The organism is Paramixta manurensis, from assembly GCF_013285385.1.
Classification (GTDB): Bacteria; Pseudomonadota; Gammaproteobacteria; order Enterobacterales; family Enterobacteriaceae; genus Paramixta; species Paramixta manurensis.
Map to the genome: position 1 here is coordinate 2,809,843 of NZ_CP054212.1, position 56,607 is coordinate 2,866,449.

Annotated in this window: 56 protein-coding genes, 1 tRNA gene and 1 pseudogene (2 of these 58 cut by a window edge); 12 read left to right on the plus strand and 46 right to left on the minus strand. The window is 54.7% G+C overall.

What is annotated here, in order from left to right; translation table 11 throughout:
• The 3 genes from PMPD1_RS13655 to PMPD1_RS13665 form a co-directional block, all read right to left on the minus strand.
• Window positions 1–619, minus strand: the beginning of a protein-coding gene (locus PMPD1_RS13655; RefSeq protein WP_435529693.1) for an efflux RND transporter periplasmic adaptor subunit. The gene continues 689 nt to the left of window position 1, outside the view; the window shows 619 of its 1,308 coding nt (coding positions 1–619); it begins with the start codon at window positions 617–619; its stop codon lies off the left edge, out of view.
• Window positions 616–1,866: a TolC family protein gene (locus PMPD1_RS13660; RefSeq protein WP_173634561.1), complete on the minus strand. Its 1,251-nt coding sequence runs from the start codon at window positions 1,864–1,866 to the stop codon at window positions 616–618. Before PMPD1_RS13660 ends, PMPD1_RS13655 begins: the two co-directional genes overlap by 4 nt.
• 74 nt (window positions 1,867–1,940) lie before the next feature.
• On the minus strand, window positions 1,941–2,351 hold the full coding sequence (locus PMPD1_RS13665) for a hypothetical protein (protein ID WP_173634562.1): 411 nt from the start codon (window positions 2,349–2,351) through the stop codon (window positions 1,941–1,943).
• 341 nt (window positions 2,352–2,692) lie between these two features.
• On the opposite strand from PMPD1_RS13665, the gene tssD reads away from it, so the two are divergent.
• The 3 genes from tssD to PMPD1_RS13680 are packed head-to-tail and all read left to right on the plus strand — an operon-like array spanning window position 2,693 to window position 4,118.
• Entirely contained in the window at window positions 2,693–3,181 is a 489-nt protein-coding gene (tssD, locus tag PMPD1_RS13670) for a type VI secretion system tube protein TssD (RefSeq protein ID WP_173634563.1), read from the plus strand.
• The gene (locus PMPD1_RS13675; RefSeq protein ID WP_173634564.1) at window positions 3,181–3,543 is read left to right on the plus strand and encodes a tlde1 domain-containing protein; all 363 of its coding nucleotides are present in this window, start codon (window positions 3,181–3,183) and stop codon (window positions 3,541–3,543) included. Before tssD ends, PMPD1_RS13675 begins: the two co-directional genes overlap by 1 nt.
• A complete protein-coding gene (locus tag PMPD1_RS13680; RefSeq protein ID WP_173634565.1) occupies window positions 3,540–4,118 on the plus strand; it encodes a hypothetical protein in 579 nt (192 codons plus the stop codon). Before PMPD1_RS13675 ends, PMPD1_RS13680 begins: the two co-directional genes overlap by 4 nt.
• Window positions 4,119–4,280: 162 nt before the next feature.
• Here PMPD1_RS13680 and PMPD1_RS13685 read toward each other — a convergent pair whose 3' ends face one another.
• From PMPD1_RS13685 to PMPD1_RS13710, 6 genes are all read right to left on the minus strand, one after another.
• The gene (locus PMPD1_RS13685) at window positions 4,281–4,868 is read right to left on the minus strand and encodes a YceI family protein (RefSeq protein ID WP_173634566.1); all 588 of its coding nucleotides are present in this window, start codon (window positions 4,866–4,868) and stop codon (window positions 4,281–4,283) included.
• A gap of 97 nt (window positions 4,869–4,965) precedes the next feature.
• Window positions 4,966–5,874, minus strand: coding sequence for an NAD(P)-dependent oxidoreductase (locus PMPD1_RS13690; RefSeq protein ID WP_173634567.1), 909 nt, complete (start codon window positions 5,872–5,874; stop codon window positions 4,966–4,968).
• A 26-nt stretch (window positions 5,875–5,900) separates the two neighbouring features.
• Window positions 5,901–6,674, minus strand: coding sequence for an SDR family NAD(P)-dependent oxidoreductase (locus PMPD1_RS13695; protein WP_173634568.1), 774 nt, complete (start codon window positions 6,672–6,674; stop codon window positions 5,901–5,903).
• A gap of 66 nt (window positions 6,675–6,740) precedes the next feature.
• Window positions 6,741–7,934 carry a four-carbon acid sugar kinase family protein gene (locus tag PMPD1_RS13700; RefSeq protein ID WP_173634569.1) on the minus strand — a complete coding sequence of 398 codons (1,194 nt, stop codon included), beginning with the start codon at window positions 7,932–7,934 and terminating at the stop codon, window positions 6,741–6,743.
• Window positions 7,935–7,951: 17 nt separating this feature from the next.
• Window positions 7,952–8,956, minus strand: coding sequence for a 4-hydroxythreonine-4-phosphate dehydrogenase PdxA (gene pdxA, locus PMPD1_RS13705; RefSeq protein WP_173634570.1), 1,005 nt, complete (start codon window positions 8,954–8,956; stop codon window positions 7,952–7,954).
• Window positions 8,953–10,404 carry an FAD-binding oxidoreductase gene (locus PMPD1_RS13710; RefSeq protein ID WP_173634571.1) on the minus strand — a complete coding sequence of 484 codons (1,452 nt, stop codon included), beginning with the start codon at window positions 10,402–10,404 and terminating at the stop codon, window positions 8,953–8,955. Before PMPD1_RS13710 ends, pdxA begins: the two co-directional genes overlap by 4 nt.
• A gap of 129 nt (window positions 10,405–10,533) precedes the next feature.
• On the opposite strand from PMPD1_RS13710, the gene PMPD1_RS13715 reads away from it, so the two are divergent.
• From PMPD1_RS13715 to PMPD1_RS13725, 3 genes are all read left to right on the plus strand, one after another.
• Window positions 10,534–11,865 (plus strand): MFS transporter, encoded by a 1,332-nt coding sequence (locus PMPD1_RS13715; RefSeq protein ID WP_173634572.1) that lies wholly within the window; start codon window positions 10,534–10,536, stop codon window positions 11,863–11,865.
• A 10-nt stretch (window positions 11,866–11,875) separates the two neighbouring features.
• Window positions 11,876–12,814, plus strand: a complete 939-nt coding sequence (locus tag PMPD1_RS13720) for a YhfZ family protein (protein ID WP_173634573.1) — start codon at window positions 11,876–11,878, stop codon at window positions 12,812–12,814.
• Between the two features lie 89 nt (window positions 12,815–12,903).
• Window positions 12,904–14,358, plus strand: coding sequence for an AMP nucleosidase (locus PMPD1_RS13725; RefSeq protein WP_173634574.1), 1,455 nt, complete (start codon window positions 12,904–12,906; stop codon window positions 14,356–14,358).
• A 60-nt stretch (window positions 14,359–14,418) separates the two neighbouring features.
• Here PMPD1_RS13725 and PMPD1_RS13730 read toward each other — a convergent pair whose 3' ends face one another.
• The 3 genes from PMPD1_RS13730 to PMPD1_RS13740 form a co-directional block, all read right to left on the minus strand.
• A complete protein-coding gene (locus PMPD1_RS13730) occupies window positions 14,419–14,703 on the minus strand; it encodes a helix-turn-helix domain-containing protein (protein ID WP_173634575.1) in 285 nt (94 codons plus the stop codon).
• A complete protein-coding gene (locus tag PMPD1_RS13735) occupies window positions 14,700–15,032 on the minus strand; it encodes a type II toxin-antitoxin system RelE/ParE family toxin (protein ID WP_173634576.1) in 333 nt (110 codons plus the stop codon). The genes PMPD1_RS13730 and PMPD1_RS13735 overlap by 4 nt, the downstream gene beginning before the upstream one ends.
• A gap of 101 nt (window positions 15,033–15,133) precedes the next feature.
• Window positions 15,134–16,429 carry an NCS2 family permease gene (locus PMPD1_RS13740; protein WP_173634577.1) on the minus strand — a complete coding sequence of 432 codons (1,296 nt, stop codon included), beginning with the start codon at window positions 16,427–16,429 and terminating at the stop codon, window positions 15,134–15,136.
• A gap of 426 nt (window positions 16,430–16,855) precedes the next feature.
• On the opposite strand from PMPD1_RS13740, the gene PMPD1_RS13745 reads away from it, so the two are divergent.
• Complete coding sequence (locus tag PMPD1_RS13745) at window positions 16,856–17,617, plus strand: response regulator (protein ID WP_173634578.1); 762 nt, start codon at window positions 16,856–16,858, stop codon at window positions 17,615–17,617.
• Here the strand turns inward: PMPD1_RS13745 and PMPD1_RS13750 are convergent.
• From PMPD1_RS13750 to PMPD1_RS13765, 4 genes are all read right to left on the minus strand, one after another.
• Window positions 17,597–18,295, minus strand: coding sequence for a D-lyxose/D-mannose isomerase (locus PMPD1_RS13750; RefSeq protein WP_173634579.1), 699 nt, complete (start codon window positions 18,293–18,295; stop codon window positions 17,597–17,599). The two genes, PMPD1_RS13745 and PMPD1_RS13750, sit on opposite strands and share 21 nt — an antisense overlap.
• 59 nt (window positions 18,296–18,354) lie before the next feature.
• Entirely contained in the window at window positions 18,355–19,296 is a 942-nt protein-coding gene (locus PMPD1_RS13755; RefSeq protein WP_173634580.1) for an ABC transporter substrate-binding protein, read from the minus strand.
• Between the two features lie 77 nt (window positions 19,297–19,373).
• On the minus strand, window positions 19,374–20,360 hold the full coding sequence (locus PMPD1_RS13760) for an ABC transporter permease subunit (protein WP_173634581.1): 987 nt from the start codon (window positions 20,358–20,360) through the stop codon (window positions 19,374–19,376).
• A 9-nt stretch (window positions 20,361–20,369) separates the two neighbouring features.
• Entirely contained in the window at window positions 20,370–21,884 is a 1,515-nt protein-coding gene (locus PMPD1_RS13765) for a sugar ABC transporter ATP-binding protein (protein WP_173634582.1), read from the minus strand.
• Window positions 21,885–22,027: 143 nt separating this feature from the next.
• On the opposite strand from PMPD1_RS13765, the gene PMPD1_RS13770 reads away from it, so the two are divergent.
• Window positions 22,028–24,604 (plus strand): ATP-binding protein, encoded by a 2,577-nt coding sequence (locus tag PMPD1_RS13770; RefSeq protein WP_173634583.1) that lies wholly within the window; start codon window positions 22,028–22,030, stop codon window positions 24,602–24,604.
• 61 nt (window positions 24,605–24,665) lie between these two features.
• On the opposite strand, the gene PMPD1_RS13775 is transcribed toward PMPD1_RS13770, so the two are convergent.
• Complete coding sequence (locus PMPD1_RS13775; protein WP_173634584.1) at window positions 24,666–25,109, minus strand: hypothetical protein; 444 nt, start codon at window positions 25,107–25,109, stop codon at window positions 24,666–24,668.
• 281 nt (window positions 25,110–25,390) lie between these two features.
• Between PMPD1_RS13775 and PMPD1_RS13780 the strand changes: the two genes are divergently transcribed.
• Together PMPD1_RS13780 and PMPD1_RS13785 are read left to right on the plus strand one after the other, a co-directional pair.
• Window positions 25,391–26,533 carry an HNH endonuclease signature motif containing protein gene (locus PMPD1_RS13780; RefSeq protein ID WP_173634585.1) on the plus strand — a complete coding sequence of 381 codons (1,143 nt, stop codon included), beginning with the start codon at window positions 25,391–25,393 and terminating at the stop codon, window positions 26,531–26,533.
• Window positions 26,534–26,542: 9 nt separating this feature from the next.
• Window positions 26,543–27,025 (plus strand): YrhA family protein, encoded by a 483-nt coding sequence (locus PMPD1_RS13785; RefSeq protein ID WP_173634586.1) that lies wholly within the window; start codon window positions 26,543–26,545, stop codon window positions 27,023–27,025.
• A 52-nt stretch (window positions 27,026–27,077) separates the two neighbouring features.
• Here the strand turns inward: PMPD1_RS13785 and phnE (PMPD1_RS13790) are convergent, their stop codons facing one another.
• The 17 genes from phnE (PMPD1_RS13790) to nac form a co-directional block, all read right to left on the minus strand.
• Window positions 27,078–27,953, minus strand: coding sequence for a phosphonate ABC transporter, permease protein PhnE (gene phnE, locus PMPD1_RS13790; RefSeq protein WP_173634587.1), 876 nt, complete (start codon window positions 27,951–27,953; stop codon window positions 27,078–27,080).
• Window positions 27,950–28,816 carry a phosphonate ABC transporter, permease protein PhnE gene (gene phnE / locus PMPD1_RS13795; RefSeq protein WP_354292628.1) on the minus strand — a complete coding sequence of 289 codons (867 nt, stop codon included), beginning with the start codon at window positions 28,814–28,816 and terminating at the stop codon, window positions 27,950–27,952. Before phnE (PMPD1_RS13795) ends, phnE (PMPD1_RS13790) begins: the two co-directional genes overlap by 4 nt.
• A 92-nt stretch (window positions 28,817–28,908) precedes the next feature.
• The gene (gene phnD, locus PMPD1_RS13800; protein WP_173634589.1) at window positions 28,909–29,841 is read right to left on the minus strand and encodes a phosphonate ABC transporter substrate-binding protein; all 933 of its coding nucleotides are present in this window, start codon (window positions 29,839–29,841) and stop codon (window positions 28,909–28,911) included.
• A gap of 27 nt (window positions 29,842–29,868) precedes the next feature.
• Window positions 29,869–30,702 (minus strand): phosphonate ABC transporter ATP-binding protein, encoded by an 834-nt coding sequence (gene phnC / locus PMPD1_RS13805; protein ID WP_173634590.1) that lies wholly within the window; start codon window positions 30,700–30,702, stop codon window positions 29,869–29,871.
• A gap of 83 nt (window positions 30,703–30,785) precedes the next feature.
• On the minus strand, window positions 30,786–31,562 hold the full coding sequence (gene phnP, locus PMPD1_RS13810) for a phosphonate metabolism protein PhnP (RefSeq protein WP_173634591.1): 777 nt from the start codon (window positions 31,560–31,562) through the stop codon (window positions 30,786–30,788).
• Complete coding sequence (gene phnN / locus PMPD1_RS13815; protein WP_173634592.1) at window positions 31,559–32,095, minus strand: ribose 1,5-bisphosphokinase; 537 nt, start codon at window positions 32,093–32,095, stop codon at window positions 31,559–31,561. Before phnN ends, phnP begins: the two co-directional genes overlap by 4 nt.
• A complete protein-coding gene (gene phnM, locus PMPD1_RS13820; RefSeq protein ID WP_173634593.1) occupies window positions 32,095–33,231 on the minus strand; it encodes an alpha-D-ribose 1-methylphosphonate 5-triphosphate diphosphatase in 1,137 nt (378 codons plus the stop codon). The genes phnN and phnM overlap by 1 nt, the downstream gene beginning before the upstream one ends.
• Window positions 33,228–33,932: a phosphonate C-P lyase system protein PhnL gene (gene phnL / locus PMPD1_RS13825; RefSeq protein ID WP_173634594.1), complete on the minus strand. Its 705-nt coding sequence runs from the start codon at window positions 33,930–33,932 to the stop codon at window positions 33,228–33,230. The genes phnM and phnL overlap by 4 nt, the downstream gene beginning before the upstream one ends.
• 34 nt (window positions 33,933–33,966) lie before the next feature.
• Window positions 33,967–34,728, minus strand: coding sequence for a phosphonate C-P lyase system protein PhnK (gene phnK / locus PMPD1_RS13830; protein WP_173634595.1), 762 nt, complete (start codon window positions 34,726–34,728; stop codon window positions 33,967–33,969).
• Window positions 34,718–35,566, minus strand: coding sequence for an alpha-D-ribose 1-methylphosphonate 5-phosphate C-P-lyase PhnJ (locus PMPD1_RS13835; RefSeq protein WP_173634596.1), 849 nt, complete (start codon window positions 35,564–35,566; stop codon window positions 34,718–34,720). Before PMPD1_RS13835 ends, phnK begins: the two co-directional genes overlap by 11 nt.
• Entirely contained in the window at window positions 35,559–36,635 is a 1,077-nt protein-coding gene (locus PMPD1_RS13840; protein WP_173634597.1) for a carbon-phosphorus lyase complex subunit, read from the minus strand. The genes PMPD1_RS13835 and PMPD1_RS13840 overlap by 8 nt, the downstream gene beginning before the upstream one ends.
• Entirely contained in the window at window positions 36,635–37,210 is a 576-nt protein-coding gene (phnH, locus tag PMPD1_RS13845) for a phosphonate C-P lyase system protein PhnH (RefSeq protein WP_173634598.1), read from the minus strand. Before phnH ends, PMPD1_RS13840 begins: the two co-directional genes overlap by 1 nt.
• A complete protein-coding gene (gene phnG, locus PMPD1_RS13850; protein WP_173634599.1) occupies window positions 37,210–37,656 on the minus strand; it encodes a phosphonate C-P lyase system protein PhnG in 447 nt (148 codons plus the stop codon). The genes phnH and phnG overlap by 1 nt, the downstream gene beginning before the upstream one ends.
• Complete coding sequence (phnF, locus tag PMPD1_RS13855) at window positions 37,657–38,370, minus strand: phosphonate metabolism transcriptional regulator PhnF (RefSeq protein ID WP_173636227.1); 714 nt, start codon at window positions 38,368–38,370, stop codon at window positions 37,657–37,659.
• Between the two features lie 210 nt (window positions 38,371–38,580).
• The gene (locus tag PMPD1_RS13860; protein ID WP_173634600.1) at window positions 38,581–39,426 is read right to left on the minus strand and encodes an oxidoreductase; all 846 of its coding nucleotides are present in this window, start codon (window positions 39,424–39,426) and stop codon (window positions 38,581–38,583) included.
• Window positions 39,427–39,607: 181 nt separating this feature from the next.
• Window positions 39,608–40,564 carry an HTH-type transcriptional regulator Cbl gene (cbl, locus tag PMPD1_RS13865; RefSeq protein ID WP_173634601.1) on the minus strand — a complete coding sequence of 319 codons (957 nt, stop codon included), beginning with the start codon at window positions 40,562–40,564 and terminating at the stop codon, window positions 39,608–39,610.
• A 134-nt stretch (window positions 40,565–40,698) separates the two neighbouring features.
• Window positions 40,699–41,616, minus strand: coding sequence for a nitrogen assimilation transcriptional regulator NAC (gene nac / locus PMPD1_RS13870; protein ID WP_173634602.1), 918 nt, complete (start codon window positions 41,614–41,616; stop codon window positions 40,699–40,701).
• A gap of 437 nt (window positions 41,617–42,053) precedes the next feature.
• On the opposite strand from nac, the gene PMPD1_RS13875 reads away from it, so the two are divergent.
• Both PMPD1_RS13875 and PMPD1_RS22765 read left to right on the plus strand, forming a co-directional pair.
• A tRNA-Asn gene (locus tag PMPD1_RS13875) sits at window positions 42,054–42,129 on the plus strand.
• Window positions 42,130–42,181: 52 nt separating this feature from the next.
• Window positions 42,182–42,304: pseudogene (locus tag PMPD1_RS22765) on the plus strand (Arm DNA-binding domain-containing protein); the annotation flags it as partial.
• A gap of 54 nt (window positions 42,305–42,358) precedes the next feature.
• On the opposite strand, the gene PMPD1_RS13880 reads toward PMPD1_RS22765, so the two are convergent.
• The 12 genes in view from PMPD1_RS13880 to PMPD1_RS13935 are tightly spaced (at most 50 nt apart) and all read right to left on the minus strand, a layout consistent with a single transcriptional unit that may run on beyond the window.
• On the minus strand, window positions 42,359–43,717 hold the full coding sequence (locus tag PMPD1_RS13880) for a VasL domain-containing protein (protein ID WP_173634603.1): 1,359 nt from the start codon (window positions 43,715–43,717) through the stop codon (window positions 42,359–42,361).
• 50 nt (window positions 43,718–43,767) lie between these two features.
• Window positions 43,768–44,211 carry a type VI secretion system baseplate subunit TssE gene (gene tssE / locus PMPD1_RS13885; protein ID WP_173634604.1) on the minus strand — a complete coding sequence of 148 codons (444 nt, stop codon included), beginning with the start codon at window positions 44,209–44,211 and terminating at the stop codon, window positions 43,768–43,770.
• A 1-nt stretch (window position 44,212) separates the two neighbouring features.
• Entirely contained in the window at window positions 44,213–44,749 is a 537-nt protein-coding gene (tssJ, locus tag PMPD1_RS13890) for a type VI secretion system lipoprotein TssJ (RefSeq protein WP_173634605.1), read from the minus strand.
• Window positions 44,730–45,833, minus strand: a complete 1,104-nt coding sequence (tssG, locus tag PMPD1_RS13895; protein WP_173634606.1) for a type VI secretion system baseplate subunit TssG — start codon at window positions 45,831–45,833, stop codon at window positions 44,730–44,732. The genes tssJ and tssG overlap by 20 nt, the downstream gene beginning before the upstream one ends.
• Window positions 45,788–47,551: a type VI secretion system baseplate subunit TssF gene (tssF, locus tag PMPD1_RS13900; RefSeq protein ID WP_173634607.1), complete on the minus strand. Its 1,764-nt coding sequence runs from the start codon at window positions 47,549–47,551 to the stop codon at window positions 45,788–45,790. The genes tssG and tssF overlap by 46 nt, the downstream gene beginning before the upstream one ends.
• Window positions 47,552–47,571: 20 nt before the next feature.
• On the minus strand, window positions 47,572–49,167 hold the full coding sequence (tssA, locus tag PMPD1_RS13905; RefSeq protein WP_173634608.1) for a type VI secretion system protein TssA: 1,596 nt from the start codon (window positions 49,165–49,167) through the stop codon (window positions 47,572–47,574).
• Complete coding sequence (locus tag PMPD1_RS13910; protein WP_173634609.1) at window positions 49,167–52,586, minus strand: ImcF-related family protein; 3,420 nt, start codon at window positions 52,584–52,586, stop codon at window positions 49,167–49,169. Before PMPD1_RS13910 ends, tssA begins: the two co-directional genes overlap by 1 nt.
• Window positions 52,573–53,733: a hypothetical protein gene (locus PMPD1_RS13915; protein WP_173634610.1), complete on the minus strand. Its 1,161-nt coding sequence runs from the start codon at window positions 53,731–53,733 to the stop codon at window positions 52,573–52,575. The genes PMPD1_RS13910 and PMPD1_RS13915 overlap by 14 nt, the downstream gene beginning before the upstream one ends.
• 3 nt (window positions 53,734–53,736) lie before the next feature.
• Complete coding sequence (locus PMPD1_RS13920; RefSeq protein ID WP_173634611.1) at window positions 53,737–54,003, minus strand: PAAR domain-containing protein; 267 nt, start codon at window positions 54,001–54,003, stop codon at window positions 53,737–53,739.
• A gap of 36 nt (window positions 54,004–54,039) precedes the next feature.
• Window positions 54,040–54,303 (minus strand): formylglycine-generating enzyme family protein, encoded by a 264-nt coding sequence (locus tag PMPD1_RS13925; RefSeq protein WP_435529694.1) that lies wholly within the window; start codon window positions 54,301–54,303, stop codon window positions 54,040–54,042.
• A 2-nt stretch (window positions 54,304–54,305) separates the two neighbouring features.
• Window positions 54,306–55,154, minus strand: a complete 849-nt coding sequence (locus PMPD1_RS13930) for a formylglycine-generating enzyme family protein (RefSeq protein ID WP_173634612.1) — start codon at window positions 55,152–55,154, stop codon at window positions 54,306–54,308.
• Window positions 55,151–56,607, minus strand: the 3' portion of a protein-coding gene (locus PMPD1_RS13935) for a hypothetical protein (RefSeq protein WP_173634613.1). The gene runs 772 nt beyond the window's last position; only the last 1,457 of its 2,229 coding nucleotides appear in the window; its start codon lies beyond the right edge, outside the window; its stop codon occupies window positions 55,151–55,153. Before PMPD1_RS13935 ends, PMPD1_RS13930 begins: the two co-directional genes overlap by 4 nt.

The window sequence follows — 56,607 nt, forward strand, 5'->3', positions numbered from 1 at the left end:
GCCCGCTGCGCTCAAGTGAACGGATCAGCGTTTCCGGCATAAACTGCAACTGCAATCGCTGACGCGCTGCCGCCGATAAAGCCACATCGCCAAGTTGCCGAATGGCCAGATACTCTTGTTGTGCAGCCGTCCACTCTGGGATCCACAGATCCGCCAATGGCTGACCGGCTTTCACCAATTGTTCACTGGCATTCACCCACAGCTTTTCAAGCCGACCATTTGCCGGGGCGGAGAGGGTTTCGATACTCCGCTCATCTACTTCCAGCGTTCCCCAGCCTTCCAATTGTCCTTCCGGTTTACGCAGTGTCGCTAACGCGGTGCGCACGCCCAGGTTTTGTTGTTGACGCTGACTAATAGCGACACCTCCCGCGGCGGTCACTTCGTCGGCATAGCGCGGCACCAGGTCCATATCCATAAACGGCGATTTTCCCGGCTTATCAAAACGCGTTCCCGGCGCCATCGGGTCATACCAATAGAGCACCGTCCGCGCGGTGGTAGCCGGCTGTTCGTCAGCAAGCATAGCGGGCATCGCCGGAGATTGACCGAACCACCGACCGGCGCCGATCCCGGCGGCAAAGATTATTAATGCCGTGAAACCGAGGATTATTTTTTTCATCATTGCACATCCTGTGGCGTTAAATAACGGATCGCGGCCCAGCTCTGCGCCAGCGCACGCTCGGCCTCGTTGGCATCAAGTTCGCTGGAGAGCACGCCACGACGCGCTTCTAATACGGCGGCGAGATTGGCGGTTCCACTACGGTATTGCGCCAGCAGTAAAGCCAGCCGTTGATGCTGGAGCGGTAATATCTCTTGCTGTTGGCGCAACCAACGGGTGTGTGCCGCCTGATATTCCGCGACCAGCGCATGCAGTTGCGCCAGGTGATCGCGGGTTAATAGCGTTAAACGATCGGTTGCCTCAAGGCTTTGCGACACATCGGCGGCATACTCTTTATTTTGCCGTTTCGCCTGGAATAGCGGTAAATCCATCGTCACCATTACCCCGGCCATATCGTCGTTGCCCGCTGAACGTTTGGCGTAGTACACCTCAACCCCAACATCCGGGATTGCCGCGATGGCCGACTGCGCGGAACGCGCTTTGGCGACCTTTGCTTCACGGCTGGCCTGAATAACTTCCGGGTGCTGCAGCACGCCTGCCGCTAACACATCCGGCTCCGCCGGTAGGCGCGTATAGCGCGGCAGCTCACCACTTACCGTGTCAATGGTTTCACCGGTCAGCCGCTGTAACCGGGTTTGCGCCAGCGTCAGATCGCGCTCTACATCGGTCAGTTGATCGCGCATCGCCGACAAGGTCAGGCGCGCCTCCAGCACGCTGCTCCCTGCCACGCCGTTGGCAACGCTACGGGTGATAGCAGGAATTTGTCGTTCGGCTTCAGTAATCAGATGGCGGGCTGTTTCACGCGCTTTGCTCAGCAGGCATAAATCCAGCCAGGCTTGTGCCACATCGCGTTGCAACGTACTGCGTAGGACTTCGCTGTTGGCCAAAATGCTTTCGGCTTCGGCATGCAGCGCATCCGATTTGCGCTGGCGTTTCTCCATACTGACGTACTCCTGCATAATGCCGAGCGTCTGCATGGTCATGCCATCGCGGGTAAAACGGTGCGCGCTATTACCTTGTACCGGGAGGTTTTCCACACCAAATTTCAGTTTAGGGTCGGGTAATTGCAATGCGGAGTCGGCACGGCTGTTCAGCGCCTGTGCCTGGTGTTGATTAGCAGAAAGACCGGCGGAATAGCGCTCGGCGGCGCGTAGCGTTTGGGCAAGCGTCAGGCTGTCGGCCTTGACGTTGAATGCCGCTGTCACGCACACGGCGCCTACGAGCAGCAAGCCCGGTAGACGTTGTTTCATAAAATGTTCTCCAGAAAATAGCAAACCTTCAGCCAACGCTTAATGCGCGGCGACATAAACGTGGGAAGGCAGAACTATTCTCTGAAGCGACAGAAGCGAATTTCAGCGGGTGGACCACTTGCTGGCGGCATCAACCAACATGGCGATGCCACCGCTATTTGCTGTGCGGGTGGCTGGATAATTAACGTGGTCACAACCGGCAACGTGTCTATTTTGACGTGGCCGTTATCGTTTTGCCAGGGATCGGCGGTACAGTGTTTTTCGCAGATCGGGCTGGGTGGTTTTAGGCTGTGCGGCGTTGAAGTGTAGTGATAACTGGCGTGATGTTGCGCCATGGCCCCCGGCAGCGGCAGCATTTCGCACCGGTGTGCCGCCAGCGCTAATTGAGCGTTAAGCGCCAGCCAGCATAGCGCCACCAGAAACACCGACAGGCGTCTCCGGCCAGAGCGCAAATACTGAAATGCCTGACGCCAAAACGGGGGCATAATTATCTTCCGCGAAAAAAGTGAGTCAGTATAGCCCTCTATTTAGCGTGGATTACAGCCCTTTTTGACTACAAATAAATTTAAAAGCAATTTAATAACAATAATTTAAATAAAAAACGTCAGATTCGTCGGTTGGACACAATCCATTAACCTTGATGGTTTTTTTGTTACCTGGAATTCATGGTTTTCTAATCAATTAGCTACCCTCGATCTTTCACATACATGGTGACGAAGTGGCGGCGTTTAATTGATTTTTATCAATTAAAGGTTGAATAACATTTCGTCTATAAAGACGATAAGGAAGATAATTTTCCACTTTATCGTGACAAGGAGTTTGTTGAATGGCTATTCCGGTTTACTTATGGCTTGAAGATAATGGTGGAGCACCTATACAGGGTAGTGTTGATGTGCATGGCAGAGAGGGAAGCATCGAAGTAAGCGAACTGATGCACTCCATAGAACAGCCCACCGATCCCCTAACAGGCAAAGCTACAGCAAAACACTTACATAGCTCATATGCATTTATGAAAGGCATTGATAGCTCATCCTCCTATCTGTACACAGCGCTCTCTTCAGGTCAAACCCTTAAAAAGGCCGTGTTCAAATTCTATCGCATCAACTATAACGGCCAAGAAGAGGAGTATTTCAGGACTACGCTGGAGAACGTGAGGGTAACAGAAATAGAACCTTTTATGATGGACATAAAAAATCATCAATGGGAAAGACACGACCATCTTGAATATGTGGATTTAGCTTACGAGAAAATCACATGGCACTATCTGGATGGTAATATTATTCACTCTGATTCATGGAATGGACGGGCTGCATAATGGCATGGGAATACGATGTAGCAACGCACACCTTCACCCGTGATGGTGAAAAATACACAGCAGATTATGCAGGTGCAACAGGTTATAAGAATGATAGCTCTAAGGAATGTGTCAGTGGTAAAGGCCCACTTCCCAGAGGCACTTATACAATCGGTTCCCCTCACAACTCGGCCCACACGGGTAAATACACGCTCAACCTTACCCCTAACCTGAGCAACGCTATGTGTGGGCGGTCTGCTTTCCGTATTCATGGTGCAAGCAAAAAACATCCGCTGGATTCATCTGAAGGTTGTATTATCGCCCCTATCAGCGTCAGAAAGAGCATTGGGGCTAGCGGTGACAGGGAGTTAAAGGTGAAATGAAATATCTCCTTCTTACTCTTTGCATATTATCTTCCGTTGCAATGGCTACGCAAATGGAAGGTTTTGGAGCCAACTACTACCAAGACGATTCATCCATCCCTAACTACAATACCAACAAAAATTTAGCGCCCGATGTAATTGTTGGCGATGATGTCTATGCGATGGAATTTAGCAGCCTTACAGACATAGCAAAAACGGCTGGCGTAACGGTTAATCAAGGCAACCAGGCATCATGGCTGTGCCTTACTTCTAAAGGTGTCAACTACTGGTTTATCTCTGATAATGAGATGGGCCAAGGAGATTTAACATCAATTGCAATTGCCAAGGCAGAACCGCAAGAAAACTGCACTCCTTACAAGAGTGATTTAAGCGTTACGGTTAAGGGAATTCCTTTGCAAGGCGCTTCATTAAAAAACTTCTCATCAATTTTCCTGAATAAACCAAATGGCAATACAGTTCAGTATTGCACTAACACCAAAAACTATGGTGATTTTACCCAGATGAACTGCCTCCAGTTTTTTTTCGAAAACAGAAATATTAAGGGCGTGATTATTAATCAGATCACATCCAACTAAATGGGAGTGTTCAGAATCCTCTGGCTACCCTGCCAAGTGGCGACAGCGGTTAGTATTACTCCGTAATCGCCACTCTTTAGCAATCACCTAACTTATTGCTTAACCTGCAATCCTCTGTTTTCACTAACCTACTTAGATAAATGTTTTTTTGTTACTTCGCGCTTAGCTTTGTATCGCATCAATCGCAATCGCGATTTCAATTTTATCGCTCACCATCGGGATATATTGCGTCATACCAAACGCTGAGCGTTGAATGGCGGTAACCGCATTAAAAGCCAGATGATGCTGATTTGCGGCGGGGCTATCGCTACGCGACAACTGTGCGTCGAGGATCACCGGTCGGGTAATATTTTTAATGCGCAGGTTACCAAACACCCGGTAATGGCTATTACCTTCCGCCACCACCCGCGTACTGGTAAAGGTCACCTGCGGATAGGTCGGCTGGTTGAAAAAACCCGGACTTTTTAACTGACCGGTCAGCAGGCGGTTATGCGCATCGATGGTACTCACCGGGATGGTGACGTTGATGCTGTCATTAAACGTGCTCTGCTCATCCATCACCACATTGCCGGTGATATGGGAAAAACTGGCGTGCGAATTGGTGACGCCCAGTACCTGCCAGGAGAGTTCCAGTGAGGTGGTCTGCGTATCAATCGCGTAGTGCTGCGTGTCGGCCAGCGCCTGCGGCGCGGCGACCAAGCCGAGGGAAACAACCATTCCCAGCCGGAAGATAAAGGATAAACGCGACATGGTGATTCTCCTGTAGGGGTTTAGAGAGTGAACAGCCCAGGACGCGTTTTTATTCGATTTATTTTAGGCGCGGCAGTGATTTCTCCGCGCCTGCGGTTTATTGGCCAGTGCGTTGATGTAACGCATCACGGATAGAGTAGTGGCTCAGGTGTTCCAGCAGCTCAACCACCAGCGGGTCGTCGCCCAGCTGATTGTGGCGCGCTAACCCCTCATCGATGATCCGAAACACCAGTTGCGTGATCTCGGATGACGTTTGTAGTTCAGTCGCCAACTCCAGCGCGGAACGCAGATCTTTCCCGGCAATCGCCAGTGTTGCGCCGCTGACATAATTGGTCTGCCATGCTAACGGCACGCGATGCGCCAGAGCCCAACTGCCGCCACTACTGGTACTGACCACCTGCACAATGGTATCGGGATCCAGACCGGCCTTAACCCCGGCAACCACCATTTCTGATGCCGAGGCCAGCGCGCAAAAATACATCGCCTGGTTAATGGTTTTCATCGTCGCCCCCAATCCCGCCTGCAGACCGACATTCACCACATTTTTCCCCATCGCCTGTAAGACCGGGCGCCATTTCTCCTGTAATGCTGCCGGGCCCGAGGCCATGATAGTTAACGACGCGGCACGCGCGCCCTCAACGCCGCCACTAACCGGCGCATCCAACAAGGCAAATTTTCCCGCCGACCGTTCCGCGAGCTGACGGACATACACCGGCGACAGGCTACTCATCACGATTAGCGTGCTATCGGGCCTGGCGCCACTGGCAAACCCTTGCTCACCCCAAATTGCGCTATCCGCCTGCTGCGTGTTAAGCACCATCAATACCGTGACTTCCGCTTCGGCAGCCACGGCCGCTGGTGAGGTGCGTACCGTACCGCCCGCCTCCGCCATACGTGCTTCGCTATCCGGGCGCGGGTCAAAACCCAACACCGTATAACCGGCGGCAGCCAAATTTTTCGCCATATGCCAGCCCATCTGCCCCAGTCCTATCATGCCGATTTTCATTATCTGCCTCACTCTGTAGGATACCGTTATTGTGCCGTCCAGCCGCCGTCGACCAGTAAATGGTGTCCGGTAACCAAATCAGCGCCGATCGACGCCAGATACACCACCGCGGTGGCGACTTCAGAGGGCATTCCCAGCCGCTTAATTGGAATACGCCGCATCACTTCGCTGGCAATATCCGGGTCCTGGAAGGTTTTTCGTAATAACGGCGTCTCGACAAAGGTTGGGCCAACGCAGTTAACGCGAATGCCCTGTTCCGCCCACTCCAGCGCCATCACTTTCGACATATGGACCAGGCCGCCTTTACTGGCGGCATAGGCTGAACGCTTATAGAAACCCACTTCGCCAATTTGTGATGCGATATTAATAATGCGGCCCGGACGTTGTGCGTTGAGCATCCGTTTCGCCACCGCCTGGCTGAGGAAAAACACCGATTTCAGGTTCAGATCGAGTAGGTAATCCCACGTTTCTTCATCCACATCCACCGCCAGTTGCTGGATGTTGGTTCCGGCGTTATTCACCAGAATATCTATCGGCCCTACCTGTTGTTCAACCTGGGTGACTAATGCATCGAATTGCTGAATGTCGATTAAGTCCGCCTGAAACGGAATCATTTTGCCGCCGTACTCCTGCTCAGCGGTGCGGGCAACCTGCGACAACAGTTCACCATCCCGCGCGACAATTGCCACCGTCGCGCCGGACTCCGCCAACGCATGGGCGATGGTTTCTCCTAATCCTTTACTGGCGCCGGTAACCAGCGCGATTTTGTTATCAAGACGAAATCCGGGTATATAGCGCATTCTCTCTTCCTCGCGGTAAGGCGGTGGCGGCGGTCATTCGCCATCCGTCGATAGTGAATGGGGTGGCTACAGGTGGGGCAGCAGCCAGCGCGCAACATCATGCAAAACGGTTTCGGCACCGAATGCGCCGGGTTTGGTGAAAATGGCCGGGTGTTGCGTGGCGGGCACACGGGCGATTGAGACCGTGGCGGAGAACTCGCCATTCACCCGCAGGGTTTGCCATCCTTGTAGATCGAATAACGCGCCGGTGGTTTCGCCGCCCACCAGAAACAGCCCGGCCTGCGGCAGTTGGCGCACCGCCTCGGCGAAAGGCGCTGCCAGCGCCTGCGCCAGATCGCGGTCGTTCCAGCCACGGGCACGGCACACCTCACGCACCACGGCAGCGCTGTTTTTCGCATCGGTATGCAACAGCACCACCGGCGACCGGCTGGCGGCGATTGCGGCGCTTAACCGCGCCATCTCGCTCCGATGCTGCTCACCACACAGGGCGGCGACATCAATGGTGATCGCCTCTGCGCCCTGCGCGACCAGCCAATCGATTTGCGCCATATTCGCACGCGACGTCGAGCCGGACATCACCAACAACCGATGAGCGCCATCGGGCGGTGGCGGCATGGCTGGCTCGCTTAATCCGGCCAGCGCCTGTCCCAATCCATATACCCCGGCAAAACCATCAATCCCGGCCTGCCGCGCGCCATCGACCAGTTGCTGAATATCCCGCTGGCTTTCAGCATCCGCAACGATAACCGGCGAAGCATGCTGTCGGAACCAGGCGCTCACCGCCGTTTTACCTTCGCGTACCGTTGCCAGCGGTAAGACATCCGGTCGCCAGCCGAGCGCATCGCCAACCAATCCTGCGACATCAACCCCTTTCTCCGCCGCCTTCCACTGCCACCCCTCACGCACGCTGATCTGCATGGTCGGGCAGGCAGCAACAATCACGACACGACCGGCGGTGGCGCGCGCAAAGGCCGCTAACTCCGTTGCCACATTCCCTTTTAATGTGCTGTCGATTTTTTTCATCAGCAGAGTAAAACCGGCCTGCTGCAACCGACTTACCGCCTGCTCAACTCGTGCCGCCGCCTGCGCGCCGGGCATATAACGGCTACTGGTTTCCACCACCAGCGTTTGGGCGGGCAGCGGGCAGGTTTTCTCCAGCCGGATAACCGGCACCGGCTGGCCCGGACGGGCAATTTCCCCCGCTATCGCCGCGCCGCCGGTTAAATCATCCGCCACAATACCGATACAGGATGCCGACATAATCTCTCCCTTCTGCGTCAGTTCACTGGTCCCTGCGCTTTGGTCAGCGCCAGCGACTCGGCCTGTTTCGCCGCCCGAGACAACAACTCCGCGTTGGCAACGCCCTGCCAGGCAATATCAAACGCGGTGCCATGTCCGGCGGTAGTACGGATAATCGGTAACCCCACCGCGTAAGTCACATAACCAAAGCGCTTCAGCGGAATGGTGCCCTGATCGTGATACATCGCCAGCACCGCGTCATAAGCGCCCTTTTCCGCCGCCCAGAACAGGCTGTCTGCCGCCAGCGGATCGCTGACATTCATCCCCTGCCGACGGCAGTTTTCCAGCGCCGGACGGATATGTTCAATTTCCTCACTGCCCAATACGCCATTCTCACCGGCATGCGGATTTAAGCCAGCAACGCCAATACGCGGATTGGCAAAGCCGAACTCTTCCCGTAGCGAGCGGTGCAGTTCCCCCATAATGCGTTCAATACGCGGTTGTTTAACCCTGGCGACCGCTTCTAATAACGAGCAGTGGGCGCTGATCAAACTGACGCGTAGCGGGCCGCCGATCATGATGGTATGAAAAGAGGTGGTTTGCGTGAGATGGGCAAAAATTTCCGTCTGCCCTTCGAAGATGTGGCCGGCAAGGTGAAAAGCTTCTTTATTCGCCGGGGCCGAACACACTGCACAGACCTCACCCGCCAGCGCCAGCTCGGTACTCAGGCGAATAGCATCGACCGTTGCCTGGCCGCACTGGCGGCTTAGCTCACCCGGTACCACGCTTTGTGCATCCAGCGGCACATCAATTACCCATGCCACGCCCGGACGCCGCTGCGCTTCACGCGGGTGTGTAATGGTGCGAATGTCGACATCGATTTTTAGGTGCGCCGCTACACGGCGCAACAGATCGGCAGAGCCTATCAGGACGATCGGCGTGTCGGTCATTAACGAATCGGTGGAGGCGACCTTCAGGCTTAACTCGGGGCCAATCCCCGCCGGATCGCCAATCGTGATTGCTACCGGTTGCAGTGCGCTCATTGCTGTTCTCCTTTGATTTCATTCAGCCCCAGTTTGCCTGGCGACAAAATGTCACGCGGGTCGAGCGCCTGTTTCAACGCGGCCAACACCTTCAGGCTGTCGCCGTGTTCATGTTTCATCCAGTGTTTACGCGCTTCGCCCACGCCGTGGTGATGGCTAATCGATCCGCCCTGTTCCAGCACGGTACGCAGGGTAATATCCCACACGGTATGGAAACGTGATTCCGACTCGCGTTTATCTTTGCCTGAGGTGAAGAAAATAAAGTAGATGGCGCCGCCATTACTGTAAAAATGGGAGTAATGCGCAAAAGCTTTATCAACGTAAGGCGCAATCGCATTCAACACTGCGCCATGCAGTCCGGGCAGTTGCTGCCAGCTGGCGGAGATTTCAATCGCATCAGCGAAGGAAAATGCACCGGCATTCCCGCGATCAAGCCAACTGGCATCAAAGCGCGTGCGCTCCCACACTTCGCCAGGCACCGCGCCAAGATCGTCCCCCTGGTGTTGGGCCGTGATCTTCAGCGCCACCTGTTGTTCCGCTTGCGTTACCGCGTCATGACCATCAAATGCCAGTACCAGCAACACCCGGTCATTACCGGCGATTTCGCTTTTCTCAAAAATATGTACCGCTTCCTGGGCATCGTATAAACGGATCACGGCAGGTGTAATGCCCTCGTCCAGCAGTTGACGTACCGCCTTCAATCCATTGTCGATACTGTTAAATGCGACCCCGCTGAAACGCCGGGTTTTCGCCAGCGGCAGAGTACGTAGCGTCACCGAGGTAATAATCCCTAACGTCCCTTCGCTACCCACAAACAGTTGCGTGATCGACGGGCCAGTTGAAGAGCGTGGCGCGCGGCGCGTGGTGATAATTCGCCCATCCGGCAGCACCACTTCCAGGGAGACGACAAAGTTTTCAATATTGCCGTATTTACTGCTAAAGGTGCCGGATGAACGGGTTGCCACTAAGCCACCAACGCTGGCCAGTGCCAACGACTGGGGATAGTGAGGAATACGCCGTCCGTGTTGGTTGAGGATTTTTTCCAGATCGCCACCCAAAACCCCCGCCGGTACGGTGACTTCGCCGTTGTCATTATCGATTTGCGGCTTGCCGTTCAGGCCACCTAGATCGAGACACAAGTGGCCACGTTGGTTAACTACGCCGCCCACTACGCCGGAGCCCGCGCCGTAAGGAACTACCGCTAACTGATGCTGCGCGGCGAATTTCAACGCTTGTGACACGTCGCTGGCGGAGCGCACTGTCACCACTGCCAACGGAAGATGACTTTGCAACTCCTCTGCGGACCATTTTGCGGAAATCGGCCAGCGATCCTGCGCTTTTGCCTTTAACACCTCTGGCGCATCCTCAATCACACAGGCCGGTAACAACGTTTGCAGCGCGCCAATCAGGCTTTCTTGTTCAACGCTGCGAGATGTTTGCGTGTTCATACGACTCCTTAATTTGTGGGTGGCTTCAAACAATTGAGATAAGGGTTAGCGTTATGGCTTCGTAATTTACAAATTACTGTATATTGTTTATATCGTTCCGTCAAACGTGCAATCAGCAAAGGTGACGCCATGTCAATCGAGACCGCGCAGTACAAAGTACAACCGCCTCCACAGAAAAAAGGTAAGCTCCGCTGGGTCATTCTTGGGATGACCGCACTGGTGCTGGTACTGAACTATGCTGACCGGGCCGCGCTGGGGGTCGCGGGGCCACACATGATCAAAGAACTGGGCATGACCAGTACCGAATTTGGTCTGGTCGCCAGCGCCTTCTTCTTTAGCTACGCGCCGTTTTCGTTTATTGGCGGCTGGCTGTCAGATAAATACGGGCCACGTAATATTATGGGGATTGCCGTTGCCTGGTGGTCACTGTTTACCGGCCTCACCGCGCTGGGAAGCAGCTTTACCCTGCTGTTTCTCATTCGCCTGTTATTTGGTTTTGGCGAAGGGCCACAGGGCTCGGTATCAACCAAAACTATGCATAACTGGTTTCCGCAGCGCCAAATGTCAACGGCGATGGGGCTGGCACAGGGCGCAACACCGTTAGGTGGCGCGATTGGTACCCCGCTGGTAGTGGCGTTAATTAGCGTCGCCGACTGGCGCTGGGCCTTTGTTGTCCTCGGCTTGCTGGGCATTTTTATTGCGATTGGTTGGTTTATCGTGGTTCGCGACACGCCGGAGAAACACCCCTGGGCGACGCAGGAAGATATTGCCATCCAGCAGGAGAAAATTACCGCGCCGATTACGTCCGCGCAGGGCGAAGTGCCCCCGTTACGCTTCTATTTCCGTATGCCGCTGCTATTAGCGACCTCGGTAGCGTTTTTCGGATACGGTTGGGTGCTGTTTACCTTCCTGACGTGGTTTCCTATCTATCTGTCCGATGTGCGCGGCGTGGATCTGAAAGGGCTGGCTTTCGCTGGCGCGCTGCCGTGGATCTTTGGTGTGGTTGGCTTCGCCGGGGGCGGCATCCTCTCTGACTTTTTAGCGCGTCGCTCGGGTAAACCGATTGCCGCCCGCGCGATGGTGATTGTCAGTGGATTAATTATTACCTCTATTTTGTTTGCTTTTATTAGCGTCGTCAGCACTACCATTAGTGCGGTTTTGCTGATGTCCGGCGTGGTTTTTTCCTTATATATTACCGGGGCACAATATTTTGCTATTATTGGCGATGTCGTACCCAGCCAGCGGCTGGGTGGCGTAATGGGCTTTGTCCACGGCATTGCGAACCTGTCGGGCATCCTCTCCCCCATTGTCGCTGGCGCGATTATCGATCATACCGGAAACTGGGCAATGGTCTTTATTACTGCCGCCGGGATTTGCCTGCTGGGCTCCATCCTTGTGTCATTCTTTGGTCGTGAGCGAACAATAGACGTATATTTAAAACGATATGAACCTAAAGGCTGAACCCTGGGTTATGCCTCGCCCTAAAGGCGAGGTTGACTCACCGCAACAGCGAGCGACTGAAATGGTCGCTCGTATCATTCTGGAAAGAAAACCGGGCGAACGCCTGCCAAATATTGGCGAACTGCGCACCGCAATCGGCGTCGGCGCCGGGACCATTCAAAAAGCCCTGCTGGAATTACAGAATGATAAGCTGGTGGTACTGGCATCGAAACAGCGTCAGGGCACCTTTATTGTGGAAAAAAATATTGGCGGCTTATGGGCGATATCCGGCCAACCGCCCCTGTCGGTGATTATGCCGCTGCCGTTGAGCTGGGAGTTTCAGGGCATGGCAACCGGCCTGCGTGATGCGTTGGACCAGCACAATATTCCCTCCTATTTCGTCTTCGGTCACGGCTCAGCACAACGTTCGCGGGCGATTGCCAGCGCACTCTCTTTTGTCGCGGTGATGTCCGCGCATGCGGCTAACGCATTAGTCACTAAAACGCCGCAATTATGTATTCACAGCATCCTGACGCCAGGCAGCTATTATGCCGCCGGTTCGGTGATTGTGGTGGCGCGCGTGCCGCGCGACCAGTTGCCGAAAAATCCGCGCGTGGGTATTGACCGGCACTCGCTCGATCACGTCGCCCTGACGCAAATTGAGTTCCCGGATAACAACTACGTTGATGTCAGTTACGCGCATATTCCCGCCGCATTGATCAATGGCGTGTGCGACGTCGCGGTTTGGCACCATTCGGCGCTCGGGTTGTCGCTCAACCATCAGGAGTTGATTACCTGGCCGCTCTCCGAACATAACGCCTCGTTGCTGACCAACGAAATGTTTTCCGCCGCGCTGGTGATAGCCAAAGACAACGCGATTACCCGTGCTGTGTTGGATGATATTTCATTGCGTGAAGTGTTGGCGGTACAGCAGCAGGTGGTCAGCGGGAAACGTCTCCCCTCGTACTAATCTTTCTCCAGCGCTTCCCCTGCGCGCGGGTTCACTTTAGGCTATACCTCTTGGCAATGCCGACGATAAACCCGAAAGGAGTAACTACGATGGGGATGCAATCGACTCACCTTACCGCCGCGCAAGCGCTGGATAAACTTGACGCGTTATATTATCAGGCCGTCAATGCGCTACGGGATGCCATTAAACGTTTTGTTGATGACGGCACGCTGCCCGATCCTGCCGAACGTGAAGCCGGACTATTCGTCTATCCTGAATTACGCATTAGCTGGGATGGCATCTCGTCCGGCCATAATCGTAGCCGCGCCTGGGGGCGTTTTACCCGGCCCGGCAGCTATGCCTCCACCATTACCCGCCCGGAATTGCTGCGCCACTATCTGGCGGAACAATTGGCGATGATTGAGCGGGATTATACGGTACGAATCGAAGTCAGCCCTTCCCGGCAAGAGATCCCCTTCCCGTATGTGATTGATGGCGCTGACCTGGCGCTGGACCGCTCGATGAGCGCGGATATTGCCAGACATTTTCCCACCACCGATCTGGCGAATATGAGTGATGAAACCGCCGACGGCTTGGTGAATGGCGCGTCGACGTTCCCACTCAGCCACTTTGACGCGTTACGTACCGACTTTTCGCTGGCGCGTCTACGCCACTACACCGGCACGGCAGTGGAACATTTCCAGCCGTTTGTGCTGTTTACCAACTACACCCGTTATGTCGATGAATTTGTCACCTGGGCCTGCGAACAAATTGCCGATCCGAACTCGCCTTATGATGGTCTGGCCTGCGCGGGCGGCGCGGTGATTACCGCCGATACACCCAACCCCGACCAAATGGTTTCCGATTTAGCCTGGAAGAAGCATCAGATGCCCGCCTGGCACCTAACCTCCCCCAATGGCCGCGGCATTACGTTAGTCAATATCGGTGTTGGGCCGTCAAATGCAAAAACCATTTGCGATCATCTGGCCGTGTTGCGCCCGCACGCCTGGTTGATGATTGGTCACTGCGGCGGCCTGCGTGAGAGCCAGTCGATTGGCGATTATGTACTGGCTCACGCCTACCTGCGTGACGATCACGTGTTGGACGCGGTACTGCCGCCGGATATTCCGATTCCGAGCATCGCTGAAGTACAACGTGCGCTGTATGATGCGACGAAAACCGTCAGCGGGATGCCCGGCGAGGAAGTTAAGCAACGTCTACGTACCGGTACGGTGGTGACCACCGATGATCGTAACTGGGAATTACGCTATTCCGCCTCGGCGTTACGTTTTAACCTCAGCCGCGCGGTCGCGGTCGATATGGAAAGTGCCACGATAGCCGCGCAAGGTTATCGCTTCCGGGTACCGTATGGCACCTTGCTCTGCGTGTCGGATAAACCGTTGCATGGCGAGATTAAGTTGCCGGGGCAAGCTAACCGTTTTTACGAAGGTGCCATTTCGGAGCATTTACAGATAGGGATTTGCGCGGTGGAGTTGTTGCGGGCGGAGGGAGATAAGTTACATTCCCGTAAGTTGCGGACCTTTAACGAACCGCCGTTCCGTTAAAAGTGACAGGGTGGCGGTAAATACGCCACCCTTTATTGTCTGGCAAACGCGTAGGGCGAATTACGCCGCTTCACTGATTTCGATACGCGTAATGTGCAGCCCGGCATTTGCCATCATGGTGATTAACTTATCAATGCTAAACAGCGTGATTTTGCCGCGGGCTAATTCGGATACGCGAGGCTGGCTGACGCCCAGCGTTGCGGCAGCCTCAGCCTGACTCAGAGCTTTACGTTCGATCCAAGCGTTAAGAGTATTCATCAATTGCGCACGTATTTTCAGGTTTTCTGCCTCGTCTCGCGTCTCGCTGATGGCATCCCATACGCTATCGAAGGTTTCAATTTTCACTTTTTATACTCCTGCAGTAACGCTTTATAACGCTGTGTCGCTAACTGTACATCGGATTTAGCGGTAATCTGCGTTTTCTTTTGAAAACAGTGCAATACGTAGATGGAATCTGCCCACTTCGCAATATAGATGGCACGATAAGTCCCATCTTCATTTCTTACCCGGATTTCACGCACGCCAGGCCCAATGGTTGAGAATGGCTTCCAGTCTATCGGTTCAAGCCCTTGCTGGACTCGATCAAGTTGATACCCCATATCCTGCCGTGCGCCATCCGGAAACGCGCGCAAATCGTCTAAGCTACTGTCAATAAATTGCAGTTTCTTACGCATTAAATTCCCTTTTATACGTAATAATGTATAAAGAGTATGGCCTGTTCTGCGCTAAAAGCCAACACTAAATAACCCGATACCAACGCCAGCAGGCCGTCAACTCACGCGCTCAGCCACCCGAGCTTAATCACAAACAAAATCGACAACACAATCAGCGCCGCATTCAACTCACGCGTACGCCCGCTTAATAATTTCACCACCGTCCAGGTAATAAAACCAAATGCAATACCGTTGGCGATCGAATAGGTCAGCGGCATGGTCAACGCGGTAACGGTCACCGGCGCAGAGGTCGTAATATCCTTCCAGTCAATCTCCGCCAGGCCGGAAGTCATTAACACGGCGATAAATAACAGTGCGGGCGCGGTAGCAAACACCGGCACGCTGGACGCCAGCGGGGAGAAAAACAGACTAAGAATAAACAACACCGCCACTACCACGGCGGTCAGCCCGGTACGACCACCCGCGCTAACGCCCGCCGCCGACTCAATGTAGCTGGTGGTGGTGGAGGTGCCCAACAGCGAGCCAAACAGCGCGGCAGCGCTATCGGCAATCAGCGCTTTCCCCATTTTAGGGATATTGCCCTTCTCGTCGGCCAGCCCGGCACGTTTGGTCACCCCGATCAGCGTCCCGGAGTTATCAAACACATCCACAAACAAAAAGGCGAAAATCACGCTGACCAGTGAAATATCGAGAGCGCCTTTAATATCCAACTGCAGGAACGTTGGTGCGATAGAGGGTGGCGCGGAAAAAACGCCGGCAAACGGCGACAAGCCAATGCCCATAGAAATAAAGGTCACGATCAGAATGCCGATCAGCACCGCGCCAGTGACCTTACGCGCTTCCAATACCACAATGATGATAAAGCCCAACATGGCCAGCAACGGGCCGGGTTTAGTCAAATCGCCAATCCCTACCAGCGTCGCCGGGTTATCCACCACGATCCCGGCGCCCTGCAACGCGATAATCGCCAGGAACAGCCCAATACCGGCAGCAATACCGGAACGCAGCGGCAAAGGAATGCTGGCAATGATCCACTCGCGGATTTTAAAAATGGATAACGCAAAGAAAATCAGCGCCGACAGGAACACCGCACCCAACGCGATTTGCCACGTATAGCCCATATGCAGCACCACGGTATAGGTGAAGAAGGCATTTAGCCCCATTCCCGGCGCCAGCGCGATGGGATAATTGGCAATTAGCCCCATCAACAAAGAACCAATCGCCGCCGCCAGACAGGTAGCGACAAACACTGAGCCCTTATCCATTCCGGTCGCGCTTAAAATAGTGGGGTTCACAAACAGGATGTATGCCATCGCCAGAAAGGTGGTTAATCCGGCGATAATTTCGGTTCGCACCGTGGTGTTATGCGCTTTTAATTGAAATAGTTTCTCTAGCATGCTTCATCTCTCATTACGCCGGAGACACCACGGAGGTGGGTTCTCGCTTGCCTGAATAAAGTGGAATGTGTGTGTGGTTATAGTAATTTTATCGGTTAAACGGAATCGATTGCGCGCCTGCAACCGCTACGGCGCATTGCATCATCTACCGTTACCCGCAGTCATAGCAATTGCTATGCCAGTCGTAACGCAATACGGCCCCCGGTATTAGTGCGGCATGACCTTTGTCGGCAACCTTTAATGCACTATTATGAAGCCCCATAATGGCGCAGCGCACCATTATGGTGATAACGCCCGCTTTTACGCCAGTGCCGCCATGTCATCAGGCAGCGACGCCCTTCACATTTCCGCGTTAACAGACGTATCTTGCCGCGCGCCTCGGGTACACTCACATTTAACCTGACAGCAACATATGAGGCCGTGACGATGAAGCCCGCCATTTTGGTGGTAGATGACGATGCCGCCATCTGCGAGTTACTCAACGATGTGCTGAGTGAACATGTGTTTACCGTTTATAGCTGCCATCAGGGACGGGACGCCCTACGCTTACTCGAACAGCATCCGGAAATTTCACTGGTGATGCTCGATATGATTTTGCCTGATACTAACGGACTGCTGGTGCTGCAACAGATGCAGCGTCTCCGGCCCGACTTGCTGGTGATTATGCTGACCGGCATGGGGTCGGAGTCCGATATTGTGGTCGGGCTAGAAATGGGTGCCGATGATTATATCGCCAAACCCTTTAATCCACGGGTGGTGGTGGCGCGGGCAAAAGCGGTGCTACGCCGTAGCGGCATGCTATCGCTGGATACCGCACCAACCTCTCTGCCAAGTTGGAAGGGCTGGCAATTTAACGGTTGGCGGTTGGACGAAGAGCGCTGTGTGTTGTTTAATCCCCAACAGCAGGAAGTGACGCTAACCCAAGGCGAATACGCCCTCCTGTTGGCGATGATCCGCCATGCGCGAAAAGTCTTAACCCGCGACCAACTGCTGGAGTTGACCCACAGCGAATCGCTTGACGTCTTTGATCGCACCATTGATGTGCTGATTATGCGTCTGCGGCGCAAAATTGAGGTCAACCCGCATCAACCAATGCTGATTCGAACCATACGCGGCTTAGGCTATGTTTTTTCCGCCGATGCGACGCGGTCTGCCGATGTCCCGCTATTAACCAGCCGTATCGCGTGACAGATAGCGCGAATACTCATTACATAACAACCAGCGCGGCGCTTCATCGTCTTCAATGGCGTTGAAGCGCGTCTGCGGCGTGAGAAAGCGGTTGTCATTATCATCATCATTAATGGTGGAGACTTCGCCCACCAGCACATCGCCAAACCCCGTTTCTCCCCAAAAACTATGATAAACCCCCGGCTCCAGCGTCACACTCTCTCCTGGCGACAGCCGCAGTTGCGAACCGGCGGCGTGCGTTTGTCGAAAACCATCAATGGTGACGCTGACCGGCGTATTTGCTAACGCGCCCTGTTGCGCGTTGTGCAACTCGACAATTACATTTCCACCGCCGCGATTAATAATGTCTTCCATTTTGCACCAGTGAAAATGCATCGGCGTTACTTGCCCTTCACGTACATGCATGATCTTTTCGGCATAACTTTTTCGATAAGGGGCACCGTGCGGCGAGCCGTTACGGAGGGTAAACAGCGTCAGCCCTTGTTGCTGAAAATCATCGCCGCCAAAAGCGGTGACATCCCAGCCGAGACGCAGCGTGACAATTTCTTGTAGGTTATCGGCGGCTATCTGACGCCAACGCGCTGGCGAATAATCAGCCCACGGCGGCAGATGCACGTCCTGACGCGTAAAGAATTCACGGGTGAGTTGCAAAATGGCGTTAATTTCAGAACGAGTCATCGACACTCTCCTGTGAGCGCGAAGAGCGGGCAAGGCCAAACCTTGCCCGTTGACGACGGTTATTTCACCGTCCAGCCGCGGTAGCTACCGATATTATTACGATCAATCATGGTGACCGGAATCAGCACCGGCTTGGTGGGCGCAGGTTTACCTTGCAGAATGTCATAACCAATTTCCACCGCTTTGGATGCCATCACTTGCGGATCCTGGGCTGGTGTGGCGGCAAACAGCGAGTTCTTACGTTTTAGCGCCTCTTCGCCGTCTGGCGAACCATCGACGCCGACGATAAAGAATTCATTGCGCTGCGCCTGTTTCGCGGCTAAATCGGCACCAATCGCCGTCGGGTCGTTAATCGCGAATACCGCATCAATTTTTGGATTTGCCGAGAGCAACGAGGTCATCACTTCCAGCCCACCTTCGCGGCTGCCTTTGGCGTTTTGGTTATACGAAAGCAGCTTAATATCCGGATGGGTTTTCAGCTCATTCATACAACCTTCCACGCGGTTTTGCACGGCAGAAACCGGCGGCCCATTGATAATAACCACGTTACCTTTGGCCTTCAGACGGTCGGAAATGTACTTACACGCCATCTGTCCGGCTTGGGTGTTATCGGAAGTAATAGTCGCGTTTGCGCCATCCGCCGCCACGTCCACCGCAACCACCACAATTCCCGCATCACGCGCACGTTTTACCGCCGGGCCGATCCCTTTAGAATCTGCGGCGTTAAGGATAATCATGTCGACTTTTGCCGCGATAAAGTTATCAATCTGCCCAACCTGCTGGCCGAGATCGTAACCGCTGGAAACCAGCGTCACTTTGACATTATCACCGGCCAGTTGGCGGGCTTTTAGTTCCGCTCCTTTGGTAATCTGAACGAAGAACGGGTTCGCCAAATCACCCACGGTGACCCCTATAGACTTCAGCTCTTTCGCCTGCGTTAACGGTGCAGCCAACAGCATCGACGCGGCCAAGAAGCCGGTTACAATCGGATTAAAACGCATAGACCTTCTCCTGCCTTTATTATCGTAATATCGCCAACAGCAGAACAGCGATTGGGGGGTACAGACTCGGTTACTACTTATGCGACATGGTGACGGGTACGGTATTTGTCGATCAGTACCGCAATAATGATCACCGCGCCTTTAATCACCAGTTGCCAGAAATAGGAGACGCCCATTAACGTCATACCATTATTCAGCGTGGCGATAATCAGTGCGCCAATCAGCGTACCGGTAATGGTGCCGATACCGCCGACGAAACTGGTGCCGCCCAAAATTACGGCGGCAATCGCGTCCAGCTCATAGCCGACGCCAAGGTTACCGTTGGCACTATACAGACGCGAGGCGCTCATCAGCCCGCCCAGCCCGGATAGCAGACCACTGGCGGCGTAAACAAACAGCAATACCGCGCTGACTTTGATCCCGGTTAGCCGTGCTGCCTGCATATTGCCGCCTACCGCATAGATGTGAACGCCAAGCGTGGTACGGCGCAGAATGAACCAACACAGTGCGATCACCGCGAAAGCGATAATGATCAACCACGGAATCGGCCCCAGATAGCCGTTACCAATCCACTCAAAGTTAATATCGGAGTTGATCACCGTGGTGCCGTTAGCCAGTAGATAGGCGGCGCCGCGCAGCCCGGTATAGGTCCCTAGCGTGACGATAAACGGCGGTAAGCCTGCCCAGGCCACCAGAATGCCGTTAAATAACCCCATCAGCAGCCCGGCACCGAGCGCTGCCGGAATGGTTAACATCGACAGTGATGGGTCAAGCGAAGTAACCAGCGCCACTACCGCCGTCGTGCCCAACATGGAGCCGACCGACAGGTCGATGCCGCCGGTCAGAATGATGAAGGTCATGCCGGCGGCAAGTACGATATTGATCGAGGCCTGGCGCGTAATATTGAGCAGATTGGCCTCGGTAAAAAAGTTGGGCGTGACGAAGCCAAATATCGCCACGATCAGAATCAAAATCGGCAAAATACCCACGGTTTGCATTACATCGCTCAGTAAGGCTCGCTTCAGCGTGGGCGCTTTAACGCGCGGGGTCTCGGTTGTAGTCATGTTTTTTCCTCAGGCGTTAACCGGTTGGGGGAGATCAACGCCGGTCGCCAGCGTCATTATGTTTTCCTGGGTAATACTGTCGCCCTGCAACTCACCGGCAATGCCGCCTTCACGCATCACATACACGCGATCGCTCATGCCCACCACTTCCGGTAACTCACTGGAGATCATCAAAATAGCCACGCCCTGACGCGCCATCTGATTCATCATGCGATAAATTTCACTCTTCGCCCCGACATCCACGCCACGCGTCGGCTCGTCTAGCAACAAAATACGCGGACCAATCGCCACCCAGCGTGAAATCAACAGTTTTTGTTGGTTACCGCCGGAGAGCCCACCGGCACGTACCTGTGCGTGCGGTACACGAATGTTGAGCGACTGAATCGCCTCGCCGGAGATCTTCTGCCCTTTGCGTCGGTTAAGCAGGCCGTAATTCGCATCGCGCTCAATGGTCGCCATCACGATATTTTCATGGGCGGCTAATTCGAGAAATAAACCCTGCTCCTTGCGGTTTTCGGTTAAAAAACCAATACCTTGCGCAATGGCATCGCGTGGCGAGTTAATCGTTACGGTTTGGCTATCTATCGCTACCGTGCCGCCGCTGGCTTTGTGTACGCCAAAAATCAGTTGTGCCAGCTCAGAACGTCCGGCGCCCACCAACCCTGCCAGGCCGACAATTTCACCGGCATGCACCGTCAGGCTACAAGGATGCACTTTGCCGCCGTCAGTCAGGTCGGTTACCGTGAGGCGCGCCGCGCCGGTGTCGATGGTGTTATCTTTGTTGAACAAATCGCTTAGCGGCCGCCCAACCATCATCCGCACCAGTTCATTGGCGTTCAGATTGTCGCGCGTTAGGCTGCCGACATATTGGCCGTCGCGCAGCACGCTGACGCGATCGGAAAGTTCATACACTTCCGCCATGCGATGGCTGATATAGATAATCGCCATGCCTTCGCTACGTAACCGCTTAATCAGCGCAAAAAGCTGTTCGGTTTCACGCGAAGAGAGCGCGGCGGTCGGCTCATCCATCACTAAAATGCGGCTGTTACGGTGTAACGCACGCGCAATTTCGACCTGTTGCTGCTCGGCAATGCTGAGTTTCATCACTAAATCGGTCGATTTAAATTGCGCGCCCAAACGGTTGATAACCTGCTGCGCCTCTTGCGCCATTTGGCGTCGCTTAACCAACCCGCCGCGCTGGATTTCGCTGCCGAGAAAGATGTTTTCCGCTACGGTTAAATTAGGCGCCAGGTTAATCTCTTGGTAAATCAGCGTAATTCCCGCCGCCAACGCATCTTTCGGCCCTTTAATCGCCTTTGGCTGACCATCAATTAAAATTTCCCCGCTGCTGGCGCTATAAGCTCCGGCCAGAATCTTCATCAGGGTGCTCTTACCGGCACCGTTCTCCCCCATCAGCGCATGGACTTCGCCTGGGTAAACCGTCAGGTTGACCTCTTTTAGCGCGTAAAACTGCCCGAAGCGGCGAGAAATGTCTTTCATCTCCAGTATCGGCGTCGCGGTCATGTCATTACTCCTGCGGATAATCATCGCAGCAGTAAATCAGCCGTAGATAAACGGAAAATGTCAGCCGCCATTCATTTTTGTCATAGTGTTAACGGCGGCCCCTTTTATACTCGCCCTTATTGAGGTTTGGGGGCGGAGTCGCGATGTCGACAGAGGTGTTTCGCACCAGACGGCTAGCCGGCGCGCGTGGTCGTCTGTTGATGTTTAATTTGCTGGTGGTGATCGTGACGCTGATGGTGAGTGGCGTGGCGATTATTGGTTTTAATCACGCCGGTAAAATTCAGGAAATGGCACAGGCGCAAACGCTGGATGATATGACTGGCAGCCTGGCGCTGGCGCGGGATACCGCTAACGTTGCCACGGCGGCAGTCCGCCTGGCGCAGGTGGTTGGCGCGCTGGAATATCAGAGCGAATCAACGCGTTTAGAACAAACGCAGCAGGCGCTGCAACGCTCGTTAAACGCCGTCGCGCACGCTCCGCTTGCCGCGCGCGAGCCGCAGTTGGTACAGCGAATTAGCGAGCGGAGCACCACGCTCGAACAGAGCATTAATCACCTTTTAAGCTACGGTCACACCCGCCATTTGCAGCGTAGTGTATTGCTGAGCGAACTGTATCAGTCACAATTTTTGCTGCACCATATCGACGATATTATCCGTCGGCAGCCTTCTGATACGCCGCCGCTGGCGCTGCGTAACGAGCTTGACCGTCTGATTGAGATTGCTATTCGCTCCTCCTCGCCGCGTGCGGCTATCGAGCAGTGGGACCGTGTGATGGTGAACTGGCCGCAGGACAATCGCAACCCACTGTTGGCGGATAAAATGCGTCAATTCGTCGCCTCGGAACAACAACTGATCCCGCTGGCGCGGCAACTGGAAAATAGCGATCTGGCGATTGCCTATTACACCTATCAAATCAAAGCGCTGGTCGCTATTCTCAGCGATGACATCACGTTATACGTTAAAAAAGTGGCGCAAGAATCGACTCTGCGTACCGCAACCACGCACGGTGAATTGAACTCAATTATTTTGTTTATCGCGCTGTTTGCGCTGTTGTCGCTGGTGATTACTGGTTTTGCCGGGTTTTATATCTATCGCAATCTCGGTTCGCATTTAACCGCCATCGCCGGCGCAATGACACGCCTGGCCCAGGGGCAGCGCGATGTTAGCGTGCCTGCGCTCCAGCGCCGCGACGAGTTGGGCGATCTGGCGCGTGCCTTTAACGTTTTCGCCCGCAATACCGCCTCGCTGGAACACACTTCCCGTCTGCTAAAAGAGAAGAGTAGCCAACTGGAATCCACCTTTTTAGCCATGCGTGATGGATTTGCGCTGTTCGATAGTCAGGGGCATTTGGTGGTGTGGAACTCTAACTATCCGCTGCTATTAGGGCTTGAGGCGCGCCAATTACATCGCGGACAACACTATCAAAACTTGTTGGATAACGTGGGCGCTCATTGGTCGGAGAGCGGCGATCCGCAGGAGATCCGCCTGGCGGATGGTCGCACGATCGAGCTACGGTTTAGCCCGGTTCCGCATCGCGGCATGGTGAATACCGTACTGGAGCGTACCGAACGTAAAGCGCTGGAAGAAGCTTTGGTGCATAGCCAGAAAATGAAAGCCGTTGGGCAGTTAACCGGTGGCCTGGCGCATGATTTTAACAACTTGTTGGCAGTGATTATTGGCAGCCTGGAGTTAACCGATACTCGCAGCCTGGAGAGCAATGTCGCCCGGCGTATTGGGCGTTCTCTAAAAGCCGCGGAACGTGCCGCGCAGTTAACCCAGCGCCTGTTGGCCTTTTCGCGCAAGCAGGCATTACATCCGAAAGCGGTGCAGGTTGCGACATTGGTCGAAACGCTGCAAGAGTTAATGAACCATTCGCTATTGCCGGGGCAGCAGTTGGTGATTGAGACCCAGCAACCCGGCTGGCCGGCGTGGATTGATGCCAGCCAACTGGAAAATGCGCTGATGAATTTGGTGGTCAATGCGCGCGATGCGATGAATGGCAGTAGCGGAGAGATAAAAATACGCGTTTATAATCAGCGCGTTGAAGGTAGCTCCGGTGAGAAACGTGACCGCGTCACTATTGATGTAATCGATCATGGTTGCGGCATGTCGGCAGAGGTTCGCGCTCAGGTTTTTGAGCCATTTTTTACCACCAAGCCGCCGGGGAGCGGAAGCGGGCTTGGCCTGTCGATGGTTTACGGTTTTGTGCGCCAGTCGGGCGGTAGTGTGCAACTGGAAACCGCGCCGGGCCAGGGAACTCTGGTGCGGCTTCAGCTACCGCGTGCCCCGGCATTGGTGGTTGAGGAGAACCCGCCGCCAGCGCCGCCGGAGGTCTCCGTGGTCGACAGTTTGGTGTTGGTGCTGGATGATGAAGAAGATGTGCGGCAAACACTCTGCGAGCATTTACATCAGCTCGGTTATTTAACGCTGGAGTGCGCCAACGGGGATGATGCATTGAAGCTGTTACGCCAGACGCCCGATATTGGTTTATTCATTAGCGATCTGATGCTGCCAGGGTCGCTCAACGGCGCCGAGGTAATTCGCCAGGCACAGCTTCTTAATCCCGAGTTGGCTATCTTGTTGGTCAGTGGGCAGGATTTGCGACATCAGCAAGATGGCGCATTGCCGCCGTGCGAACGGTTAGCAAAGCCCTATACACAACAGCAACTGGCGCAGGCGCTGCGGCGCGCCTGGCAGCGTAGAGCCACCGTAATCAGCTAATGTTATGTCATTACTGCGATACATTTCTGTCTGACGAGTCCGACCGCGCCGCCATGACTATTTACCAGGTCGCTTTGGAAAGCCCAACTTGCTGGTGATCGCTGTTCACCCATAAATAAAAGGTTGAAGGAAAAGACGCATTTTTTATCCAACGCTCACTTCCACTATCGTTCCCCATATAGTGATATCCGTGTTCAACAAGAAAGGTTTTTAGCGTTGACGTTTCTTGAGTGCCTCGAAAAATAATTGAGCTTTGCATCGGCGCGGAACCGTCGCGCGTACTAAAGGTAAAGTAATAGGATTGGGTGATACGCGGCGTCTGTTTAATCTCGCTGTCAGTGACCATGTGGTAAAGAAAGAAATCCGCTTGCGTATAACCTTCACCTTCTCCAGCTTTTGATTGCAAAGCACAAGTAGATAGCTCAAAAATTATTAACAACAGGATTAGCAGACTTGCCCCGCGAAAAATGATTTTTCTCATGGTAGATCGGCTACGTTTACTCATGCATATCCCTTTTAGTCCAATCCATTAAAACCGGTTGCACCAGGACTTAAACATGCATGAGATAACAAAACCATCTCTATGACTAAAATTGAACCAACGTTTATATAAAGCTTTTAAAAGTTGGATCTTGCTTCATTTTCGTTTCTTTCGCGGGCCTGATTTCGCAACGCGTTACGGGAATGCGTATTTTTTAATCATTTTATTTCTGATAAGGTCTACCGATACAGTGACAAAATAGCCGTGGCCGGACGTTGTCTGACCACAACTGACAAGGAATGTCTATGAGCTTCAGCCTGCCTGGCACCGACCTCTGGTATCTCGCCCGCGATAATCTTGCGCCTGAACGCTATGAAGAAATTATTTCGCCCTGCTTCGCCTGGTGGCGTATTTGCAAGGAGTATGAGTTTGACGATAGCTATACCCACCACCTCTATCTGATCAATATGCGTCCGCGCGAAGGACGCGTGTATACTCACCAGGCGCCACCGCACGGGCCGCGCGAGCAAGAAAAGTTAAAAAATTGGCTTTACGGCGGCCAGGCGGTGATGCTGGACAATCGCTTTTCTTCCGGCAACCTGTTTTATATTGACGATCAGGGCCAGCTAATTTGTCGCGATCCGCTGGCTTTTCGGTTTAGCGGCGCGGAGCGTATTATTAAGGCCTATAACCTATCGGTAAGCCGCCGTGATTATACCCATAACCACGGAAGGCCACGGCCCACGGTACGTCCACCGGGGTTATGTCTCACGCCGCCTAAAAATAAGGCAAGTAAAGGCACCATTAATAGTAGGGCCGCCGGGCGCTTACTGGCTGCCGGAGGCATTTATCACCAGAATCCACAAATGTTTGCCGACACCGCCAGAAAACTCGGCGGCGAGGCGGCAGAGGGTTTTGAGCAGGTGCTAAACCCGCAGACCGTGGGCTCGCTGGTAGCGCTCTCGTCAATTCTACTGGTTGGTCGTGCATCGCTAGCAGGACGTCCATCTTTGGCAACTCTGGAAGAATTAAACGACTATCTCGGGAAAACGAAGGGAAATTATAAGCTACTCAGTAATATTGAAGTGATAAAAATGGATTATGTAAGGCGTGGGCGGGACGAACTAGCCACTCTTCGAAATAAATTCACAGGAGAAAAAGCAAAGTTTCTCCGCTCTATTGTGGATGATCCTGAAATAAAAAAACGTCTCAGTTCAATACAATTAGCTGAAATGGCTAAGGGAAAAAATCCTGCCGGATGGGATGTTCATCATAAATTACCGTTGGATGACAGTGGCACAAATGACTTTCGGAATCTCGTTCTAATCCCCAGTAAGAGTGAACATTTAATTTTTACTAAAGCACAGAAAACGATTACTAAAGACATGGCAACAGGGAGTCGCAAACAGGTATTATGGCCTGTCCCTAAAGGCATTATTTATCCTTGAGGATTTCTTATGATTGAAATGTATAAAATTGTTGAAGAACTTATTTTGCTGTCCAAAAAACACGAGTACGATATTTATCCTCCGGTTACCTTTCCGGAAGACCTGTATTCTTATAATTTCGGGCGTTCAATCGGCACCGCTCCGCGTACTTTTTGGCTGCAATATAAAGCGTTTGTTGAGTTAGCCGATGGGTTCCATATGAATGGATACTATCTATATGGCATAGACAATCATGACTATTATGAAAATGATTTATTTTCTTATAACACTGAATTAAGGCGTATCAGTGAGAATGCATCATCGTTAATGAGTGAAGATGACAACTATCTCATTCAAATTGGCGCCTCATCTCTCGATACCTTCACCTACGATGTCCGTAACGGAAAGTGGCAATCACGCGATCGGTTTCAATACGACAATCTGTTTATCTCCTGCGATACGCTGGCCGAATTCCTGGCTGCGGTGCTGGCAGACATTCAGGCAACCCTGTAATAACCGGGAAGGGCCGCCGAACATATTACTCGATGGTCGGATATACCATCCCCTAACCAAATAACGGAATCGGTTGCCCGACAATATAACGCTGGCGCAAACGCGCCGAGATAGCATCCATCACCATCACGATAACCACCAAAATCAACGTAATAAACATCACCACATCCCAATTCCACAAACGCATATTCTCGGCATACACCAGCCCTACGCCGCCCGCGCCAACGAACCCGAGCACCGCTGCGGAACGGGTATTCGATTCGATTTGATACAGACTCAACGCCAAAAATGCAGGAAAAGACTGGGTGAAAATACCATACCGATGTTTCTGCAAACTATTGGCGCCCACCGCCGTTAGACCTCGCCCCGGCGCACGTTCAACCGCCTCGTGCCCTTCCGCGTACAGTTTCCCCAGCAGCCCAACGTCCTGCATAATAATGGCTAACACCCCAGCCAGCGGCCCCATCCCCACCGCACGCACAAAGATCAACCCCCAAATCGCCATATCGATACCGCGAAAAATATCCAACAGCCGACGTACCACTAATGCCAATGGACGTAAGCGTGCGCCCTGCATTACGTTACGCGCCGCGAAAAACGACAGCGGTAGCGCCAGTAGCGTGGCGGTTAAGGTACCGGCGAATACGATAGCCAGCGTAATGGCGATTTGCGAAAGGTAATAACCAAACGGCCAGTTGGCAAAATCTTGCCAGACGAACATACGTAAGAAGTAACGCCCCAGTTGTTGAGTCCCGTTAATCCACGTCGCCCAGTCAACGCCGAATTGATGTAAGAACCAGGCATAATAGAGCACAATTAATAGCCCGATACCGGCAATGGTGCGTAAATAGCGGCGCTGAGCGAGGAACAGATCGGGATGCTGCTGTTGAATACGTTGCGCATCAAATGGCGGTTCAATGGTGGTCATGACAATTTCCCCTCTACGACCCGACGACGCAGCCGCCCGGAAACGCTATCCAGTAACGACACCACCACAATAATCAGCAGCATGGTCATACTGACTTGATCGTAGCGGTCTAACTTAATATTGGTCATCAACTCCTGACCAATACCGCCAGCGCCCACCAGCCCAAGGATGGTGGAGGAGCGGAAATTAATCTCCATGCGCATAAAGCTATACGAGAGAAACAGCGGTTTTACCTGCGGCCAAAAGGCAAAACGCATCCGCTGTATCCGGCTGGCGCCGCAGGCCGCTAACCCCCGTACCGGTTTATCCGAAGTGCTTTCGATCGCCTCATAGAACAGTTTGGTCAGGCTGCCCACGGTATGTAGCGCTAACGCCAAAAAACCGGGGATTGCGCCAATTCCAAACGCCATCACAAACATCACCGCCCATGCCAGTTCCGGCATGGTGCGTAAAAATGCCACTGCGGCGCGAATCGCTAACCGTAACGCAGGGGGCGATTGGGTGTTCCCGGCGGCGAAAAAAGCCAGTACGCCCGCAACAAACACCGAAGCGATGGTTGCCGCCAGCGCCAGTTGCAAGGTTTCCCAAATTAACGGTAACTGAATCGGCAGACGGTATCCCCAATACGCCAGCGAACCTTCGGTGTGACCGTCAGCGAACAGCAGCCCGAGATGTAATACCGGCAGGGTTTCACCCAGATAATCAAAAAAATGCGGCAGAGAGAGCCAGACGGTATGCAGATTGAATTCAGACACCTTTCCGGCGCCGAGATAGAGCCCAACCAACAGCAGCGACCATACTAACGAGTCTCGTTTCTGTCGGCCTTTGATTTGCTGGTAATAGCGTTCAAAATCGGTATTCACAGGCCAGCCCGCACGGTAAGGAGAAGAACCGACGAGGCGCAATATGGCCTCGCCGCCTGCCAGGCCCGCCATTGCTGGCGGGCTGGTAGCGATTAGCGTCCGCCTTTCATCAGTTCACGTTTCAGCTCGATAATATTCTTGAAATCATCGACGCTGGCCGGACCGATATGCTGCGTACCGCCCATCGCTTTCACGAAACAGCTATGATCGCTGGTATCAAGCTTTTTGATGGCCGCCACCACTTTCTCTTTAAATGCCGCCGGTAGCGTATTACTGACCAGAATTGGCCCATTGGGGATCAACGGTGATTTCCAGATAATCCGAATCTGTTTCATCAAATCCGGATGCTCCATGCGAATCAAACGCGTAAAGGCCCCGGCGGTATAGCCGCTGTTATAATCCCCAACCAGCGACGCCCACGTCACCGCACCGGCAAACTGCCCGTTGAGCACGCCAAGAATATCCTGCTCGTGGCCGCCGGAGAACGTCACGCTGGAGAAAGCATGGTTGTATTGGTTATCGGTATTACCGCCAAATTTCTGTTTAAAGGTTTGGTCGGGGATCAGATAGCCTGAGGTAGAGTCCGGGTCGGCGAAGCCAAACGCTTTCCCTTTCAAATCTTCCAGCTTCTGATAGGGGCTATCTGCTTTAACCACCACCACCGAGTGATAACCGCGTGATTGATCGTTGTCATCCACCGCGATCCCCACAATGTCGACCGCTTTAGGATCTTTCAAGTACACCGAGGCGTACGACGAGGGCGACATGCTCAGCACCACATCCACTTTGCCGCCCAGCAGCCCCTGAATGACGCCGGAATAGTCTGACGAGTTACGCAGTTGCGTGTCTACGCCTAACTCTTTATCGAAAAATTGCTTCACGCATTGGTTATCGCCAATTTGCTGTGTGGCGTTTTGTCCGCCCAAAATCCCAAGGTTAAGTTCGCGCGGAGCCTCTGCCGCCGAAGCGTTAAAAGCCAGCCATATGCCGCTCAATATCATGGTCAAACTGCGGTTTTTTTTCATCGCTTTCGCCTGTGTGATTTGCCTGGTTTAAGTAAGTTGACTAATTTCATCGCCATAAAGCTGATGGAGAAGGTTGTCATTGAGCTGATTGGGGTGACCGTCAAAAATAATCCGTCCCTGGGCGATACCAATCACGCGTGTACAGTATTCGCGCACCAGCTCAACTGAATGAAGGTTAACCATGACGCTAATGCCCTGCCCGCTGATTTGGCGCAACACATCCATAATGCGCCGGGTATTTTTCGGGTCGAGCGAGGCGACCGGCTCATCGGCCAATAAGACTTTGGGGTTTTGCATCAGCGCACGGCAAATAGCCACCCGCTGCATTTGCCCGCCAGAGAGGTTCTCCGCGCGCTGTAAGGCGTGGGGCAACATATTCATCCACTGCAATAGCTCAATCGCCCGGGCGCGGTCGGTTAGCGAAAAAACTTTGAAGAATGATTTAAAGGTGGAGGTTTGGCTGAGCCGCCCAAGCAACACATTAGTCAGGACATCAAGCCGTGGAACCAGGCAAAAATCCTGAAAGATCATTCCGCACTCACTGCGCCACTGGCGCATCTCGCGGCGATTTAGCCGGGTGATATCCTGCACCGGTACCTCATCACGCCAGGCGATCATTTCGCCTTCGCTGGCGGTCAGCGTGCCATTGAGCAGATGTAGCAACGTAGACTTTCCGGCACCGGAACGACCAATTACCGCCACCAGTTCACCGGCGTGCAGGTCGAAGGTAATATCATCCAGCACACGCTGCTGTGATGACCAGGCTTTGCCGAGGCCTTTAACCGCCAAAACCTTCGGCGGCTTAACCGCCTGGGGTCGTGCGTCAAATTCAACTGCGGATTGCAATAGTGCCTGTGCCATATTCGTATCCGTATCCGTAAGGTTATGAAAGTTGCACGCCTATTAGGAGCAGTGGGTATGAAGCCCTGATGACACTAAAATGATTAAACCGTGACAGCGCCAGCATCGTGTTCGAACGTCAAGGTCAGGCCGTCATAAGCTGCCGCCACCGCCACGGGTAACCTATTTTCCGCCAGCCAGTTATCCACTTCATGGCTCAGATGCGTTAACCAGCTCTGACGCGGCGCCAGATCGTGATGCAGCGCTAACGCCATCGTCACGTCATTATGGTTACGCGGCGGTTTCTCACGCGGCGCATGGCTACAGTCAAGCACCAGATGGTCGAGCGATTGCGCGCGCAGAAAGCTCAGCGTCTCCGGCGGCAGGCCGACGGTATCGCAGAGCCAGGCGAGCCGATGCTGGCGGTAAGCAATCAAATAACCCCAAGTGAGTTTCGAGTGGATTAATGGCAAGGGCGTAATACGTAACGCCCCATACTCCGCCGTTTGAAAGGCGGCTAGTGGTGGCTGAAAGCGCAGCAGGCCCGGATGTTTGAACAGATCGTCACACCCTTCCGGGTCTGGCGGCCCATAAACCGGGATGGGTACGCCCACGCCCCAACGTAGCGGAAACAGCCCTTGTACATGATCCATATGGTAATGGGTCAGCAAAATACGCGTCAGTGCTCCCGGAGCAAAGCGCTGCTCCAGTAACGGTTGTCCGGCATCCAGCAAGGTGGTTTCTCCCTCGCAGACAATCAACGCGCTACAGGGACCGCGTCGTCTGGCCGGTTGTTGCCGTGCCCGCTGGCAGGCGAAGCAATCACAGCCAAATACCGGCACCTGTTGCGCGCCGCCGGTGCCTAAAAAAGTGAGTTTCATGGCGTGGCCCCCAACAGGTGGCGTAGCGCGTTTAAAGTGTCGTTAAGCGCGCCATCATTATTTAACTGTGGGCAATCCGGTAGCGTGGTTTCCTGCGCGCGCCGCAGACGGCGGGCAATTTGCTGCTCGCTTTCTCGTCCGCGCTGGCGTAAGCGGGCCTCCAGAATGGCGGGCGACACCTGTAAACAGAGCGGAAATAACCGGCTGGCATAACGCTGCTGCGCCTGCGGCAAATGTTGGCGAGAGCCATTAACCATCACATTCCAGCCTCGCGCCAGCCAGATGTCGACCTCAATACCCACCGCATAGGCGGTTTGATGCGCCTGCCAGTCAAGGGCGAAAAGCCCATAGGCGCGGCGGCGCTGAAATTCAGATTCGGTCAGCGCGATATGGTTTTCTCCACCAGCATCCGCCGGGCGCGTAATATACCGGTGCGCCACCAACATTCCTTCCGGCGGCTGCTCGCGCAGGGCATTCAGTAGGCTATCTTTCCCGGCCCCCGAAGCGCCCATCAGCCAGATCAGCCGAGCCATTACCACACTCTCCGTCCCTGGCTCCAAACGTGGCGAACTTGCGCATGACCATGCGGCGCATGCGCCAGCACCAGATCGGCACGCCGTCCCTCGGCAATAATGCCGCGATCGGTCAGCCCTAATGCCCGCGCCGGATTAGCGGTCACCAACGCGGCCGCGCGCGGTATGTCATAGCCGTTACGCTCATCGGCGGCGATACGAAATGCGGCATCCAACAAGCTGGCAGGATAGTAATCCGATGACAGCACATCCAACAGCCCTAGCTCGGCCAGACTATGCGCCGCCACGTTACCGGAGTGCGAACCGCCACGCACGATATTCGGCGCGCCCATCAGTACTTGTAACCCCAGTTCGCGTGAGCGCCGGGCAGCGGCTTCGGTGGTAGGAAACTCAGCAATCACGCTACCGATCTGATGCGACTCCTCGACATGCTCAGCCGTCGCGTCATCGTGGCTGGCAAGCGCGATACCGGCCGTGCGGCAATGGGCGGCAATCGCCTGCCGATTCGGCTGTGACCAGCGCGCCGCCAACGTCAGTTGCTCCTCTTCGAACTGTGCCATTTGGCGATCGTCTAGCCGGTATTTGCCCTGATAATATTCGCGATACTTTTCACGCGAAGCATACTGGCGCTGGCCCGGTGAGTGATCCATCAACGACACCAGCGACAACTCATCAAGATGCATCAGTTGTTCAAACAGCGGCAGCGTACTGTCATGCGGTAATTCACAGCGTAAGTGCAAACGGTGTTCAACCCGATTTAATCCCCGCTGCTGGCTGGCGCGAATCGCCTCAATCATCTTGGTCAGGTTATCCAACCGATGACCGCCGTCGCGCACATCGCCAACCGCAATCGCATCCAGTACCGTTGTAATACCGCTCGCCACCATCAATGCATCGTGACTACTCATGGCAGAGTGGGACGGCCAATCCACATTGGGACGCGGCATAAAAAATTTATCGAGATTATCGGTATGCAGCTCAATCAGCCCCGGCAGTAACCATCCTCCTTCTCCATCCAGCGCGTCTGGCAACTGGCTGGCGGAATCGCTATAGCTGCGGATCACACCCTCATCAATTTCCAGCGAGCCGTGTACAACTTCATTTTCCAGTACCAATTGCACATTATTAACGATCATACCCGCACCTCTTGCATCACTGGATCCATCGTATGTAAACGGTCGGCAACGCGTTCGCGTACCGCCTTATCGTGAAATATGCCGACAATCGCCGCACCGCGCTGGCGTGCGGCTTCAATCAGTTGCACGACTGCCGCACTGTTTACCGCATCCAGCGACGCGGTGGGTTCGTCCAATAGCAGAATGGATGAATCAGCGATAAAGCCGCGGGCAATATTGACGCGCTGCTGTTCGCCGCCGGAAAACGTCGACGGCGCCAGCGACCATAAGCGTTCCGGCACGTTGAGATGAGTAAGTAGCGAACCGGCGCGTTCAGCGCAAGTGCTACGATCTACCCCTCGATCCAGTAGCGGCTGCATCACCACTTCTAAGGTGGACACGCGCGGGATAACACGTAGAAATTGGCTCACCCAGCCGATGGTATCGCGACGGATCGCTAACACTTGACGGGCTGGCGCGCTCACCAGATCGATCCATTCATCACGATGTTTCACCCAGATACGCCCGGCATCGGGCTGGTAATTGGCATACAGTGAGCGCAGTAAGGTGGATTTACCGCTGCCGGAGTGCCCGTCGAGCACCACGCACTCACCGGCTTTCACCTCAAGACTGGCCTGGTGCAGTACCGGTAGTTTCACGCCGTGCTGATGATGAAGAACAAACGTTTTACTGAGTTGCTCAACCCGAAGTTGTGTCGTCATGATCTTTTTCCGCTACAGATCGCTGATTCAGCGCTTAATTCAGCACCGATGAAACCAGCAGTTGGGTATAGGGATGGTGCGGGTCGTCGAGTACCCGATCGGTCAGGCCGCTTTCGACCACTTTTCCTTGCTGCATCACCAACAATCGATGCGCCAGCAACCGTGCGACCCCCAAATCATGGGTGACGATAATCACTGCCAGCCGCAATTCACGTACCAGCGTGCGCAGTAAATCGAGTAATCGAGCCTGCACCGAGACATCCAGCCCGCCGGTGGGTTCATCCATAAACACCAGCCGCGGCTGCGTCACTAAATTGCGGGCAATTTGCAGGCGTTGCTGCATGCCGCCGGAGAACGTGACCGGCAAGTCGTCAATCCGCGCCGCCGGAATTTCAACATCCTGCAGCCAACTCTTGGCTTGTTGACGGATCTCGCCGTAGTGACGCTGACCGACCGCCATTAAACGCTCACCGATATTGCCGCCGGCGGATACCTGCGGACGCAAGCCATCCAGCGGATGCTGATGGACTAATCCCCATTCGGTACGTAATAGACGACGGCGTTCACTTTCACTTAGCGCAAATAAGGCGCGACCGTCATAATCGATATCGCCTTGCTGCGGCGTGAGCTGCGTTGAAAGAACCTGTAAAAGCGTGGATTTGCCCGAGCCTGATTCACCGACAATGCCCAGCACTTCACCAGGCCAGAGATCAAACGAGACCGATTCGAACCCTTTACCGGGCGCGTGGAGATAGGTCAGATCGTTTACCGCGAGCAGCGGCCGTTCAGTGTTCATGTTTCTGCTCCTGCTGCTGGCGACAAAAATCGGTATCTGAACAGACGAACATGCGTGTACCGCGATCGTCCATCACCACCTCATCGAGGTAACTCTGGCGTGAACCGCACAACGCACAGGGTTCTTCCCACTGCTGTACGCGAAACGGATGGTCATCAAAGTCGAGACTTTCTACTTTGCAAAAAGGCGGTAAGGCATAGAGGCGCTTTTCGCGCCCGGCACCGAACAGTTGCAAGGCAGGCATCATATGCATTTTCGGGTTATCGAATTTCGGGATCGGCGAAGGGTCCATCACATAGCGATCGTTGACCTTCACCGGGTAGGCATAGGTGGTAGCAATATGGCCGTAACGGGCAATATCCTCATACAGTTTCACCTGCATTACGCCGTACTCTTCTAACGCGTGCATGGTGCGCGTTTCGGTTTCACGCGGCTCAATAAAGCGCAGCGGCTCAGGAATCGGTACCTGATAGATCAGGATCTGATCTTCGGTTAATGGCGTTTCAGGAATACGATGCCGGGTCTGGATCAAGGTCGCATCGACGGTGCGTTCAGTGGTTGCCGCGCCGCTTACGCGTTGGAAAAAGCGGCGAATCGATACTGCGTTGGTGGTGTCATCGGCACCCTGATCAATCACTTTCAGTACATCATGCTCGCCAATCAGGCTGGCGGTCAGTTGGATACCGCCGGTTCCCCAACCATATGGCATTGGCATTTCTCGTCCGCCAAACGGTACTTGATAGCCGGGGATCGCCACCGCTTTGAGCAGCGCACGGCGTAAGATGCGTTTGCTCTGTTCATCCAGATAACCGGGGTTATAACCGCTCACTTCACTCATTTTCACCCTCCTTCCACGCCTGACGCAGACGTTTCAGCAGTTCCAGTTCGGCCTGGAAATCCACGTAATGCGGCAGTTTAAGATGAGAAACAAAGCCTGCCGCTTCGACGTTATCGGCATGAGAAAGCACAAACTCTTCGTCCTGCGCCGGGCTGGTGATCCGCTCGCCGTATTGCTCACTTTGCAACGCGCGGTCAACCAGCGCGGTTGACATCGCCTTACGCTCTGCGCGTCCGAACACCAGGCCATAACCACGGGTAAAACGGGGCGCGCCTTCTAGCTTGTCGGTAAAGCCGTTAACCATTTCACATTCGGTCAACAGGATTTCACCAATCTCCAACGGAAAACCCAGCTCCTCAGGCAAGATGCTGACCGTGACGTAGCCAGTACGAATTTCACCGGCAAAAGGATGGTTACGGCCATACCCGCGTTGAGTGGAGTAACCTAATGCCAGTAAAAAGCCCTCGTCGGCGCGGGTAAGCTGTTGTAAGCGCGCGGCGCGCGGTGCCGGGTAACTGGGCGGCTGGCGGGTAATATCCGGCGGTTCGCTGCCATCATCCTGTTCGGTTACCGCCAGCGCTTCAGCGGTCATCAGGTCGAAGACCGGCGGACAAGCGGTATCCTGTGTGGTTTCGGTATAGGGAGCGGTAGGCGTTTCGCCATTCGCCAACAGGGTAAAATCGAGTAAACGATGGGTGTAATCGTAGGTTGGCCCGAGGATTTGGCCGCCAGGCAAATCCTTATATACCGCCGAGATCCGCCGCTCAATGCGCATTTGATCGCTTGCCAGCGGTTGGCTATCGGCCAGGCGTGGCAACGTCGTGCGGTAAGCACGCAGGAGAAAAATCGCTTCCACCAGATCGCCGCTCGCTTGCTTAATGGCTAATGCCGCCAGCTCCCGATCGTAAATTCCGCCTTCGGTCATGACGCGGTCAACCGCCAGGCCTTGTTGTTGCGCAATCTGTTCGCAGGTGATCTCCGCAATTGCCCGATCGCCGCGTCGCAAATCCTCCAGTAAACGATGCGCGTTAGCGATCGCCTTTTCTCCCCCTTTCACCGCGACATACATCAGCACACCTCCACTTGCGTGGTACGCGGCAGCGCCATCATCGCTTCGCCGCAGGTTAAAATTAGGTCAAGCCCTTGCGGAAACAGCGCCGGACGCTGGCGTAGGTAACGCAGCAGGCTCTCTGGCAGGCGTGGCGCGACGGCGCGTGTTTCTCGTAATCCCGGCCCGCTTAAACGTAGCGTCAGTCCGCCGCTCAGGGAGGGGAGTTCAACAATTAGCGTGGTGCTCTTTTCCGGCGCCAAATTATCGCCAGCGGCAAAACGTAGCGGATCAATGGCTGACCCCGCATGGAGCAGTGCGAACGGCGCATCTTCGCGCCCGGTAAGCTGTGCGCCGGTATGAAAACGCAAATTGGTACGGACGATCTCTTCGTCCAGTGCCGCATCCAGCCAGAGCGGCGTTTCACCATCCACCAGCGTCAGTAATACCGCAGTCGCGGCGGGCGACAGCGCGCCCCACCCCTGCCGTAGCGGCAGAGAAACCATTACGCCCGGCTCACTCATCGCCTTAAGGATGCGGCGAAAGCTCTGCTGCGCATCGGCAACCGGATGGTGGAAACTAGCCAGTAAAGTCATCAGTTATCTCCGCGAACCAGAGTAAAGAAATCCACTTTGCTGCTGGCGACTTCACCGGCACGCTGTCGTAGACGCGCCTCGCGTAGTGCCGCCAACGGGGTAATCAGCGCGTCTTGCAAACGTGCGTGGTGCGTCGGTTGCTGTAGCAGCGCATCAATCAGCGCGCAGCGCTCGGCATGTGGTTTGTCACGTCCGGCGTGGTAGCTGTAGCCGCACGTCCCATCCGCCAGCCGTATCACCGCGCGCGTAACGGTCATATCGCCGAGAATAAAGCGCCCGCCTTTACCGCCGATACGCGCTTGTAAACGCGTGAGCCCGGTCTCGGCGGCGCGTAACACCTCATACTCCGGCTGCAGCTTGAGCGCCTGCCAGAGCGGTTCCAGATCGCGGCTGGCGGCATGGGCCAGCACCGAGAGCCAGCGTTGTCGTGCCTGTAACGCGTCCATTTAGTGCTCCAGAGTCAGTTCAATCATGTCGCCACGCGTCAGGCTGACGGAGTACTCCGCCACCTGCCCGTCGGCGCTGTGGTTTAGCGTGCGCACGCATAGCAACGGTGCCTGCAGGCCGGTTTCCAGTAATTTGCACTCTTTAGCCTGCGCCAGACGCGTACTAATACGGGTTTGTACCCGAGTAAGCGACTGCGCCAGCCGTTGATCGATAAAGTCATGCAGCGAACCGCTGTGAAACTGTTGTAAGGTCGGCCACCAAGCCAGGTGCGGAAAGAAGTGATTAATCAAGCAGACCGGAACGCCATTCACCCGGCGTAGCGTGCGCAGGTGGATGATTTCTGCGCCCTCTTCGCAGGCTAACGCGGCGGCAACATCCTGGCTGGCAGGGCGTAACACCGCCAACAGACGTTCACTGGTTGGATGGCTGCCCTGCTCTAACAGGTTCTGACTAAAACGAGCGCGGGCGTGTAATGGGTAGTTCCATGGGCGCATCAGCACCAGAATGCCGACGCCGTGTCGCCGCTGGAGTAAGCCTTTATTGACCAGTTCATCAACCGCGCGGCGTAGCGTGTGGCGATTAACGGCATAACGCGTAGCTAACTGCTGTTCGGATGGCAGGTAATCGCCACAGCGATAACCGTTGCGTAGTTCCTGCTCCAACTGAGCGGCAACCGCCTGGTAGACAGTGGTCGGATGTCTGGATATCTCCATCATTCACAAATCCTCCGCGATGCAGAAAACCGATAAGGGGGTCGGCTCGCGTCTGGATACCGTGCGGCACGACCGTGATGTGCCCTTACCTTGCCGTGGATGTGTGACAGAGAGGTTAAGAGAAGATGGCGTAACGATGAATTTAGCGCGTAGCGCGAGGCATATTGCTGAGGGAGAGGAGAGGGACGGGCGTACCCGTCCCGGACAAACTTATTGTGGGTAATCCGTTGCTTTCGAGATTTTCTCCAGGCTTTCAATCTCGCTCAGGCGCTGTTTCAGTTTTTTGGTTACGCCTTCAAACCCAATTGCGCCGAGCACCAAGTGGCGTGGTGGATTAGCGTTTTCGGTAATCTCGATCATCGCTTTCGCCGCCCGTACCGGATCGCCCGGTTGCTGACCACTGTAACCCGAGATGGCATTCATTCGCTCACCGGCGGTGCCAGCATAGTCGGCAATGGTACTTTTAGTTTGATGAAGTGAACGTCCCGCCCAATCGGTACGGAACGGACCAGGCTCTACGCAAGTCACTTTGATCCCCAGCGGCTCGCCTTCTGCCGCCAGTGAATCAGACCACCCTTCGACCGCATGTTTACTGGCCGAGTAGTAGCCCGATGCCGCAAAGCCGATCAGGCCGGCAACCGAGGTAATATTGATCACATGCCCTTTACGTGCCTTACGCATCGCCGGTAACACCGCACGCGTCATCGCGAACAGGCCAAAGACATTGGCATCAAACTGAGCGCGAATTTCACTCTCTACGCCCTCTTCAACCGACGATTGGTAGCCGTAGCCGGCATTGTTAACCAGCACATCAATAGTGCCGAATTTTTCTAGCGTGGCTTTCACCGCGCTATCAATCGCGGCGTTATCGGTCACATCCAGCGCTAAGGCCAGTGTATTGCCCTCTTTGCCTTGGACTAAATCGCTCACTTTGGTGACATCACGCGCGGTAACCACCACATTAAAATTTTGGGCTATCGCCTGCTGCGCCAGTTCACGGCCAAAGCCGGTTGAACAGCCAGTAATAAACCAGACAGGACGTTTTTCTGCACTCATGTTGTTATCCTCATTGATTTAATGATGTTTTTACATAGAAGCGAATAGAGAAACAGCCGCGAACGCGGTTGTCAGAAAGGTACCGAAAAGCTTAGCGGCTAAATACGTCTCCGACCTTGTCGGTTTGTGCGAAAATGTAACAATGACGAGAGCAAAAGAGCGGGCCGTGATGCCCGCGCGTTTAGATTTGGAAATCAATCACCGGTTCTTCACTCTCGGTTGAGAGCGCCTGGCGCTTAATCTCTTCCAACGACAGATTTGCGTTACACAGTTCCAGGAACTGCCACACATAGTTACGCTGCAACTGCCCGCGTTTTAATCCTAACCACACGGTATTGGATTCAAATAAATGTTGGGCTGCCAGGCGGGTGAGTTTTGAATGTTCATCAACTTGGCACGCCTGATCGGCAAGGATCCCCACCCCCAATCCCAGTTCGACATAGGTTTTTACCACATCGGAATCCTGGGCGCTGAGCACAATATCTGGCTTGAGCCCGGCACTATGAAAAGCCCGATCAACGCGTGAGCGCCCGGTAATCCCTTGCCGATAAGTAATCAGTGGATGGCGGCTGAGCGCTGCGAGCGTAATCGGCTGCTCCTGCTCCAGTTCATGCCCTTTTGGTACCAGTAACGCGTGATGCCAGCTAAACCAGGGAAAAGCCGCCAGCGCCGGATTATTCACCACCTGTTCGCTGGCAATGCCTATATCGGCCTCGCCTGCCACCAGCATCGCGACAATTTCCTGCGGTGACCCTTGATTGAGCTCCAGACGGACATTCGGATAGAGCACCCGAAATGCTTTGATCACTCGTGGTAGGCTGTAACGGGCTTGAGTATGGGTGGTGGCAATGGTTAACACCCCGCTCGACTCATTGGTAAAGACATCGGCTAACCGCCGTACTTTGCCCGCTTCATCAAGAATACGCTCGGCGATGGTCAGTAAGGCTTTACCCGGTTCAGTCATCCCTAATAAGCGCTTGCCGCGTCGGATAAAGATCTCCACGCCCAGCTCATCTTCCAGATCGCGAATATGCCGGCTGACGCCCGATTGCGAAGTAAATAACGCATTAGCGACTTCGGTGAGGTTGAACTCGCAGCGCGCCGCTTCCCGAATGATTTTGAGTTGCTGGAAATTCATGCGCTTATCCCTCTTCATTAACAGTTGAATTCGCCTTATGTTATGAAGGCAAATCAATAGCAACAAATAATAAAAAAAGGATAGTTATGCGATTTAGTGATAAGAGGACGGGGCGCAGCGCGCCCCCAGAGGAATTAACTGACTAACATCAGTTCACGGTCTTCCACCATCGGCTTATTAAGCAGCGACAGGAGGATATTTTTTACCGCTTGTGCTGACGGCGAGAGCGGCATGCGGGCGGAAACATTTAGCGACAACGGCAGGTTGAGGGTTGGGCTGTTAATCCGCGCCATCCACGCGTTGGTCGAACTCACCAATGCACGCGCCGCCGATTCCGGTAACACCGTCACCCCCATCCCGCTGGAAACCGCCGCCGTTAGGGTCGCGATTGATTCAATTTCACCAATAATCCGCGCACTTAAACGACGTAACGAGAACGCTTCATCGACCCGTTTACGCACCGCACTGTAATCACGCGGCAGGAACAGATTCATCTGTGCGACGTCAACCAGGTCAACCGTTGCGCCCGGACAGTCGTTAGCCCCGACCAGGTATAATTCCTCTTTCATTAATGGCAGGCTGGTAATACCGGCCGTGGGCGCGCGATCATACAATACCGCCATATCCAACTGACCATTCATCACTTTTTCATTTAATAGCGCACCGCTATTTTCGTGAAGGTAAACCAACACCTCGGGAAATTGTTCACGCACCGTTTGTAGTAGCGGCATGGTTAATGATGAGGCCGCAGTGCCCGGCGCCAGCCCGATAGAGACTTGACCATTGAGCACCTGTCCGGCATTAATTACCGCCGTTTGCGCCTGTTCACACTGGCGTAAAATAGTACGCGCATGCGCATATAAGATTTTACCCGCTTCGGTCGGCGTCACGCCTCGCTTGGTGCGGATCAGTAACTGCTGGTCCAGCTCATTTTCCAGCGTGGCGACCTGCTGGCTAAGAGCAGGCTGTGCAATATGCAACACTTCCGCCGCCTGGGTTAGGCTGCCGATATCGACGATTTTCACGAAGTATTTCAGTCGTCTTAAGTTCATTTTGCCTCCGTCACTGAATCCAGATAATGCCTTAAGTGGCAATAAGTCACGCGCCAGTAGCATGGCTCTGGTCATAAGATTGCAATATGCAGGCCAGTTTTGATTCGTGTAAAGAAAAGCGAGGGAATGGAGGCTAACAGCCGGGAATATAAGCCAATCTTCCTACCTCTAAAGGAGTAATCGCATTACGGGAGAGGGGGTTGATGCGGGAAAAAGTCTCTGACGCACACTAACGGTGCAAAAAGTGCGTTGCCGCTGTGCACCCTGCATGGGGCTTGGATGGGATGGCATTCGCCGCGCCAGCAATGATGTAAATATCACCGCAATTGACGTAAAACCATCAATTCGCTGATTTTGCCAGCAAACGCACGAAAAAGGCGAAACTCGGCTTTGACATTTTCCCAGGCCGTCGCTAATATTCGCCCCGTTCACACGATTCCTCTGTAGTTCAGTCGGTAGAACGGCGGACTGTTAATCCGTATGTCACTGGTTCGAGTCCAGTCAGAGGAGCCATATTTAGAGAAGCCCGCTTAAGGAAACTTAAGCGGGCTTTTTGCTTTTCATGCTCCTTCGGCTTATCAATCCGGGCGGTTCACGCCGCTGGTACCTCAAATATCGCTTCAACTGAAAAGAATCCCGCATTGCCTTAGGTGCCTGGCGGCAGGTCTTGCTTTCTGACGCGCGACGGCATTCGGTGATAAATGCAGGATACCGGCGATAAATAAAACCCGCTGGCGTCTGCTCAGGGCTTCTGGCTCAGGATGGAATACCCCACAATCAGCTGCTTCAGCTGCTGTTCCGCCTGCATCCGCTGAGCCTCCGGGATCGTTTTCGGGTCCGGATTTGCCGACATCCGGCGCAGCTGTTCCTCAACGGGAACCGACCGATTAAAAGCCTGGGTCGCAGAGAATATCTGCGATTTCAGCTCGCTGACGGTGAGGTATTTTCCTTTCTGACCATCCAGAGCATTAAGCTGCCTCGTCAGCGCCTGGAGCCCGGACATGCCTTCATGCCAGCCATTCAGCGTATCCGCAGATATCCCATTCAGCACCAGATGCTGTTGCCACTGAATGGATAGCTGCTTCGCATCCGATCTCGATGGCCACAGCGCATTAGCCTGCGACACCAATCCCTGCCCGTAGCGAATGTTCCAGTCTGGCGGCAGCGCCGCCAGGGTATTCAGCCGGGCAGACGCCTGGCTTATCCATTGCGCCGCCAGCTCATCCTGCTTTTTATCCACCTTGAGCGCCGCTGTCTCCACTGGCGTGAGCGCCCGGGGAAGTGGCTGCAACACGGCATTAAGTACCTGCCTATTCGAGGGCTGGCGGGTGACAGAATACCAGCCGGCAAATGCCACCGCGCTGACCACAAAGGCCGTCACCATTCCACCGATAAATGCCCGCCCTCTTTTGGGCGGCGGTGTACCTTCAGCCACGTCAACCTGGACCGCTGGCTCCTGCCGGATGACGTACACTAATTGAGGCGGGAGGTGATCCGGCTGTCCGACCAGCGGCTCCTCTTCTGATGTCGCGGACCCACCCAGTGTTATCCCCGTAAGGGGCAATTCGGTGGATGACGTATTTTCCAGGCGCGTGATGGCGCTGCGCACCTGCTGTAACAGCGGTGTTATCTGACTTACAGGCTGCAGTTCCTGACGGACGAGCGTATCGCTGAGCGCGCCGAGTGTGGTTTCCAGATTAAGCAGCGACAGGTGATCGGCAAACCCCAGCGAGAATGTACGGAATACTTTCTGCAATCGCTGGAACAATCCCGCAAGGATCTCCACGCGCGCATGTGGGTTCTGTGGCCAGCATTGCGCCCACTGATGGCCCAGCATGGCACCAAGAATACTCAGCCCTTCATTCATACCGACGCACTGCGCCAAGTGGCTACGGGCCAGGGTATACCAGGCCCCTGTCTGTAGCTCGATGCCGTTCTTCTCAAACAGCGACAGGGCCAGCTTTTCAACCCGATCCCAGTGGATATCAGGCCTGGCCGGATGGGTTTGTTTACTCATTTCATCGCGCAGGGCGGTGAAATCCGGGAACGAACGGGGGTCTCCGCCCGTACGGATCTGTCGTGGTCCTGTAGATCGCATCATGGTGTTCTCCCTGAACAAGCAGGCAAGAAATAGAAAAGAAGGATGACGGACTAAATCCGGGCCTGGTGCCCAAGATAGTTTTGCTGTTTCATATGGCGTATCAGCACTCTGCCTTCCGGCATAAACTCGGTGCCGTAACGCACCAGCCCCAGCCCCTTCAGCTCCGCATCAATGGCATAGCGCAGCTCACCGGGGACGTTCTGCTCCAGCAGCACCACCTCAATCTTTTTAAGTCGTGGCTCGTATTTCAGCAGCACCTCAGAAAGCGTACCCATCAGTTGATGGGCGGTTCCCCGCATCCCCTGCAGGATTTTGGTCATATCCGGCAGACCATAGTCCGGCAGGTGCGCCAGCGCTCCTGCCCGGCAGTTGAGGATGCGCTGCATGTTGTCCAGCACCGACAGAATCACCTGGTTTTCTTCGCTGACCTGGTTCAGGTCGAGACCACCGGCGAAGTTGCCGTAAAGCATCTCGTACAGAGAAGGACGCGGCATTTTACTTCTCCCTGACCGGTATCAGTGTCAGACGATGATTACCCGCTTCAATGACCCGGGCCTTGTCCGGGTCAAGGTCGTCACGACTGAGCACCACCCGCCAGGTGTTATTCGTCTGGTCCGGGGTCATAAACATCCCGGCTACCGCCACGTATTGCGCCTCCGCCTCCATCGGCATATCGACCATTACCGCCCCGCCCGGCGACAGACGGATGTCTTTCTCTACCACCAGGTCCGCCTGGATGGCCTGACTGTCAGCCTTAAACAGTGACGGGTAGTCCGTGCTGTCAAAGGTCTTACGGTCTTTAAGTTGATAAATACGCACCACGGTGGAGAGCGCCACGCCGCCGGCGTTACTGTTCACCGCCTCGCGGGCGCGAATATCAAGATGCAGGGTTTTCACCTGCTTATAAAAAATGGATTTAGTCACGGCGACGGTGCCATCCGTAACTTTCTGGGTCAGGCCACAGCCGGCCAGCATCAGTGTGATACCGGCGGCCAGCGTAGCCAAGTGGAATTTACCAGCGGTAATCGCCATCTTCATCGGTCTCCCTGCGGTGAATATTTTCCTGTACCCGCGCATAGCGGCCCAGACTGATGGTTATTGTTTTTGGGTGTGTTGCCATCTTTGCCGCATTCAGCGGCCGCATCACGGCGGTCCGCCCCAGTTGTACCGCGCCAGCTTTGGGTTGACTGCTCAGGGTTGCGTCGGGCAGCAGGCCGCGCGCCACGCACAGTTGCAGGCGCACATCGAGGCGCGAGCCGAGATACACATGCAGCAGGGCCATCAGGTCGGTGTGAAGGTCGCCACCGGGCAACCAGCCCTGCACTTCAGCCGGGTCGGAAGTGGTCAGTTGCATCAGCACCTGGCTGTTTACATCCGTGGCATAGTGGCCCATCACCGGACGGTTTGTCAGGGTGACGGGCTGGCTGACGCTCAGGGTCAGCGGCTTCTTCAGCGGCACGCGGCGTTTGTCGTGGTGCCAGATTTTCGCCTGTGTACCCGGTGCCAGCAGGCGTACCAGAGAGGCCATCCCTTCCGCTGTGCGCCCCGGCAGCAGCATCACCGGCAGCAGCGCCAGAAAGCGCGAGGCCGGGGTGGCAATGTTTTGTGCACAACCGTCAATCCCGAGCCCGGCCAGCCCCAGCAGGTACTGCGAGGTGTTGTCCTTCCCGCCTTCTTCGAAAGTCGCCGGATACGAGTATTTGCGCCAGATGCGGTAGTACTGGGCAATCAGCCGGTGGTTGAAGATATCGAGAAAATCAGCCGTCGCCTCGTACCCTTCCCGCCGCTGGGTGATGTCATCGATATAGTGCGTCGGCAGCGGGGATTCCACGCCGTAGAGTCCCATAAAGGTGATGCGTACCGTGGGCAGCAGATGCGGCTGCTCAGCGGGCTCGAATGCCTTTATCTCTGACGCCGGAAATCCCATCCCCGGATGCGGCCGGAAGCGCACCGGCTCATGGCGCACCTGCCAGGTGCTGCCGGTAACGGGGTTATCCGGCTGGCTCTGCTCCAGTAGCTGGCAGAAGCGATAGAAGTTGATGTACGGCAGCCGGTCTCCCAGCGCAGCCATCAGCCGGGCAGGCGTGGACTGTGGTTCTCTTTCCACCGGATGCATTTTCCTTCTGGCTGAACAATAAGGGTGAGCTGGTTAAACTGGTTCATGTCGGCATACAGCGCAAAGAACCGGTTGAGCATTTCACCAAAGAGATGAATATCGCCCTCGCCGGTAAAGCCGTTGCTGTCAAGCGTCACCTCAATATCCAGGCCCCGCAACAGGTAGCCCTGTTCAAAGCGCTGGAGGCGGTGATGCGCCACCTGCTGTATCGCCTCCAGGCGACGGGTGTTAAGTTCATCTTCCTGCCAGTTGTACAGCGCCAGCGTTCCGCGCAGTACTTCGGCGGTACTCATCATGTTGAGGAACCCGGAACCCAGGTGACTCAGCACCCGCCAATGAAAACGGTCTTCGGCAGGCGGGTAGACCGGCAGCGTCGGTTTGCAGAGGTTTATCACCGACAGCGGCGTCTGTACCACCTGCTCGCAACGGTCAAGCAGGGTGCTGGTCAGCGCCCGGCGCGGTAGCTGGCCGTTAGTGCCGGTGATTTGCAGCGAGACGGCTTCGCGCTCAAACAGCCGGTCATCCTCCCACTGGTGACCGCCCAGAATCAGCCAGGTATCGTACAGCCCGGTCACGCTGCGTTTTACCCGGATGTGATAGTAGCGCGGCGGTGCATGGCGCCGCATCATCCCGCCTTTGTGGCGGAAACTGCTGAACGGCACGTACTCTGCATCACGGGTCCGGTTAGAGCCGGTGACCGAATCCACGGCATAAATCTCGGTATGCCCGTCCTGAATGCGTTTGGGTCGCAGCAGGTATTCGCTTTCCAGGCCGGTGATGGTGAGCGGGTCCGCTTCCAGGGTGAACAGGTTAATCACCGGTACACAGTGCAGCCGAACCGCGTCACCGGTGACCGGCAGGTCAGACGGCCACGGCGTGCTGAACACGACTTCGATGTCAAAATACTCGGCCCCGGCAGGGGGCGTGATCCCCTCCAGGCCATGAAGGTGGACAAACATAAACTTGTCCCGGAAGGTGAAGTACTCCAACAGCAACTGGTAACCACTGAACGCGGTGTCTCCCTTCGGCCACAGCCGGTCTTCCTCCCCAAACCCACCGGGTGAGAAATACCCGTCAAGCCGGATACGGTCGGTCTGCCCCGGTAGGCGCATATAGAGTGCCGCCTGACGTTTGGTCAGCATCAGGTGTAGCTGACTGCTGACCGGCGCATCCGCCCCGAGATACAGGCTCAGGCGACCGAGGTCGGCCTGCGACCAGTCCGCCTGAGTGCTGCAGGCGAAACGTATCCGCAACAGCGAGCGACCGTCAGGTTCGGTGGTCATGGTGACGCCTGAGACATTCAGGGGGTTAAGCATCACATCCTGCGTGGTGCGGTAGCGGCAGACAGTGTTCTTCGGCCCCACCGGGCGGGAATACACTTCCAGCCCCGCGGGCACCACTTCCGCCATCTTCATGGCCTGCAGCGCCGGGGTGAGCGCCACCACCGAGAGCGAGGGAATGGTCCGCAGGTAATGGGGCCAGAGCATACTGACCAGCCCTTCGGTCAGTTCCGGCAGGTCGTCATCAATCTTTTCCCGCAGTCGTCCCATCGAGAAGGCAAAGCCTTCAAACAGACGCTCAACATACGGGTCGGGTGTACCGGCCTTATCGAGGTCCAGCATTGCCGCCCGGTCCGGATGAGTCCGGGCGAACTCTTTCGCGGCTTCACGCAGGTAGTGCATTTCCGAATCAAAATAGCGCAGGGTTAAATCGTCCATTTATTCTTTTTCCTGTGGAGCTAACCGCAAAGTACGGCGGCACGGGCCGGGTCAACGGCGATCAGTTCGGCCAGAAGCTGGTCCATCACCGGACTGAGGCGTGTTTTATCAGCCTCACTGCGCCCGGCTTTGATTCGAAGCAGTTTCAGATGGCGAGCACGCACTTCGAACAGCAGCTCCGGCTCCCAGTCGCTCAGAGTCATTTCTCCGGCCCTGCTGCCCAGTTCGGCAAACAGGTGCACCGCCAGGTCATTTTTACCGTACTGCTCAGCCAGTCGCCCCATCAGCAGGCGCAGCAGCCACCGCTGGCGGGCGGTATTGATGCCGGGCCGGGTCTGCAGCCAGCCCAGGGCCACATCCAGGCCTTCGCAGTCGGCCAGGGCCACCGCCTCCGGCTCCAGCGCCAGAATGTCGTCGTTACCGGCATCCATCTGCGCGGGCAGCGTGTCACTGCCCCAGCCGCCCGTGGTATCCAGCACACGCTGTTTTATCCAGTTCAGCGTTACTTCATCCGCAAACGGCGTGCCGTCGCTGAAGGCCAGTGTTTCCAGCCCGGACAGGCGGGTCAACAGCCCTTTCAGGTCAGCCGCAATAATATCGGCCAGTGTCTCCTGACCGGACTTTGTCAGGGCCTGGTGGATATACCACTGCAAATCCAGCCACAGATGATTAGCCCCGCGAGAAAAGGCGCTGTCTGCCGCCTCCAGCATCTCAGCCCAGCCCTGTTGCAGGTACAAGCGTTTGAGCAGCGCACGCTGGTCCGCCCGGGGTGGTTCGATGCGCGTGCGCCCCTGCGCATCCGGGGCCGGAATGGCCCGCAGGGTGTCATGGCGCAGGCTTTTCATCAGATGATGGGCGGACAGCCAGCCATCGGGCTGTTCGCGCAGGTATTCAGTAAGCGTCCGGGCCTGAGCCAGTAAATCCTGACCGGAGGTAATACGCCCGATGGTCGGGGCATCGCTGTGGCTCGCCGGGGAAGGGGTTTCCGTGGTCCCGGCGTTCTGCGGCACCACCGCATCCACACCCCCGGCTTTCTGCAGGCGACTCTCCAGCGCACCGTACAGGGCATTAAGCCGGGGCCGGGTCTCCTCCGGCGCGTTTTCGGTGAGGTGCGCCATCAGCAGCAGCGCCCCCGTGGTACGCACCGCCTCTTCCTTGACCACTTCCGGGTACAGAGACAGGCTGTCGGTCATGCGCGAGCTGGCCAGCCACTCCAGCGCCGCCTTACGGCTGCGGTCGCGCTGCGGGTGCAGCTGCGTGCCAAAGCGCTCAAGAAGCCCCACCACCAGTTCGAGCCCTTCCACCAGCCCCTGCTCACCTTCACGGTGCAGCCTGGCCCAGCAGTAGTACGTCGCCACCCGGATATCTTTGGCGGTGGTGGTGAGCAGCTTCTCCGCCAGCCGGCAGATAAGTTCGGTATCCGCGCCGGAGAGTTTGTTGACCTCCTCGCGCATCTGCTGGAAGTCATCGTCATAGCCAGGATCCTCGCCAACAGGCGATGAACCGGACAGCGGCTGCAGCCAGCTGTCCCACTGCGCCACCCGCTCACGGGTGGCGGCAAGCAGAGGTGCCTGCTCTGTCTGGCAGGCACTGAGTAAAGCATTGAGTGTGCTCATCAGTATGCCCCCCCGTCGTCACTGGCCGTATCTGTCGCCGGGTCTGACGGCGCGATACCGGTGGTGCTGAAGATGGTTTCCGGCAGGCGGAAATTACGCAGCTTCAGCAGGGCCAGCGGCCCCTCACCCGCTTCGGTACGCAGGGTATAATTGAGCGCGCGTCCATCCTGGGCCTTCCAGCTCAGGCTGTAGCTGCTGCTCACCCCAGGATAAGCACTCACCGAGGCTTTATCCAGCAGGCGTATCCAGCCCCAGGCGCCGGGAATATCGGCATACTGGCGGGTGCCAGCCTGGGTGCTAATCCAGCTTAAGCTGGCCCCGGGTGCCTCGGTGTCGGCAGGCCAGGTGAAGCGCTTCCAGGCGGGCATCTGATTCACGTAGGTCAGTTTCCGGCTGTCGATAATCATGTCGGTCTGCATCACCCCGGCCGCCGTGCCGGGGCGCAGTTCGAAGTTCATGCCGGCATTGCCTTCGGTGAAGGCCACATCCGAGATATGACTCAGGGTATTGATGGCGGTAAGGAAGACCGGATTAAAGACCAGCCCCTGAGAGTTGATGCTGTCCGGCACCCAGTGATTGCCTTCCCGGTGCAGCACCCCTTTCAGGCGGGTCTGCAGGAACTGTGCAATACGCCCGGAATCGGCATTGAGGTATTTCGCCAGCAGCGGCAGGGAAACATCGCTGCTGGCATTGCTGAACGGGTAACGTCCGCCGAAGGCGCTGTTCCACTCCGCCACCACCGCCTGCTGCCACTGGGCATTGAGGCTGTCGGCGGCCGGGGTCAGCACCTGCTGCCAGGCCTGCTCCATCGGATTGACAAACACCGTGCGGCCAAAGCCACTCCACTCCTGCCCCAGACCGGCCGCAATCAGGCTGCCATAATCACGGGTGTCGGTCAGGTCAACTGCCTTGCCCTCGAACACCGTCTGGGCCAAGGTCCGGGTCATCGCCTGTGGGTCGGCGGCATTGGTCACCTGCTGCAGGCGCAGGCGTACCTGGGTCACGCGGGTCAGATACGACGCCAGACTCAGGGCCTGCGTCCCGGTGCGGCTTTTGTCCATTAGGGCCAGCAGCGGGCCAAAGGTCGCGTCCAGCGGGCCGTGCGCCCCGGCGCTCTGGTCGATAACGTCCCGGTTATCACCGCCCAGCAACGTTTTCGCCGATTTCACCAGCGAGTCTGAAATCGCCTCCCCCGTCTGCCCTGTGCGCCCCTGCACGTTCAGGGTGTTCATCAGCGCCACCAGTGGGGACTGACGCACGTCGGCCATCAGGGTCAACTGGTCAATGGAATCCGATAGCGTGGCAGCATTGTTCCAGCGCAGACTGTTAAGAAACTCCAGCCAGGCACCGCCAAAGTCAGCGAAGTAGCGCTCTGTCAAGCGCGCTTTCAGCGTCTCCGGGGACGCCTCATCCTGCGGCTGTGCCTGACGCTTGCTGTCGGTCAGCACCCAGTCGAGTTCATCCCGACGCGCCTTCACCACTTTCTTGATGGCAGGTTGTACCGCCTGCTCCCAGGCCTGGCGGGTAAACATCCCCGGCACCACCCCAGTAGTGCTGAACAGGCGCGCGGCATCGGTATCCCCGGTCATGTCATCCAGGCGCATATCCACATACAGGTGCGACACCTGCGAAAGCATCTTCTGGTAGAGCGAAGAGTCACTATTGCGTACTCCCATCAGGCGAACCAGCAGGGAGCGCGCCTGGCTGACCATGCCCTCATCCGCACGCAGCGTCCACTCCGGGTGTGTGACCAGTTGCGCGCCCCAGAACGACAGCAATGACGGGGCAATCCCCTGCCAGATACCGTCTTTAATACCATTACGTTTAGGCCAGTCATTCATCAACGCAGAGCTGAACCAGGCGGCGTCCATATGCTCCGGACGCGCCAGCATCAGGTAAAGTTTAAGTTGGTCATAGGTGGTTTTTGCCCTCTGCTCACGCAGCGGGCTGCCCGGCGGCAGCGCATTAAAGGCACGGAGCTGAGTCTGCAGGTGAACCGCTGCGGCATCACGCAGCAAAGGCAAAGCGCTGTTCCGATAACGGGGCCAGAGTGCCGCCAGCAGGGCATTATTCTGGCTCAGTCCGGCACGCTCATACCAGGGCACACTGTGCTCTGAACGGTACTGCAGACGGGAAAGGGTTTTCTGGAGGGCAGAGAGCGCCAGCAGACGCTGCTCCGGCGACAGGTCCGGCTTCACGGCAAGCAGAGCCTGGGTATTCGCACTGGTAATCTGGCTGCGGTTCGCCACATACGAGACACCCATCCAGGCGGCCTGGCCCACCATCGCTAGGGCGACAGCGGAAGCCACGACCTTGCGCCACGGCATGCCGGGCTTAACGGGACGCAGTGCGGCGGGCAGCGAGCGCACAGAATCAGGCAGCACCGCCCAGCGTTTGTCCATGCCCCAGTGGTGCCGGGCGCTGCGCTCAGCCCCGCCCGAAGGCTGGCTGAACACGATGCCTGCCAGCGGCAGCGGGCGGTACGGATTGAGAATCACCGACAGCGGCGCAGTCACGCTCTCCGGTTCGCGGATAAGCTGGTCGGCAAGCATCAGCAGAAAGTTGTGCTTCACCTCACCGCAGGTCTGCTGCAGGCCCTGCGAAATCAGCGCCGGCGTCAGGGCCGCGAGCTGCGCTGCCAGACCATCAACAGAACACCCGGCGGGCAGCAGACAACCTGTCGCCTGCACAGGGCGTCCTTCCGGCTGACCGGCACGCGGATGCAGGGACCAGACGTACAGCGGGAGCTTCCAGCCCAGCGTTTCCATACGCGCGCTGATGGCATGAGACAGGGAATCCAGGGTGCTTTCAGACGGCACCGGCAATGGCGGCTCCAGGCCGGGCGCAGACAACTGGTCGAATGCCGAAGTAACCCACACCAAGCCATCCACCGGACGGCGGCGCAGCTTACGCAGCGCGGTCAGCCAGGCGCTGTCGGCAGGTGTGTTGAGGTCCCCGCCCCACAGCAGCAGCGTGCCACGATCTTCCTGCCAGAGCTGACCCGTCAGGCCGGGAGTCAGCTGCTCCACGTCAGCGGCAGTGCCGGTTATCAGCAGAATGCGGGTTTTACGTCCCCAGCGCCGACCGTAAAGGTTACGCATGGCTTCACGGATGGTGTCGACGGTGACGTTGCGGGGTGCTGTCTGCTGTACGCGACCTTCATCGGTTGGCAGGACATTTTTTCGCTTTGCCTGAAAGCGCGACCACTGCTGTTTAATCGCGAGGCTAATGGTTTTGCCATGGCGGACAAGCAAAAGAAGTATTATCGCCGCCACAAATCCCAGCAACTTTAGTCCATTGCTGGTCAGTCCGAACGCATCACCCTTTTTCCAGATGAGCAATCCTGTCGCGACAGCAATGAGTGTGGTAATGCTGAGGCGTCCCCAGTTGCCACGCCACACTGAACTATCCTTGGCCATTCATCTGATTCCCTGTAGTTACGGTATTGATATAACACTGCGCTTTGTCACCCGAAAGCATCAGGCAGTCTTCTTTTGTCAGCGCGGTAATATCGCTGACAACGGCAGTCATGATCCACGGTGAGAAGGGGCCGCTGAGTCCGGCATATTTTTCCAGCCAGTGGCACTGCTGGGTTTTCCAGCTGCCTTCATATTTTTTTGCACTGGTCAGCAAAGCGGAAAAATCATCTCCCCAGGCTATGCTGTCCCCGACAATCACGTTCGTTTTGATGGCCTGTGACTGGGTCGAGAAAAAGGTATCAAGCTCTTCACTTAGTATTTGGGCCGACTCGAGCGACATAGGCCGAAGCAGGCGAGCGTGATGACTGAGCTGGTATTTTGTTGCCACATCATCAGAGGTCAGCAATAAGGCCGCGAGGGCATCACTGTATTTATCTCTGCCCTGAGTCTGGTGAACCAACAGAAGCTCAACATCCAGAATCGGGGATTTAAGGCATTCACCCACCCAATCGAAGGCGCGGTCTTTAAGAATCGTCAGTAACGGTACGGGATACGCCTGTCCAACTAACTGGAGCCAGCATGCTGAAAATTCTCTCTGCAATGTCTCATCAGGATCGTGTGAATCAGTCAGTAAGGTTGCGTGGAAAGGGAGGTCAGATAAGCGCTGTAATTCTGATATGTCCAGGCCCCCGATCAATGCTGAAAAAGCATCTTCACCCGCAGGTAGCATTATTTTCCGGCAAAGAGCTCTCCCCTGCTCAAGATCTTTGGGGGCCTGCAGAAATGTGGATGGTGTCAATTCATCAGACAGGATAACCCGGCTATACAGAACCGCCAGATAACGCCCGGCCCAAGAAGTCCATTGCTGCTGTGCATAGTCTGCCTCATCGGATTCAAACTGATGACGGTCCATTGCGTGGTTATACATCCAGCCGCGAATACAAATCATAACGAACCAGAGAAAAAGAGGGCCTCCGGAAACAATCCAGAGATTGAATTCTTGTAATGCTCCTAAAAACTGATTGGCGTGGAGAACAAAGAGCAGAACTCCAGCAATAACAGCAATAAGGCCTGCAATCAGCCACAAAACCAATGAAGGTTCTTCTGGCTCTACAGTAATTGTGGCTTTCTGACGCTCCCAGCTCATAACTTATCCTACTGAACAATCCGGCGCACTGGAGATAACATGGCAACCACATTCACATTCGCAGCCATCCACGACAACAGACCTCCCATCAGAGATCCATTCAGATGATCCTTCGATAATGGTATTGACACCATGCCCTTCAACAGGGCAATTAACTTCGTCTCCAACAAGCGCCACTTTTTTTCCATTAACGACCATGGTCGAAGATGCAGAAATAACTTCACCACCATGCGTTGTCTTGTCCCCAAGCAATACAAACCCCTTAGACATATATCCTCCAGATAGTAAGCATGCATTCTTTAAATATTAATTCTCTACACAGCGAAAACCATCGCCAGGCTCTTTATAATCAGGTTTGCTTTTCCCTCGCGTAATATTATATAACCCAAACATAGAGCCTAAATATCCTCTAATCACTTTTTGGTCACCTTTCTCTGGACCTTGAGGATTTTTCTCAGGTGAGTTTTTATAATAATCATCTGAATACCAATCGCTCACCCATTCGTTTCCATTGCCCATCATGTCATATAAACCTAAAGGGTTTGGAGGATATGAGCCTACAGGTGCCATTATCAATTTTCTACGCAACGGAAACCATAGCCTGGAGCTTCTGTTTCCGGCTTATTACTTCCTCGCGTGATATCATACAAACCAAACATTGATCCCAAGTAACCTCTTACTACTTTTTCAGTCCCATTAGCTGGCCCCTGCGGATCTTTTTCAGGCGAATGCTGGTAATAATCCTCAGCATACCAGTCATTAACCCAGTCATGCCCATTACCCATCATGTCATAAAGTCCCAGTGGATTTGGCGGAAAAGAGCCTACTGGAGATCTGTCGTGAGTAAAATTAAGTTTTGAATCGGGAACACTTAGATCATAAATATTATCACTATTTGCAAATTGTCTAAACTTTCCGCGGCTGCGTGCAGCATATTCCCATTGGGCTTCCGTGGGCAATGATACTTTCCGTCCTAAAACACCACCGACCCAATGGCAAAACGAAGATGCATCCGACCAATTAGCCACCGCTGGATAATCATCACCAATGTACTTAAGCATACGTTCGTCATATTTACTTTCAATTTTTCTATTTAAAATCTTTTTATAATATTTATTGGCATCTTTGTTAGTTAAAGATAACCATAAATTAAATTCCCCCCACGTCACTCTATTTTTTGCCATTTTGAAATTCGTCAAATCAACCCAATGAAGAGGCTTGTTGTTATTATCATTGCTGAACGGTAGCTTTTCTCCAACGAGAGACCCAAAATCCCCCATTTGATAACGCCCACCATCTACTGCTACCATCGATTCGACAATCTGTGAAGCTAATTTCCTTTGTTCTTGTTGGCTTTTTTCTTCATTGCAACCAGTAATAATGAAGCTACTAATAGCTATAAAAAAAGTGATTTTATTCATTTTTTCAACTCCATGCCATCAACAACAACTCTGGTGCAGCTTTCCATCAAGAAAGGAGAAACTTCCGATAATGATTTCAATTCATTACCCCGAACCTCTATTGATTCAGGTAAGCTTTCGTATATTGAGATTAAATTTTTGGCGTAATGGCTTGGGAAAATCTTAACGGTGGATGCATTTGGGACAACACTTCCTAATCCATATGTTTGAACCTCTTCGCCCAATGCAAGAAAATCAGTTACTTTCTGTTGGTTTGATTGCCATGAGCCTGATATTTCGAATGCTTTAGATAGATGCTGCATAACATTTTCATAATCTCTTTTTGACTGAATCCAACGTAATGACAGCAGTACGGCCCGTTTTCTTGCACTATATGTCACCTGACCTTCACACTGCGTTTGGGCGTGGCTTGCGGGGCTGGCAACATCATCCCAGAAATTTCGCTCGATCAACGAGGCGATTGCTGCGCCTTTACTTTCGGGAGGCGAATACTTTAAACATCCACCTTGCGTATCTAAAATGTGCTGCATTAACTGTACGCGCCGTTCCTTCTCATCCCAGCTATCTCTTAACTTGTCTAATAGCAGAGCCGTTTCTTTTCCTAAATTATCTGCTAACTGATTAGCACCATACATACCGATAAGCAACGGTAAGGCGCAAAATGCATAAAAATCCCCCTCTCTGATTACATTCTCTGATAACTTAATGTAATCAGCATTCCGAAGCATATAGGTTAAGCATGGCATAAAATCGGTAATAATTGCCTCTCCATCTATATCAAAAGCAACACTTCCTTTTCCCCCACCTCCCCAACACATTCCACCTCTCGCCAGAACTTTGACTCTTCCATTTTCATAACTGAATCTAAAAGAGCCGCTCCATCCCACACCCATTTGAGCAGTGGCCCCCAATGCCACTTTTGCCAGTTGGGTATATTTTAAGTCTTTATTATCAGGATTTAACCACTGAATAGAACCTGCCAGGTTAACTGAAGCCTGAGCACCAGCAAAAACTGTGAGCTCTCCTGTCGCTTCAGGATCCTTCACGGCCTGGCTGATATCTATTTTACGTTGCCCTGGAGGAGTATTATCACCTGAAGTACCAGGAACTCCCTTCGCCCAATTACTTTTGACTGATACACCCAACTCAACCCCCAGACTTGCACCAACGCTACCTACAAGAGCCAGCTCGAAATCAAAACGTAATACGCCCAGACTTCCCATTCCCCCGCCCATTTCAGGCCTCAGGGGGTAAGTCATGGTAATACCGTGTATATCAGGGAGTGAAAGCGTAAATTTGCTCTTAGACTCAGCGAGAGCGAGACTTGCATAGGCACTTGCTTTACCGCTGGTGACAGCTTCTTTTTTTAATTTTTTACCTTGATTACGAAAATCGACTTCAAACGGGTTTAGTTCCTCCGTCAGGCCCGCGCCATAAGTCCAGCGCATGAGCT

Coding starts and splice junctions, on each gene's coding strand:
- PMPD1_RS13660 (WP_173634561.1), bottom strand. CDS start 1,866: ATGAAACAACGTCTACCGGGCTTGCTGCTCGTAGGCGCCGTGTGCGTG.
- PMPD1_RS13665 (WP_173634562.1), bottom strand. CDS start 2,351: ATGCCCCCGTTTTGGCGTCAGGCATTTCAGTATTTGCGCTCTGGCCGG.
- tssD (WP_173634563.1), top strand. CDS start 2,693: ATGGCTATTCCGGTTTACTTATGGCTTGAAGATAATGGTGGAGCACCT.
- PMPD1_RS13675 (WP_173634564.1), top strand. CDS start 3,181: ATGGCATGGGAATACGATGTAGCAACGCACACCTTCACCCGTGATGGT.
- PMPD1_RS13680 (WP_173634565.1), top strand. CDS start 3,540: ATGAAATATCTCCTTCTTACTCTTTGCATATTATCTTCCGTTGCAATG.
- PMPD1_RS13685 (WP_173634566.1), bottom strand. CDS start 4,868: ATGTCGCGTTTATCCTTTATCTTCCGGCTGGGAATGGTTGTTTCCCTC.
- PMPD1_RS13690 (WP_173634567.1), bottom strand. CDS start 5,874: ATGAAAATCGGCATGATAGGACTGGGGCAGATGGGCTGGCATATGGCG.
- PMPD1_RS13695 (WP_173634568.1), bottom strand. CDS start 6,674: ATGCGCTATATACCCGGATTTCGTCTTGATAACAAAATCGCGCTGGTT.
- PMPD1_RS13700 (WP_173634569.1), bottom strand. CDS start 7,934: ATGTCGGCATCCTGTATCGGTATTGTGGCGGATGATTTAACCGGCGGC.
- pdxA (WP_173634570.1), bottom strand. CDS start 8,956: ATGAGCGCACTGCAACCGGTAGCAATCACGATTGGCGATCCGGCGGGG.
- PMPD1_RS13710 (WP_173634571.1), bottom strand. CDS start 10,404: ATGAACACGCAAACATCTCGCAGCGTTGAACAAGAAAGCCTGATTGGC.
- PMPD1_RS13715 (WP_173634572.1), top strand. CDS start 10,534: ATGTCAATCGAGACCGCGCAGTACAAAGTACAACCGCCTCCACAGAAA.
- PMPD1_RS13720 (WP_173634573.1), top strand. CDS start 11,876: ATGCCTCGCCCTAAAGGCGAGGTTGACTCACCGCAACAGCGAGCGACT.
- PMPD1_RS13725 (WP_173634574.1), top strand. CDS start 12,904: ATGGGGATGCAATCGACTCACCTTACCGCCGCGCAAGCGCTGGATAAA.
- PMPD1_RS13735 (WP_173634576.1), bottom strand. CDS start 15,032: ATGCGTAAGAAACTGCAATTTATTGACAGTAGCTTAGACGATTTGCGC.
- PMPD1_RS13740 (WP_173634577.1), bottom strand. CDS start 16,429: ATGCTAGAGAAACTATTTCAATTAAAAGCGCATAACACCACGGTGCGA.
- PMPD1_RS13745 (WP_173634578.1), top strand. CDS start 16,856: ATGAAGCCCGCCATTTTGGTGGTAGATGACGATGCCGCCATCTGCGAG.
- PMPD1_RS13750 (WP_173634579.1), bottom strand. CDS start 18,295: ATGACTCGTTCTGAAATTAACGCCATTTTGCAACTCACCCGTGAATTC.
- PMPD1_RS13755 (WP_173634580.1), bottom strand. CDS start 19,296: ATGCGTTTTAATCCGATTGTAACCGGCTTCTTGGCCGCGTCGATGCTG.
- PMPD1_RS13760 (WP_173634581.1), bottom strand. CDS start 20,360: ATGACTACAACCGAGACCCCGCGCGTTAAAGCGCCCACGCTGAAGCGA.
- PMPD1_RS13765 (WP_173634582.1), bottom strand. CDS start 21,884: ATGACCGCGACGCCGATACTGGAGATGAAAGACATTTCTCGCCGCTTC.
- PMPD1_RS13770 (WP_173634583.1), top strand. CDS start 22,028: ATGTCGACAGAGGTGTTTCGCACCAGACGGCTAGCCGGCGCGCGTGGT.
- PMPD1_RS13775 (WP_173634584.1), bottom strand. CDS start 25,109: ATGAGTAAACGTAGCCGATCTACCATGAGAAAAATCATTTTTCGCGGG.
- PMPD1_RS13780 (WP_173634585.1), top strand. CDS start 25,391: ATGAGCTTCAGCCTGCCTGGCACCGACCTCTGGTATCTCGCCCGCGAT.
- PMPD1_RS13785 (WP_173634586.1), top strand. CDS start 26,543: ATGATTGAAATGTATAAAATTGTTGAAGAACTTATTTTGCTGTCCAAA.
- phnE (WP_173634587.1), bottom strand. CDS start 27,953: ATGACCACCATTGAACCGCCATTTGATGCGCAACGTATTCAACAGCAG.
- phnD (WP_173634589.1), bottom strand. CDS start 29,841: ATGAAAAAAAACCGCAGTTTGACCATGATATTGAGCGGCATATGGCTG.
- phnC (WP_173634590.1), bottom strand. CDS start 30,702: ATGGCACAGGCACTATTGCAATCCGCAGTTGAATTTGACGCACGACCC.
- phnP (WP_173634591.1), bottom strand. CDS start 31,562: ATGAAACTCACTTTTTTAGGCACCGGCGGCGCGCAACAGGTGCCGGTA.
- phnN (WP_173634592.1), bottom strand. CDS start 32,095: ATGGCTCGGCTGATCTGGCTGATGGGCGCTTCGGGGGCCGGGAAAGAT.
- phnM (WP_173634593.1), bottom strand. CDS start 33,231: ATGATCGTTAATAATGTGCAATTGGTACTGGAAAATGAAGTTGTACAC.
- phnL (WP_173634594.1), bottom strand. CDS start 33,932: ATGACGACACAACTTCGGGTTGAGCAACTCAGTAAAACGTTTGTTCTT.
- phnK (WP_173634595.1), bottom strand. CDS start 34,728: ATGAACACTGAACGGCCGCTGCTCGCGGTAAACGATCTGACCTATCTC.
- PMPD1_RS13835 (WP_173634596.1), bottom strand. CDS start 35,566: ATGAGTGAAGTGAGCGGTTATAACCCCGGTTATCTGGATGAACAGAGC.
- PMPD1_RS13840 (WP_173634597.1), bottom strand. CDS start 36,635: ATGTATGTCGCGGTGAAAGGGGGAGAAAAGGCGATCGCTAACGCGCAT.
- phnH (WP_173634598.1), bottom strand. CDS start 37,210: ATGACTTTACTGGCTAGTTTCCACCATCCGGTTGCCGATGCGCAGCAG.
- phnG (WP_173634599.1), bottom strand. CDS start 37,656: ATGGACGCGTTACAGGCACGACAACGCTGGCTCTCGGTGCTGGCCCAT.
- phnF (WP_173636227.1), bottom strand. CDS start 38,370: ATGGAGATATCCAGACATCCGACCACTGTCTACCAGGCGGTTGCCGCT.
- PMPD1_RS13860 (WP_173634600.1), bottom strand. CDS start 39,426: ATGAGTGCAGAAAAACGTCCTGTCTGGTTTATTACTGGCTGTTCAACC.
- cbl (WP_173634601.1), bottom strand. CDS start 40,564: ATGAATTTCCAGCAACTCAAAATCATTCGGGAAGCGGCGCGCTGCGAG.
- nac (WP_173634602.1), bottom strand. CDS start 41,616: ATGAACTTAAGACGACTGAAATACTTCGTGAAAATCGTCGATATCGGC.
- PMPD1_RS13880 (WP_173634603.1), bottom strand. CDS start 43,717: ATGATGCGATCTACAGGACCACGACAGATCCGTACGGGCGGAGACCCC.
- tssE (WP_173634604.1), bottom strand. CDS start 44,211: ATGCCGCGTCCTTCTCTGTACGAGATGCTTTACGGCAACTTCGCCGGT.
- tssJ (WP_173634605.1), bottom strand. CDS start 44,749: ATGGCGATTACCGCTGGTAAATTCCACTTGGCTACGCTGGCCGCCGGT.
- tssG (WP_173634606.1), bottom strand. CDS start 45,833: ATGCATCCGGTGGAAAGAGAACCACAGTCCACGCCTGCCCGGCTGATG.
- tssF (WP_173634607.1), bottom strand. CDS start 47,551: ATGGACGATTTAACCCTGCGCTATTTTGATTCGGAAATGCACTACCTG.
- tssA (WP_173634608.1), bottom strand. CDS start 49,167: ATGAGCACACTCAATGCTTTACTCAGTGCCTGCCAGACAGAGCAGGCA.
- PMPD1_RS13910 (WP_173634609.1), bottom strand. CDS start 52,586: ATGGCCAAGGATAGTTCAGTGTGGCGTGGCAACTGGGGACGCCTCAGC.
- PMPD1_RS13915 (WP_173634610.1), bottom strand. CDS start 53,733: ATGAGCTGGGAGCGTCAGAAAGCCACAATTACTGTAGAGCCAGAAGAA.
- PMPD1_RS13920 (WP_173634611.1), bottom strand. CDS start 54,003: ATGTCTAAGGGGTTTGTATTGCTTGGGGACAAGACAACGCATGGTGGT.
- PMPD1_RS13925 (WP_435529694.1), bottom strand. CDS start 54,303: ATGGCACCTGTAGGCTCATATCCTCCAAACCCTTTAGGTTTATATGAC.
- PMPD1_RS13930 (WP_173634612.1), bottom strand. CDS start 55,154: ATGAATAAAATCACTTTTTTTATAGCTATTAGTAGCTTCATTATTACT.